We start from the raw sequence: 57,671 nt of genomic DNA on the forward strand, positions 1-57,671 counted from the left end.
GCCGTTGTGGAAGGCGAACAGCGCCGCGTCGAACAGGCCGCCGGCCAGCGGCTGGCCATCGACCAGCACGTGCTTCTCGTCCAGGTGCCAGCCGCGCGGGCGCACGATCAGCACCGCCTGCTCGTCGTAGGGCTTGAGCGTGTAGCGCTTGCCCTGGCTGCCGTCGCGCGCCGGCGGCGCGGTGAAGGTCAACGTACCGGCCACCGCTTCGGCCAGCGCGCGTTGCCCGGCGACCAGGTTGCGCCAGGTCGGGGCGGTCGAGTCCTCGAAGTCGGCCATGTACACCTTGGCGCCGGAGTTCAGCGCGTTGATGACCATCTTCGGATCGGTCGGGCCGGTGATCTCGACGCGGCGGTCCTGCAGCGCCGCCGGCAGCGGCGCCACGCGCCAGTCGCCGTCGCGGATCGCCTGGGTGTCGGCGCGGAAGTCCGGCAGGCCGCCGCCGTCGAACCAGGCCTGGCGCTCGTGCCGCGCCGCCAGCCGCGCCTGGCGCTCGGGCTCGATCGCCCGGTGCAGCGACACCAGCAGGGCCAGCGCCGCCGGTGGCAGCAAGGCGTCCTGGCCGGCCAGCGAGGCGGTCAGGGTGATGCCCGGAGTGGAGCGGTCGGCGGAGGGGGATGAAGCGGCGAAGGCGGCGGCGGACATGGTGGGGTTCCTCGATGTTTCCGGGCTGCCACCGTGCGTCCGCCGCAAGTATTTGACAATACAGTTTTATCAATGCATTAAATAAGCTCACCTTATATCTATCACGCCATGCCTACGCGCGGCACCGCAACCCCTCGTTTTCCTTACAAATCCGACCGGCTGAAGCCGCTGCGCGCGTTCTGCCAGACGGTGCGGCTGGGCTCGGTCTCACGCGCCGCCGAGGCGCTGTTCGTCAGCCAGCCGGCGGTGACCCTGCAATTGCAGGCATTGGAACGGGAGCTGGGCGTGGTGCTGTTCGAGCGCAGCGGGCGGCGCCTGATCCCCAGCCGCGAGGGCCAGCTGCTGTACGAAATGGCGCAGCCGCTGGTGGAGAGCCTGGACCGGCTGGAGGCCGATTTCCGCGAGAAGGCGCGCGGGCTGGACGCCGGCGAACTGAACATCGCCGCCAACAGTTCCACCATCCTGTACCTGCTGCCGAAGATCGTGGAGAACTTCCGCGCCCGCCACCCGGACGTGCGTCTGACCCTGCACAACGCGATCAGCGCCGACGGCACCGACCTGCTGCGCGAGGACGCGGTGGACCTGGCGGTGGGCTCGATGCTCGACGTGCCGGCCGACCTCAGCTACGCGCCGGTGTACCGCTTCGAGCAACTGCTGATCGCCCCGCGCGACCACCCGCTGGCGAACAAGCCCAAGCTCACCCTGGACGACCTGTCGCCGTATCCACTGATCCTGCCGCCCAAGCGCCAGGTGACCTACCGCCTGGTCGACCTGGTGTTCCAGCAGGCGCGGGTGCCGTACACGGTGGCGCTGGAAGTGGGCGGCTGGGAAGTGATCAAGCAGTACGTGGCGATGGGCATGGGCATCTCCATCGTCAGCTCGATCTGCGTCACCGAGGCCGACCGCGGCAAACTGGCCACGCGCTCGCTCGGCGACTATTTCCCCACCCGCAGCTATGGCGTGGTGGTGCGCAAGGGCAAGTTCCTGTCGCCGCAGGCGCGCGCCTTCATCGAGCTGATCCAGCCGGACCTGTTCACCCCGCGCGGCTATGACGAGAGCGGACCGTCTGAGCGTTGAGCCAAGCTGCCGCCACGCCTGCATGGCGGTGCGTGCGGATCGCGTGGTCGCAACGGTGGCGGATCGGCCGCCGCCGCACGCCGGCCTAAGGCGGGCCAGACCAATGGCCGGCGAGCTGGATGCCCGCACCGGCGGCGACTGCCTCGCGCGCCTTGGTCGGCATAGACTAGCCAGGACGCTGCACCGTCCGCGCGGCGCATTCGGCGGGTGGCGCCGGGGGACAGGACCGATGACCATGCACACCGCGGACCGCCTGCAGGTACGCGCCGCTCCGATCCAGTGGAAGGGCTGATGCGATGAATCCAACGACGCTGTTGCTGGTGCAACTGGCGGTGATCCTCGGCGTGGCGCGCCTGTGCGGAGCGTTGCTGCAACGCGTCGGCCAGCCGCCGGTGATCGGCGAGATGGCCGCCGGATTGCTGCTCGGGCCGATCGCGTTCGGCGCCTGGCTGCCGGAGCTGCACGGCGCGCTGTTCGCACACGCCAGCCTGCCGCCGCTGTCCGGCCTGGCCAACATCGGCGTGGTGCTTTTCATGTTCGTCGTCGGCGTGGAACTGCGCGCGCCGGACGGCACCAAGGCGCAGGTGCGCGCGTCGATGACGGTCGGTTTGGCAGGCATCGTGCTGCCGTTGCTGCTCGGCCTGGCCGCCGCGCCATGGCTGTATCCGCGCTTCGCGCCGCACGGCATCGGCTTCTGGCCGTTCGCGCTGTTCATCGCCGCGGCGATGTCGGTCACCGCGTTTCCGGTGCTGGCGCGGATCCTCAAGGACCGCAACATGACGCGCACGCCAGCCGGCCGCCTGGCGCTGGGCGCGGCGGTGATCGACGACGCCACCGTGTGGATCTTCCTGGCGATCGTGCTGGCCCTGACCGGCGGCAACACGCACGGCGGCGTCGGCTTCACCGCGGTGGGCGTGCTGGTGCTGGTCGCCGTGGTCTTCGGCGTCCTGCGCCCGCTCTATGCGCGCCTGCTGAGGCCGCGCGTGGGCGACGGCGGCTACGCGCCCACCGCGCTGGTGTGGGTGCTGATCGGCCTGCTGGCGTGCGCGGCGGCGGCCGAGTGGATCGGCCTGCATGCGATCTTCGGCGCGTTCCTGTTCGGCATCTGCCTGCCGCGCGAGGACCGCCTGCTGGAACATCTGGCCGGACGCATCGAGCCATTGGCGATCACCCTGCTGATGCCGGTGCTGTTCGCGGTCGCCGGCCAGGCCACCAGCCCCAGCGCGCTCGCCGGCGCGGGCATCGCCGGCTTCGTCCTGGTGATCGGCGTGGCGGTGCTCGGCAAGCTGCTCGGCTGTACGCTGGGCGCGCGCCTGAGCGGCCACGACTGGCGCGACAGCCTGACCGTGGGCTCGCTGATGAACGCGCGCGGCCTGATGGAACTGGTGGTGATCAAGATCGGCCTGGACAGCGGCCTGATCGGCCCGGACCTGTTCACCCTGCTGTTCGGGATGACCCTGGTGACCACGCTGATGGCCTCCCCGATGGTGGCCTGGTTCCACCGGCAGCGGCAGGCCGGCAGCGACGCGCTCGGCGCTGGCCGCTCCCATCGCTGAGCGCCGGCGGCCGAGCGGCGCCGCAGTGCCCTCGGCGAACCGGCAGCGCGCGCGGCTGGCGAATGCTGCTCGTGTCTTCCGCGCGCAGGCCGTACCGTGCACACAACGCCGATCGCCCCGATGACCATCGCCTTGCCCACGCCCTCCCGTTACGCCGAAATTGATGCACCGCCGGCATTGCGCGACCGCCTGCGCTGCAGCTGGCGTTTCCGCCAGGGCGATGCCGATCCGCTGCCGACACAAGTGTTGCCCGACGGCTGCGTGGACCTGATCTGGGACGGGTGCGCGCTGTTCGTGGCCGGGCCGGACCGCGGCGCCAGCAGCGTGGCGCTGGCACCGGGCAGCGTGCTGAGCGGCGTGCGCCTGGCCGCCGGCGCGGGCGCGAGCCTGCTCGGCGTCCCGCTGCATGCCATCGCCGACCAACGCATCGCCCTGGAGGCGCTGTGGGACGGACGCGGCCGCGACTGGCAGACGCGGCTGGAGGACGGCGCCGATCCGCTGCCATTGCTGCACGCGCTGTGCGCCAGCCGCCCGCTCGCGGCGGACCTGCCGATGGCCTGGGTGTTCGCGCAGCTGGCCGGCGACACCGCGCCGCGGATGGCCGAACTGACCCGCAGCCTGGGCATCAGCGAACGCTCGCTGCGGCGCCGCTGCCAGGACGCGTTCGGTTACGGCGCCAAGACCCTGGAGCGCATCCTGCGCCTGCAACGCTTCCTGCGCCTGGCATCGGGCCACGCCACCCTGACCGCGGCGGCGCTGGAGGCCGGCTACGGCGACGCGCCGCACCTGGTTCGCGACAGCCGCCAGCTGACCGGGCTCAGCCCACGCGAGCTGGTGCGGCGGCACGCGCGTTGAGCTGGCCGTTTTCGCCAAGCCGGCGACGGCGTGGCGATGGATACTGGCCTCCCTTTTCACGGAGCCCGCCATGAGCCGCGCCGACCAGCAGCACCGCATCGATTACCTGGAATTCGCCGTCGCCTCGATCGCCGCGGCCAAGGCGTTCTACGGCCAGGCGTTCGACTGGACCTTCCAGGACTACGGCCCGGACTACTGCGAATTCCGCGACGGCCGCCTCAGCGGCGGCTTCTTCCACGGCACCGCGCAGCCCGGCGGCGCGCTGGTGGTGCTGTACTCCAACGACCTGGCCGACACCCAGGCGCGCATCGAAGCCGCCGGCGGCCGCATCGTCCGCCCGCTGTTCGAATTCCCCGGCGGCCGCCGCTTCCATTTCGCTGACCAGGACGGCTACGAGCTGGCGGTGTGGTCGGAGGACTGAGCCACAAGCACCACACCTGCGCACGGGGCGGAGCGATCACGACCGATGTCGGCCATCTGTTGCAGTGGTCCATGCTCGCCAAAAAATTTGTCCACAACCTAGACCCAAGAACACGACAACTTGGGTCTAATATCCAAGCCTGAACAGGCCGCGGATCCGATGCGAGCGCAACGGCTGCCGGCCCACAAGGGGTACATGGACGCACTGCCAGCTTCGGATCTGAAAACGATCCTGCATTCCAAACGGGCGAATCTCTACTATCTCCAGCATTGCCGTGTGCTGGTCAACGGCGGGCGCGTCGAGTATGTGACCGACGCGGGAAAGCGTTCGCTGTACTGGAACATTCCGATCGCGAACACCACAACGCTGTTACTAGGAACGGGCACGTCGATTACCCAGGCCGCCATGCGCGAGCTGGCCAAGGCAGGCGTGCTGGTGGGCTTCTGCGGCGGTGGCGGTACGCCGCTGTTCACGGCGAACGAAATGGACGTCGAGGTCACTTGGTTCTCTCCCCAGAGCGAATACCGGCCTACCGAATATCTACAGGCCTGGGTCAGGTTCTGGTTCGATGACGACCTGCGGTTATGCGCGGCCAAAGCATTCCAACAAGCACGCAACCGGCGCATCGGCGAGCAATGGCTGTTGCGCCCACTAAAGGATGCTGGTTTCGCCCCTCCCGCCGCCCGCCTGCAGGAGTTGTTGGAAAGAAGTTCCAGGAACATCGAACTGGCGCAGGACAACACGGCCCTGCTGACCGAAGAGGCACGCCTGACCAAGGCATTGTTCAAGCTGGCCGTGGACACCGTCGGCTACGGCGAGTTCACCCGCGCCAAACGCGGCGCCGGCAACGATCCGGCCAACCGTTTTCTCGATCACGGCAACTATCTCGCCTATGGGCTGGGGGCGACCGCGACATGGGTGCTGGGGCTGCCGCATGGCTTGGCAGTCCTGCACGGGAAAACCCGGCGCGGCGGGCTGGTGTTCGATGCCGCCGACCTAGTCAAAGATGCCAGCATCCTCCCGCAGGCGTTCTTGTCGGCCATGCGCGGGGACGACGAACAAGCGTTTCGGCAAAACTGCATCGAAGCGCTTGCCCGCAGCGAATCGCTGGATTTCATGATCGAGACACTCAAGGAGGTGGCGCTGGCGACGGCCTCGCTGAAGCGCGACGGTGCAGCATGAACATCTTGCTGGTGTCCCAGTGCGACAAGCGCGCACTGACCGAGACCCGGCGCATCCTCGACCAGTTCGCCGAGCGCCGCGGCGACCGCACCTGGCAGACGCCGATTACCCAAACGGGCCTGGATACCCTGCGCAAGCTCCTGCGCCGCACCGCGCGCAAGAATACCGCCGTCGCTTGCCATTGGATCCGCGGCCTGGACCACAGCGAACTCTTGTGGATCGTTGGGGACGCTGGCCGCTTCAACGCGCAGGGTGCAGTGCCGACAGGCACCACCACGCGCAATGTGCTGCGTCGCGGCGACGAGAACGATTGGCATCGCGCGGAAGACATCCAGCTGCTGGCGCAACTAGCCGCATTGCTGCATGACCTGGGCAAGGTAAGTGTTGCCTTCCAGGCGCGGCTGCGCGGGCACTTGCAGGAACGCAACCTCTATCGCCACGAATGGGTGTCGCTGCGCATGTTTCAGGCCTTCGTCGGCCAGGACGACGATGCAGGCTGGCTACGCCGCCTGTCCGATCCGGATGGCAGCGACGCGCTCAGCTGGACAGCGGACGGACGCTACCGCCGCGATGGCCTGGATACCGACCCTGGGCGTCCATTCGAACAGTTGCCGCCCCTCGCTGCGGCGATAGCCTGGTTGGTCTTGACGCACCACCGCCTGCCGTTGATACCGGTCGCTAACGAGGACGGCACTCAGGGCTGGCTAGGGCGCCGTGCCCGCACCTTCAATCCCATGTGGCTGGAGGCGCCGCTATCGCTGGTCGGGCACGACTGGAACGAGATCCACCAGCCCTTCGAACGCACCAGGATAGAGCCGTATTGGAATCCCGCAGGTCCACTGCCGGTCGCCACGCCGGCGTGGCGTGCAAAGGCTGCGCGCCTGGCAAAGCGCCTGGCTGAACTGCGCGGGCGTCGCGACGACGACTGGCTGGGCAATCCATACGTGATGCACCTGGCGCGACTCAGCCTGATGCTGGCTGATCATGCCTACTCCAGACTGGGACTGGACAAGAACGACCAGCCTGTCCCCGAGCGCAGGCCGCATCTGCAAGCGGATACATGGCTGATGGCCAATACGACCCGCAACCAGGCCGGTACCACGGTGCCCAACCAGTCCTTGGTGGAACACTTGCTGGGCGTGACCCATACCACCGGCCTGATCGCCCATGCCCTGCCCGGTTTCGAGCGCCACCTGCCTCGGTTGGCTCAGCACCGCGGCCTGCGCAAGCGCAGTGCCGATCCCCGCTTCGCCTGGCAGGACAAGGCGGCCGATGCGGCGACCGCGTTGCGCGAAGCGGCACGTGCGCAGGGTGCGTTCATTGTCAACATGGCATCCACCGGCTGCGGCAAGACCTTGGGCAATGCACGCATCCTCTATGCATTGGCCGATCCGCAACACGGCATGCGCGCGACCTATGCACTCGGATTGCGCTCGCTGACCTTGCAGACCGGCCGTAGCTACCGCACCGACCTGCACTTGAGCGACGACGAACTGGCCATTCGCGTAGGCGGCTCGGCCAGCCAAGCGCTGTTCGACTACTACCAACAGAAAGCCGAGTCCCACGGATCGGCTTCGGTTCAGTCGCTGCTGGAGGAGGACAGCCACATCCTGTACGACGGCACCACCGCCGACCACCCGCTACTATCCCGCGCGCTGCACGACCCGGAAATTCGCAAGCTGCTGTCCGCGCCGATGCTGGTCTGCACCGTGGATCATATGGTTCCGGCCACCGAATCGCTGCGCGCAGGACGCCAAATCGCGCCGATGCTGCGGCTGATGAGCGCCGACCTGATCCTCGACGAACTGGATGACTACGATCTGGACGACCTGCCCGCGTTAACCAGACTGGTGCATTGGGCCGGGATGCTGGGCACGCGTGTGCTGCTGTCCTCGGCAACGTTGCCGCCAGCGTTGCTCGAAGGAATGTATGCGGCCTATCGCGCCGGGCGCATGCACTACCAACGCAACCGCGGCGCCGACGGCGGCAACGCGGATGCGGCGGTGATGGTGCAATGCCTGTGGGCCGATGAATTCGGTGTGCAGACGGCCGCCTGTCCAGACGCGGCGTCCTTCGCGCAGCAGCACCTGCAATTCGTCGGCCGGCGTTCCACGCGGCTGCAGAAGGCCGAGCCGCTGCGGCGGGGCGCGCTGCTGCCGCTGCAACTTCAGTCGCGCCAGCGCGAGCAGATCCATGCCGAATTCGCGGGGCACGTCCGCACCGCCTGCTTGGACCTGCACGCCGCTCACGCGCAAGCCGATCCGGTCAGCGGCAAGCGCGTCAGCTTCGGCTTGGTGCGCATGGCCAATATCGATCCGCTGTTCGACGTGGCACAGGCGCTGTTCCGGCTTGGCGCCCCAGAGGGCACGCGCATCCACCTGTGCGTCTACCATGCGCGCTTCCCGTTGCTGCAACGCTCGGCGATCGAGCAGCAGCTCGACGCGGCGTTTGATCGTCGTGGCGACGGCTTGACGGTCTATCGCCTGCCCGCGATCCGCGCCGCGCTGGACGCCGGCCCCGAGCAGCAACAGGTGTTCATCGTGCTCGCCAGCCCGGTGTGCGAAGTCGGCCGCGACTGGGATGCGGACTGGGCGGTGGCCGAACCGTCGTCAATGCGCTCGCTGATCCAGCTTGCCGGGCGCGTGCAGCGCCATCGCGGGACGCCGGGCACCGCGCCGAACGTGCTGATCTTCGACACCAATCTGCGCCATTTTCGACAGATAGGACAGGACGCACCAGCGTTCGTGCATCCTGGATTCGAGCAGGCCCACGGCGCACGCACGGAACGCTTCCGGCTGCAGACCCACCGGCTCGGCAAGTTGTTGCGGGCCGACGAGTACACCACGCTGACCGCGCTGCCACGTATCCAGCCATTGCCTCACGCCAAGCAGCAGCCCCAGCACAATCTGGTAGACCTGGAACACGCGCGCATGGCCGACAGCATGCTACCCAAGCCCCGCACCAGCGTATCCACTTCGGTCCGCAGTGCCGTCACATTTCCATTGGATGCCGCGTGCGCCTGGCAATACCCAAGGGCCGCACTGACCGGCGTACTGCCGCAACAACAGCCATTCCGCGACGATCCGCTGCCCTCGATCACGCTGGTCCTGCTACCCGACGATGAAGAAGAACAGCTTGTCCTGCACCGCATCGAGGAAAGCAACATCCGCCGCGACGAGAAGCTCTATACCGCCGTCGAGCGCAGCCAGCGCCATGACATCCAACTCGATCCCGGCCCGCGTATCGCGCCGTGGGGCGAGTTCGACCTCATAGCATTGCTCGCCGAGCAGGCTGAGCACCTCAACCTCTCCCTGCAGCATTGCGCCGAACGGCTGGCGACGGTGGAGGTTCCGGAGAGCAAGCAAGGATGGAGGTTCCACCCATGGCTAGGATTCGCCAAGCAGAAGTAAATATCCACTAGAAGAGGACAGACAGCAGGGTAGTAAAGATCGACAGCACTTTGGATCAATGGAACACGATCTTAGGGGAATAGAGGGAATGAAAGAACTGACCGATAGAGGCAAAAATTTCCGCTCCGCCATCGCCACATTCATCGACACCCGGCGCGAGGCCAAGCTGAAGGGCAAGGACGACGGTGCCGACACGGCATCCAAGTACGAATATGGCATCTGGCTGGCCGATGCGGCGCGCCGGGTCGGACAGATCCAGGCGGTGACCCATGTGCTCAAGGCCACACACCCAGATGCACGTGGCAGTAGCCTGCATGTCGCGCCTGCCGCACTACCGCGACACGTCGAAATCGGTAGCCACGTCCTTGGCGACGACTACGCCGAGGACGTGGTCGGCAATGCCGCTGCGCTGGACGTGTTCAAGTTCCTCAAACTGGACATCGAGGGGCGGCGCCTGCTCGACTGGATGCAGGCCGGCGACGACGACCTGCGCGACGCGCTGAACGCCGATGCCGCAGTGGCGACCGACTGGATGCGAGCATTTGGCAGCCTGGTGCGCAGCGACCCGCAGCCCAGCTCGCACGAGGCAGCTAAGCAGGTTTACTGGCTGGCCGGTGAGGAGCCGGCCGACGACACCCAGTACCACCTGCTGCAGCCGCTGTTCTCCAGCAGCCTGACACATGCCGTACATGCCGAGATCCGGGAGGCGCGCTTCGGCGAGGACAACAAAGCGGCACGACAGGCCTATCGCGACAAGCAGCCGTTCGACGAGATCTATCGCGACTACCGCCACCTGGTCGCACGCAAGCTGGGCGGCACCAAGCCACAGAACATCAGCCAGCTCAACAGCGATCGCGGCGGCGTGAACTATCTGCTGGCCTCACTGCCGCCGCGCTGGACCCAGGAGCGTCCGCGCAGCCTGCTTGATCTGGACTCGGCGCTGGAACGCTTCGCCTGGTTCGAGGGCGTGCGGCAACTGATCAAGACGCTGAGCGACTTCCTGTTGACTAATCCTCCCAAGAACGACGCCATCAGGAAAACGCGAGAAGCGATCGAGCAAGCACTAGGCCTGCAACTGGCCTACTTCGCCAGTACCATCCACGCCCGTTTCGAGCCTGGCTGGACGCGCGATCCCAACTGCCAACTGCCGTTGTGCGAGCGACTGTGGCTAGACCCGGCTCGGATCGATCTGCCGGACCGCGAAGACCCGCAACGCCCAGAATGGCAGCAAGACGATCGCGATTTCAGAGAAGCCTACGACTTCGGCGACTGGCCCGATGAGATCGCTGGGCGCTTCGCCAACTGGCTCAACGACCAATTACGCGAGGCGGGGATTGCGGGCCTCGGCGACGACCAGTTCCAGCATTGGGCCGCCCAAGCCATCGTCGATGCGGCGTGGCCTGTGCCGATGCGCCGCCGTGCGTCGGCAGGAGGTGCAGCATGAGCGCCTGCCCGGCATTCGATCATCTGCTGGTGCTGCCGCGCCTGCGGGTACAGAACGCCAACGCCGTCTCCAGCCCACTCACCCACGGCTTTCCATCGATGACCGCCTTCCTGGGCCTGATGTGGGCGCTGGAGCGTAAGACACGGGCCGCCGGACTGGACATCGCCTTCCATGCCGTCGGCGTGGTCTGCCACGACCACCAGGAGCAGGTCACCGAGGGCGGCTTCGTCAAGGCATTCCGGCTCACCCGCAACCCGGTGAGCAAGGACGGCGGCACCGCCGCCATCGTCGAGGAAGGCCGCATCCACTTGGAGCTGAGTTTGGTGTTCGCGGTGCAAGGCGAACGCTGGGTACGCGATCCGGCCACCCAGGCCTTGGACCTCGCCACCGTTGCCAACCTTCTGGCAGGCATGCGCGTGGCCGGAGGCAGCGTGCTGCCACCGCTGCAAGTCGGCCGCCATCGCCAACAGCCGCAAGCTATCGCCCTGACCGGCACCGAAGACGACCGGCACGCAGTCTTCCGCAAACTGCGCCTACGCCTGCTGCCCGGCTTCACGCTGGTGGCCCGCGACGACCTGCTCGACATGCGGCTGGCCGAGCTTCAGGCACACGCGCCCGGCAGCACCCGACTGGACGCATGGCTGTCGCTGGCACGCATCAACTGGCGCTACACGCAGGACCCAGATGACGGCAAAGGCGAATGGCGCAACGACCGTACCGGCCGAGGCTGGATCGTGCCGATCCCGGTGGGCTATGGCGCGCTAGGCGACCTGCATGCGCCCGGCAGCATCGCCAACGCACGCGACGCCAGCACGCCGTTCCGCTTCGTCGAGAGCCTGTACTCGGCCGGCGAATGGCTCAGCCCGCACCGACTGCACTCCCCGCAACAATTGCTCTGGTACGCCGACAGCCAGCCCGATGCCGGGCTGTATCGCTGCCGCAACGACTACCGCCCCGCCACCGACACCAACTTCGATTGATCGTCCATCACGACAAGGAATTCCATCATGGCCAACGACACCCTCAAGACCGCTTCCGTCCTCGCCTTCGAGCGCAAGCTCGATCCCTCCGACGCGTTGTTTTTCGCCGGCAGCTGGAACGGCCGCAGCGATGCCGGCAACTGGCAGCCAGTGAAGGTGCGCGAGAAATCCGTGCGCGGCACCATCTCCAACCGGCTCAAGGACAAGAGCAAGGAGCAGACCGACCCGGCCAAGCTCGATGCCGCCATCCAGAACCCCAACCTGCAGACCGTGGACGTGGCCGCGCTGCCGCTGGATGCCGATACGCTGAAAGTGCAGTTCACCCTGCGCATCCTGGGCGGTGCCGGCGAACCCTCGGCCTGCAACGACGCCGACTACCGCAAGAAGCTCCTCGCCACCGTCGGCGGCTATGCGCAGCAACACGGCTTCGACGAGCTGGCCCGGCGCTACGCCGCCAACCTGGCCAATGGCCGTTTCCTGTGGCGCAACCGGATCGGCGCTGAGCAGGTCGAAGTACAGGTGATCCACCTGCGCGACGGCAGCGCTGCCGCGCAATGGAGCTTCCAGGCACACGACCACGCGCTGCGCACCCTGACCCCACCGGCAGGCGAAACCGACGACCTGCGGACGCTGGCCGAATTGATCGCCGCCGGACTGGCCGGCCGCTCGCACGTGCTGTTGCAAGTCACGGCCTTCGTTCGCCTCGGCGCAGGCCAGGAGGTGTTCCCGTCGCAGGAGCTGATCCTGGACAAGGCCACAAGCAAGAAGAGCAAGACCCTCTACGCGGTCGGCGAAGGCGACAAGGCGGTGGCCGCCATTCATTCGCAGAAGATCGGCAATGCGCTGCGCACCATCGACACCTGGTACCCGGAGGCGGAGGAAAATGGCGCGATTGCGGTGGAACCGTACGGCTCGGTCACCACGCAAGGCAAGGCCTACCGTCAGCCGAAGGAGAAGCTGGACTTCTACAACCTGCTCGACGCCTGGGTGATCAAGGACAAGACGCCGGGCCTGGAACAGCAGCATTTCGTCATCGCCACGCTGATCCGTGGCGGCGTATTCGGCGACGCAGGCTGAGGTGGCACGATGCAGCACTATCTCGACCTCCAGCTCAGGCCCGACCCGGACATCGCGCCCCATCACCTGTTGGGAGCCTTGTACGCACGCCTGCACCGTGGCTTGGTGGAACTGGGCACCTCGCATATAGGCGTCAGCTTCCCCGGCTACGACGACAAGGCGCCAAGCCTGGGTTCGCACCTGCGCCTGCACGGTACAGAATCTGCATTGCAGGGGCTGATGGCGACGTCCTGGCTCAAGGGCATGGGCGACCATCTGTCGATTTCCGGCATTGCCCTAGTACCTGGCGGAACCTCGCACCGGCAGGTGACGCGCGTCCAGGCCAAGAGCAGCCCCGCACGCCTCCGACGCCGCGCTATGCGACGGCACGGCTGGGACGCCGATACCGCAATCGAACGCCTCCCCGACGCGGCAGCCGAGCGCCTCCGGCTTCCCTTCGTCACACTTGGTAGCCGAAGCACTGGCCAGGCGGCTTTTCCGTTGTTCATTCGGCATGGGCCAATGCTGCAAGAAGCCAGGCAAGGTCTGTTCAACAGCTATGGCCTTAGCCATGAGGCCACCGTTCCCTGGTTCTGACCCTTTTTTAGCGCACCAGTAAAATACTCAAACAATCAACCACTTAGACGCCATCCTCTCGGAAGGGAGGATGGCTTTTTTGCGCTTGGTTACTATAGCTTTCAAGCACTTGGGTAAATTTTTGTCTTGTTCACTGCCGCGTAGGCAGCTCAGAAAAAGAAGAACGACGCGCAGGCGCAGCTTTACACGTTCACTGCCGCGTAGGCAGCTCAGAAAGGGCGCGGCCGCACTTCCAGCGGGGGCACGATGTTCACTGCCGCGTAGGCAGCTCAGAAAGAACAGATCACCGCGCACCTGGCCACCTGCGAGTTCACTGCCGCGTAGGCAGCTCAGAAATGCACGCGTGGCTGTCTGGTCGTCGTTCGACTGTTCACTGCCGCGTAGGCAGCTCAGAAACTTGCGGGTATTCGTCATCCATGCATCCCACTGTTCACTGCCGCGTAGGCAGCTCAGAAATTTGCCATGCGCCGCGGCCAGGAACTTGAGCAGTTCACTGCCGCGTAGGCAGCTCAGAAATACGAGCAGAAGTTGGCCGCGATGAAGTTCCTGTTCACTGCCGCGTAGGCAGCTCAGAAAAGCCGAACGCGCGCGGCCAGCCCGCGCGGTTTGTTCACTGCCGCGTAGGCAGCTCAGAAAACCAGCGCCGTCAAGATCAAGATGACCCCGATGTTCACTGCCGCGTAGGCAGCTCAGAAAATCAAGGCCAGCCGTTCAAAGGCCAGGTCGCAGTTCACTGCCGCGTAGGCAGCTCAGAAATTGAGATCGGCCCGGTAGATCGCGTTGTAATACGTTCACTGCCGCGTAGGCAGCTCAGAAAAGGTCGACCGTCCAGGACGGGATCCACATCGGGTTCACTGCCGCGTAGGCAGCTCAGAAACTCGGCATTGGTCCGATTGATGCGTTCTTGGAAGTTCACTGCCGCGTAGGCAGCTCAGAAATGGAAGTGGTGAGGCAGCAGGCGCGCGTCACCGTTCACTGCCGCGTAGGCAGCTCAGAAAATGGGCGGCCCAGTCGCTGGCGATCACGTCCGGTTCACTGCCGCGTAGGCAGCTCAGAAAGCGATGCGGCACTGGCGGATGCAAAGGCGAAGGTTCACTGCCGCGTAGGCAGCTCAGAAAAGAACCGGCCGCAGGCGAAGGTGAGGGCAGTTGTTCACTGCCGCGTAGGCAGCTCAGAAAAAACCGTGCCGGGTCGAATCCGATCACCAGCGGTTCACTGCCGCGTAGGCAGCTCAGAAATGTCTCCAGGAACAGTTCGGGCGGGTAGCCGGGTTCACTGCCGCGTAGGCAGCTCAGAAAGGCAAGCCGTGGCCGACCGAAAAGGCCTACACGTTCACTGCCGCGTAGGCAGCTCAGAAATGCAGAAGCTGTCGTTCGGGGGCAAGGTCGACGTTCACTGCCGCGTAGGCAGCTCAGAAAAGGTACACATGCCCCATTTCGTGCATGAAGGTGTTCACTGCCGCGTAGGCAGCTCAGAAATTCGTGTCCACCAGCCGGGACTCGTTGAGCACGTTCACTGCCGCGTAGGCAGCTCAGAAAATCCGGAAGATCGCCACGGACCTGCCGCGCTAGTTCACTGCCGCGTAGGCAGCTCAGAAATTCAGACCGCCGGTCCAACCGCCCATGTTGGGGTTCACTGCCGCGTAGGCAGCTCAGAAAACCAGTGTGCAGGAGCGCGAGCACACCACTGCGTTCACTGCCGCGTAGGCAGCTCAGAAAATCAGACCCTGCTCGCGCCGCCGGTCGGAAGCGTTCACTGCCGCGTAGGCAGCTCAGAAAGTGCCGCAGAGTACGCCAAGAACCTGACCATCGTTCACTGCCGCGTAGGCAGCTCAGAAACGACCGAGTTCGCCCAGGCCATCGCCGGGAATGTTCACTGCCGCGTAGGCAGCTCAGAAATACTACCGCCGCCGATCCACCACTATCGGCAGGTTCACTGCCGCGTAGGCAGCTCAGAAAACGTAGTCCAGGAAAGAGTTGCGCAACTGCGTGTTCACTGCCGCGTAGGCAGCTCAGAAATCGCCGGCAACCGACGGAGCGAGCACAGTCAGGTTCACTGCCGCGTAGGCAGCTCAGAAAACCCGCGTCAACGGCGAGCTGATCGCGTACACGTTCACTGCCGCGTAGGCAGCTCAGAAAAGTTCGTCATCGTTGAAACGCAACTTCACTTCGTTCACTGCCGCGTAGGCAGCTCAGAAAAAGGTCAACGCGAACGTCAAGCAGCTGGTGCAGGTTCACTGCCGCGTAGGCAGCTCAGAAAATCGTCAGTGCCGCAAACATCAATGATGGGCAGTTCACTGCCGCGTAGGCAGCTCAGAAATGATCGGCCTTGTAGTCACCGGTCGTTGCGGAGTTCACTGCCGCGTAGGCAGCTCAGAAATCTTTCGTCCCGAACTGCGGGTCGCCAGTCAGGTTCACTGCCGCGTAGGCAGCTCAGAAAGTCACGTACAGCTCGTTGACCATCATCCGGTTGTTCACTGCCGCGTAGGCAGCTCAGAAATACCAAGCTCGTCGCCATGGAGGCGGCTGCGTGTTCACTGCCGCGTAGGCAGCTCAGAAAATGGCCCGCCCGTGGACGACCCAGAACATCTCGTTCACTGCCGCGTAGGCAGCTCAGAAAATGAGCCGATTCGAGAAACAGCAGGCCGTGGAGTTCACTGCCGCGTAGGCGGCTCAGAAAGACCAGGGCCGCGAGGCTCGGGACCGTGACCGTGACCGGTTCACTGCCGCGTAGGCAGCTCAGAAAAGTACCAAGGCGCGCTGATCGCCGATGCAATGGTTCACTGCCGCGTAGGCAGCTCAGAAAGGATGCGGCCGATGTCCACGAAGTACCAGCGTGTTCACTGCCGCGTAGGCAGCTCAGAAATTCCGCCAGCAACTGGCGATCGAGGTCACCCAGTTCACTGCCGCGTAGGCAGCTCAGAAAAAGCTAACCTGCTGTGGCAGGCGTCCGTGCCGGTTCACTGCCGCGTAGGCAGCTCAGAAACATGGCGGCCAGGTCGATCACGTCCACCTTGTGTTCACTGCCGCGTAGGCAGCTCATAAAAGCAAATTTATGCCCTTGGTCTGCGCCGTCATGTTCACTGCCGCGTAGGCAGCTCAGAAAAGGGAGGTGCCGAACACGAGCCAGTGCGCGTAGTTCACTGCCGCGTAGGCAGCTCAGAAACATTACCGGTTCCTGTGGCGGCGCACGTACATGTTCACTGCCGCGTAGGCAGCTCAGAAACTGGTCCTACTGCGGCTGATGATCTTCGGTCATGTTCACTGCCGCGTAGGCAGCTCAGAAAAACGAGCGACGGCACGCTGCGAGTGGAGGTCAGTTCACTGCCGCGTAGGCAGCTCATAAACTCCCGTGGCCGCCATCGGTGAACCGCTACTGGTTCACTGCCGCGTAGGCAGCTCAGAAAATGGACACCTTCATCGTGGGCCTCATCTTCGGGTTCACTGCCGCGTAGGCAGCTCAGAAATTGCACGGTATTCCGCTAAAGATCATCGGCGAGTTCACTGCCGCGTAGGCAGCTCAGAAAAGCAAACTTGGCGATCGCAAGGATCGCATCACGTTCACTGCCGCGTAGGCAGCTCAGAAGATCTGTGCATTCCAGGCCAAGAATGTTCCGGTGTTCACTGCCGCGTAGGCAGCTCAGAAATCGGTTCCCTGCTCTGCGGTGTAGAACACATGGTTCACTGCCGCGTAGGCAGCTCAGAAACAGGATGGCAGCGTAAAAAATTCATCGCTGAGGTTCACTGCCGCGTAGGCAGCTCAGAAAATCACCTCAGGCACCTTGCGCATGGTGCGAGCGTTCACTGCCGCGTAGGCAGCTCAGAGATGCGCCTCGTGGCTTGTGCAGGCTGGCGTGCCGTTTACTGCCGCGTAGGCAGCTCAGAAATGCCCGAGGGCAAGACCTGCGGTGACTGCGTGTTCACTGCCGCGTAGGCAGCTCAGAAAGTTAGGCTGGGCCTGCACATTGGTTTCCGAACGTTCACTGCCGCGTAGGCAGCTCAGAAAATGGCGATGTTGCGGCCTTCGTACGTCAATGCGTTCACTGCCGCGTAGGCAGCTCAGAAATGCGCGCGCACCTCGCGCTTCTCCCGGTTGTAGTTCACTGCCGCGTAGGCAGCTCAGAAAATCCGCTGCACGGCTTCCAGGCGCGTCATGCCGTTCACTGCCGCGTAGGCAGCTCAGAAAAGTCGTAGAAGTTCCGCAGTGCCTGCACCTGCGTTCACTGCCGCGTAGGCAGCTCAGAAACTCTGTCCGCCACGGGAACTGGGGAAATCTCCGTTCACTGCCGCGTAGGCAGCTCAGAAAAGTCCGACGGGCAGCCCGGGAAGAACTCGGTAGTTCACTGCCGCGTAGGCAGCTCAGAAACTACGGGCGCTAAGACCCGGACAAATCGCGCCGTTCACTGCCGCGTAGGCAGCTCAGAAAGAGTGGAACCAGGCAAATCGAAAGGCGAGGTAGTTCACTGCCGCGTAGGCAGCTCAGAAATACGAGCCGAGCAAGGCCACGCGCGGCGATGTGTTCACTGCCACGTAGGCAGCTCAGAAATCGAACCGGCGCCGGTCAATGTCCTTGACCGGGTTCACTGCCGCGTAGGCAGCTCAGAAATTCAGCAGGTTGAACAGCTGGAACGTGCCGGCGTTCACTGCCGCGTAGGCAGCTCAGAAAGGACCGGTGGAGAAGTGGGTTCACTGCCGCGTAGGAAGCTCAGAAAACGTCCCGCTCGGCCTGCTGCAGCTCTACCTTGTTCACTGCCGCGTAGGCAGCTCAGAAACATAAGGGCAGGAGGAACGCCGTTTAGCGGCTAAGTTCACTGCCGCGTAGGCAGCTCAGAAAGGCCTGGATGCTCTCGAACAGCACCGATTGGTGTTCACTGCCGCGTGGGCAGCTCAGAAAAGAGCGGATCGCTCTCGGCGGATAAGGGCAGCGTTCACTGCCGCGTAGGCAGCTCAGAAAACGCCAGCTGCAGCATCTTCGTGCCGAGCCCGGTTCACTGCCGCGTAGGCAGCTCAGAAACGACGTGCCTGGGCGCTGGGGAGCTGATCCGCGTTCACTGCCGCGTAGGCAGCTCAGAAACTCCGACAACGGGTCCAGTTGGATCTTTGCGGGTTCACTGCCGCGTAGGCAGCTCAGAAATTCGGTTCGCTGCTCATGTGCTGCTCCTAAAAGTTCACTGCCGCGTAGGCAGCTCAGAAATGGAGCGCGGCGAGAAGTGGCAGATTGCACAGGTTCACTGCCGCGTAGGCAGCTCAGAAAGAGTCCATCGAGGACTTCCAGCAGCGCATTTGTTCACTGCCGCGTAGGCAGCTCAGAAAACAGGTCGTGAGTCCTGGCGGCCCGGCACAGAGTTCACTGCGCGTAGGCAGCTCAGGAACATCGCAGCTCGTCGGGGATACCCACGTCGATCGTTCACTGCCGCGTAGGCAGCTCAGAAATTGCTATCGAAGGACGCATAGCCTGCCCCTGCGTTCACTGCCGCGTAGGCAACTTAGAAAAGGGAAAGGCCGCGGCGGCGGCCCAGCAGCCGTTCACTGCCGTGTAGGCAGCTCAGAAAACCCGACACCTCCGGCGCCGGCGCGGCGGCGAGTTCACTGCCGTGTAGGCAGCTCAGAAAATCTGCGCCCACTCGAACATCTGCCTGCTAACGTTCACTGCCGCGTAGGCAGCCCAGAAATGGGGTCTTTCCGACCCTTCAGCTTCGCGTAGGTTCACACTGCCGCGTAGATAGCTCAGGAACCGAGCTGCTGGCAGCGCAGCCGGCGAGCAACGTTCACTGCCGCATAGGCAGCTCAAAAGGCGTGAACCCCGAGAGCGATCAGTGCTAGCAGCTCCCTGCCACATAGGCAGCTCAGCATCCACCCGCACTCACCCACCCGCGTAATGCCGCAAAAACATGTCCACCGCCGACTCCGCCACCTGCGCCTGCTGCTCGGCGCTCAGCGCCGGCTGGCCCATGGCGATCTGCGGCCAGAACGCGAAGCCCTTGACCAGGGCTTCCAGTTGTTGCGACGCGAACTGCGGATCCAGCGGCTGCAGGCGGCCGTCGTCCAGGGCCGCGCGGATCCAGCGCGTGGCGCCCTCTTCCTTGCTGCCCAGTTGCGCGATCAGGTCGCGGGCGCGCTCGGGCGAGTGCACGCCGTGGGCGATGGCCACGCGCGACAGGTCGATGAAGGCCGGGTCGTCGAGCAGCCGTAGCTTCTGCTGCAGCAACTGCAACAGCTGCTCGCGCAGCGGCTGGTCCGGCCGATACGGCACGCTGAGCATGTCTGCGCTGCGCTGCCACAGCCCGCGCAGGATCTCGGCGAACAAGGCGTCCTTGCTGGGGAAGTGGTTGTAGACGGTGCGCTTGGACACGCCGGCGCTGGCGGCGACGCGGTCCATGCTGGTCGCGTCGAAGCCCTGGCTGCGGAACTCGGCGATCGCCGCCTCCAGGATGGCCTGGCGCTTGCGCTCGGTCAGGCGCGCCGGGGGCGGCGCGGGGGCGGGTGAACTGGGCATGCGGGCATTTTACACCGGGCGGTTTACTTTTCCGAAAAGGAAACTACACTGTGTAGTGTAATTTCTTTTCGACGTCTCCCAAAGTGCCGACCTTCCCTTGATGGAGTCCCCGCCGTGCTCGCCTCCGCCTGCCAGATGTCCCGTTCGCCGTCGCATGCGGCCTCGCCGCAGTACCGCCACGGGCGCTTCCGCAATACCGTCCCCACCGCGACCAGCGCCCTGGGCTTTTTCCCGACGCTGCGCCTGATGTGGGACTTCCTGTTCAACAAGCCGGCGCATACGGTGCCGGCGTTGCCGCTGCCGGTGCTGCCGCTGACGCGCGCGCAGCTGCTGGACGCGCCGGACCACAGCCTGTTCCGGCTCGGCCACTCCACGGTGCTGATGAAGCTGCGCGGCGGTTTCTGGCTGACCGATCCGGTGTTCTCCGAGCGTGCCTCGCCGTTCGCGTTCGCCGGCCCCAAGCGCTTCCATGCGCCGCCAATCGCGCTGGACGACCTGCCGCCGATCGCCGGGGTGATCCTGTCGCACAACCACTACGACCATCTGGACCGCGCGACCGTCCGCCGCCTGGCCGACCGCGTCGGCGTGTTCGTCACGCCGCTGGGCGTGGGCGACCTGCTGCTGCGCTGGGGCGTGGACCCGGCCAAGGTGCGGCAACTGGACTGGTGGCAATCGACCACCGTGGACGGGGTGACGCTGACCGCGACACCGTCGCAGCACTTCTCCGGGCGCGGGCTGTTCGACAGTGGGCGCTCGCTATGGTGCTCGTGGGCGATCCAGGAGCGCGCGCTGAAGATCTTCTTCAGCGGCGACAGCGGCTACTTCGACGGCTTCAAGGCGATCGGCCAGCGGCTGGGCCCGTTCGACCTGACCTTGATGGAAACCGGCGCCTACGACGCGCAATGGCCGCACGTGCACATGCAGCCGGAGCAGAGCCTGCAGGCGCATCTGGACGTGGGCGGGCGCACGTTGCTGCCGATCCACAACGGCACCTTCGACCTGGCCCTGCACGCCTGGCACGAACCGTTCGAGCGCATCGTCGCACTGGCCGCGGCCGCCGGCGTGCCGCTGGCGACGCCGCGCATGGGCGAGCGGGTGGACCTGGACGTGCCGGTCGCCGGCACGCGCTGGTGGCGCACGTTGGCCGAGGTTCCTGCGGCGGCGCGCTGAAGCGCTGAAGCGGAAACATCACGCACGCCGGCGCGGGTCCGCGATCTGCGCCGGCCCACCATGCGCAGACTGTGCGCGCCGGTCGCACAACGCGGCCGACACGCGCGCATGATCATTTACAGCCGCGTCCACTCCAGCCCTTCGCCGCGGCGGTAGTACACCGCCAGCGCCTTGCCGTAGACGCGATCGGCATCGACGAAGCCGAAGTAGCGGCCGTCCAGGCTGTTGCCGCGGTGGTCGCCGATCGCCAGCAGCTTGCCGGGCGGCACGCGCACGTCGTACAGGTCCGGACCGCCGCCGACATCCAGGTCCAGCTGCGCGATGCGATCGCCGAACCGTTCCTCGTCGCCGGCGCTGCCGGTCTGCAGCGGCTGGCCGTTGATGCTCAGGTGGCCGTCGCGCAGGTCCACGCGATCGCCGGCCACCGCCACCACGCGCTTGATCAGGCGGGTGCCGTCGCGCGGCGAGTCGAATATGGCCACGTCGCCGCGCTGCGGTCGGCCGCGCTCGAGCACGCGCCACTCGGTGAACGGCACGCGCAGGCCGTAGGCGCTCATGTCCACCGCGACGCGGTCGCCAGGTTGCAGGGTCGGCTGCATCGAGCCGCTGGGCACCGTGTAGTGGTTGGCGAACGAGGAGCGCGCGGCGGTCAGCAACAGCAGCATCACCGCGATCGGCAGCAGTTCCTTGCGCGTCCAGCGCGCGGCGCGGTGCAGGCGGGAGGCTTGCGGGTCGGTCGAAGTCATGGGGCACCTGTGGGATTCGGGCGGGAGGACATCGCGGCATTGCCATTGCGACAGTGCGCGCGACGCGGCACGGCGTGCCAGTGACGGAAGGCATGGGCGCGCTTGCACCATCGGTAGCCGGGCGCGGATGCGTCCTCGGCTTCGGATGCTGTCGGGGCTGAAGCCCCTCCCACAGTGCACCCAGCAGGCAGTGGATGCTCTCCATGAGAGCGCGGCGTTAAGTGGCCAAGGCTATCGGTGCGGCACGAAGTCGGCGGTCGGCTCGGAAACCATGCCGCTCGAAACGCGCCTGCCGGCGCAGGATGCTGTCGGGGCTGAAGCCCCTCCTACAGGAGCCGCCGGCGCCGGCCTGCGTCGCAACGAGAAACGGGATGGCCGCTGGCCATCCCGTTCTCGATCAGCGCATGGCGCGAGGCGAACCTCAGTCCTTCAGGCCGCGGCTCTCCAGCAGCGGTTCGACGCTGGGGTCCTTGCCGCGGAAATCGCGGTACAGGGTGGCCAGGTCGACGGTGTTGCCGCGCGAGAGGATCTTGGCGCGGAAGACGTCGCCGTTCTTGCGCGACAGGCCGCCGTTCTCCTTGAACCACTCGAACGCGTCGTCGTCGAGCACTTCCGACCAGAAGTAGGCGTAGTAGCCGGCCGAGTAGCCGCCGCCCCAGATGTGATCGAAATAGGTGGTGCGGTAGCGCGGCGGCACTTCGGCCACGTCCACCTTGAACTTCTTCAGCGCGTCGGCTTCGAACTTGTCCACATCCTGCAGCGGCGCGTCGGCCGGCTGGGTGTGCCAGGCCAGGTCGAGCAGCGCCGCCGACAGGTACTCGGTGGTCGCGTAGCCCTGGTTGAAGGTGCGCGCCTTCTTGATCTTCTCCACCAGTTCGGCCGGCATCGCTGCGCCGGTCTGGTAGTGCTTGGCGTAGTGCGCGAACACCTTCGGATCCGAGGCCCAGTGCTCGTTGAACTGCGACGGGAACTCGACGAAGTCGCGCGAGGTGCTGGTGCCGGCGATCGACGGGTACTTCACCTTGGAGAACATGCCGTGCAGCGCGTGGCCGAACTCATGGAACATGGTGGTGACGTCGTCGAAGCTGAGCAGCGCCGGCTGGCCGGGCGCGGGCTTGGTGAAGTTGCAGACGTTGTAGACCACCGGCTTGGCGCCGGTGAGACCGTCCTGCTCGACGAACACGTCCATCCACGCGCCGCCGGACTTGCTGTCGCGCTTGTAGTAGTCGGTGTAGAACAGCGCCATCGAGGTGCCGTCCTGGTCGAACACTTCGTACACCTTCATGTCCGGGTGGTAGGTCGGAATGTCGGTGCGTTCCTTGAAGGTGATGCCGTACAGCTCGGTGGCGGCGTAGAACACGCCGTTCTTGAGCACGTTGTCCATCTCGAAGTACGGCTTGATCTGCGATTCGTCCAGGTCGTACTTGGCCTTGCGCACCTGCTCGGCGTAGAAGTCCCAATCCGACGCGGCGAGCTTGAAGCCGCCGTTCTGAGCGTCGATCACCTTCTGCATCTCGGCGATCTCGCTGCGCGCCTTGGCGGTGGCCGCCGGCACGGTGTCGGTGAGCAGCTTCAGCGCCGCGGCCGGGGTCTTGGCCATCTGGTCGCCCAGGCTGTAGGCGGCGTAGCTGTCGAAGCCGAGCAGCTTGGCCTTCTGCGCGCGCAGCTGGGCCAGGCGCTGGATGGTCTGGCGTGTGTCGTTGGCGTCGCCCTTCTCGGCGCGCGACTGCGAGGCGGCCATCACCTGGGTGCGCAGCTCGCGGTCCTTCAGCGAGGCCAGCACCGGCTGCTGGGTGGTGTTCTGCAGCGCGAGCAGGTACTTGCCGTCGAGCTTGCGCGCGGTGGCGTCCTGCGCGGCCGAGGCGATGTCGCCTTCGGACAGGCCATCGAGCTTGGCCTTGTCGTCCACCACCACCGCACCGGCGGCGGTGGCCGCGACCAGCTTGGTGTGGAACTGGGTGGCCAGCGTGGTTTCCTCGACGTTGAGCTTGCGCAGCGTCGCCTTGTCGGCATCGGACAGCTGCGCGCCGGCGCGCACGAATTCCTCGTAGTCGCGCTCGACCAGGCGCTTCTGTTCCGGCTCCAGGTTCAGCGTGTCGCGCTGGTCGTAGATCGCCTTGATCCGCGCGAACAGCTTCGGGTCCAGGCTGATCTCGTCCTGGTGTTCGGCCAGCTTCGGCGCCACCGCTTCCTGGATCTTCTGGCGCTCGTCGTTGGTGTCGGCCTGGACCAGGCCGAAGAAGATGCGGTTGACCCGGTTCAGGGTCTCGCCGCTGCGCTCCATCGCCTCGATGGTGTTGGCGAAGGTGGCCGGCTCGGCGTTGTCGGCGATCGTGCGGATCTCGGCCAGGTGCTGCTTCATGCCCTCTTCGAACGCGGGCAGGTAGTCGGCGTCCTTGATCTTGTCGAACGGCGGCGCCTGGAACGGCAGCGTGCTGGCGCTCAACAGCGGGTTGGCGGCGGCGGGGGCGGGGCTTTGCGAGGCGGCGGGGGCGGCGGGCACGGGGGTGGACTCCTTACCGGAACAGGCCGCCAGCGCCAAGCTGATGGCGGCGGCCAGAACGACAGTACGCGACATGGGGTGGAACTCCTGACAGGGACATGATGGCGAGGCAGCCGCGCACGCTACGCGGTTTGCGCGGGGGCGGCATGTGCCATTGGATCTGGGAGCGCGGCGCGCGCGGCGCGTAAACAGCGCCGATCGCCCTGGCGCATCGGCGCAGCGGGCGCTTTGCGGAAAGGTTGTGTCGCGGCTGAAGCCGCTCCTACAGTGCACCCCGCCAGCCTGGCGAAAAACGTTGTAGGAGCGGCTTCAGCCGCGACCGGGCCCTACCCGGACCGCAACGGGTTACAGCGCCCCCGGCAGCGGCAACGCCTCGTCCTTGAAGATCGCCACGTGCGGCACGCCGTCGGCGCCGATCCAGCCGCGGTACATGCCTTCGGTGTTGAACGGGAAGGCGACGCTGCCGTCGGCGCCCAGCGCGATCGCGCCGCCGTCGCCGCCGGCCTTCGGGATCTGCTGGTCGATCACTGCCTCGGCCGCCTGCGCCAGGCTCTGCCCGGCGTACTTGACCCGCGCACAGATGTCGTAGGCCGCCACCGCGCGAATGTAGTACTCGCCCCAGCCGGTGCCGGACACCGCGCAGCGGCTGTCGGCATAGGTGCCGGCGCCGATGATCGGCGAGTCGCCGACGCGGCCGTAGCGCTTGTTGGTCATGCCGCCGGTGGAGGTGCCCGCCGCCAGCCGGCCCTGCGTGTCCAGCGCCAACGCGCCGACCGTGCCGAAATGCTTGGCGGTTTCCAGGTCGGCGTGCGCCTGCTTGTTGGCCTCTTCCTTCAGCGCCTGCTGCAGCTGCTTCCAACGCTTGTCGGTGCGGAAGTAGGACGGAGCGACCAGGGTCACGCCGTGCTGGCGCGCGAACGTCTCGGCGCCGTCGCCGACCAGCATCACGTGCTCGGACTGCTCCATCACCGCGCGCGCCAGCCGGATCGGGTTCTTCACCCGGTGCACGCCGGCCACCGCGCCGGCCTTGCCGCTGGCGCCGTCCATGATCGCCGCGTCCAGTTCGTTGCGGCCGTCGTGGGTGAACACGGCGCCCTTGCCGGCGTTGAACTGCGGCGAATCCTCCAGCACCGCGATCGCCGCGGCGACCGCGTCCACCGCCGGCTTGCCCTGCGCCAGCAGCGCCTGCCCGGTGCGCAGGGCCGACTCCATCGCTGTGCGCGCCTCAGCCAGGTCGGCGGCGCTGCTGCTGGCGCGCTCGACCCCGGCGCCGCCATGGATCACCAGAGTGGTGGCGGGAATCTCGCGCATGCGCCCGTCGCGCACCGCGTAGTAACGGTGGAACACCGGCGCATCGACCCGGCCGTCGGGCAGGTGCAGGGTCGAGCCGGGTCCGACGCCGACGGTCTCGATGCGCGCGGCCTGCAGCGGCTGCCCCGCCGGCGTGGCCGGCTGCAGCGGGCCGGCGACCACGGTGGCGCCGGCCTGCGGATCGGTGGCATAGACCCGTGCGCTGCCGTCGCCTTCCACCGCCAGCGCGGCGCTCTCGTCCACGCCCAGGCCGATCAGCGGCTGCCCGGCCGGGGCCAGCGTCGCCGCCTTGGCGCGGAACGCGAACAGCCGGCCGAGCCGGTCGCGCTCCTTGAAATGGGTGTCGGTGATGATCCGCTTGAGCAGGTCCAGGTGCAGGAAGTCGGTCTCGATGGTGGTGGCCGGCCCCAGCGGATCGGCCAGCGCCGGTGCGCTGGTCAGGCTGCCGCCGTCCATCGCGCCGTAGAGGTACTCGCCGAGCATCGCCAGGCCGGCGCTGGTGCCGCCGAGCGGCTTGCCGGCGCGCACATGCGCGTCCAGCGCCGCGGCCACCGGCGTGCCCTTCCAGTAGCGCACGTAGCGCGACTGGTCGCCGCCGGCGATGAAGATGCCGTCGGCGCGGGCCAGGCTGCGCAGCAGCGCCGGATCGCTGGACGCGCCGCGGCCCTTGAACACGAAGGTCTCCACCGACGCCACGCCGCCGACGTCGCGGTAGAACTCCTCGGCCACTTCGTTGCCCTGCGAGGCGCGCAGCACCACCACATGGCCATGCCCGGCCTTGGCCAGGAACCAGCGCAGCGCGTCGTAGTTGCGATCGCCGCCGCCCATCAGCAGCAGCCCCGGCGCGACCGGGCCGGGCGTGGGCAGGGCCGGGTCGCCGACCAGGTATTGGCGGTAGTCGCGCGCAGCGGCGGGCGCGGCCAGGCACAGGCCCAGCAGCGCCACCATCCAGGGCCGGAACGGGCCGACGAAACGGGTCATGCGGATCTCCTCGAGGGGCGGACGGGAACCGAACGGGTGGTTCGTTGCAGACAGGGGACGAACGGCGGCGCGGTTTCCCCCCTCGCAGTTGTACCGGTTCGTGGCGACGCGCGGGCGCTGCCACGCGGGCGGACGATCGGCTAATGTGGAATGCATGCCCGCTTCCCTCGACGATTGGTTCGTCCACGAGATCCTCGTCCACGAGCAGGCGCTGAGCGGCTACCTGCGGCGCTGCTGGCCGCACCGCGACGAGTGGCACGATCTGCGCCAGGAAATCTACGTGCGCGTCTACGAGGCCGCCGGCAAAGCGCGGCCGAGCCTGCCCAAATCGTTCCTGTTCGCCACCGCACGGCACCTGATCACCGACCGGCTGCGCCGCAGCCGGGTAGTCTCGATCGAGGCAGTGGGTGATTTGGAGTCGATGCACGTCTTGGTAGACGAGCTGTCGCCGGAACGCTGGTGCGGCGGACGGCAGGTACTGGGACGGCTGGCGGCCGCCTTCGACCGCCTGCCCGACCGCTGCCGCAGCGTGATCTGGCTGCGGCGGGTCGAGGAACTGTCGCAAAGGGAGGTGGCCGTGCGTCTGGGCATCAGCGAGAAGACCGTGGAAAAGCACGTGGCCAAGGGCATGCGCCTGCTGGCCGATCATTTTCATGGCGACGACGGCGCGCGTGCGCCGGCGGCGCCGCGGCGGGCACGGGCGCAGGATGGACAGCAGGCGGATTGAGCTGCGTGCGGCGGCCTGGCTGGCGCGGCGCGACCGCGGCGACTGGTCGCCGCGGCAGCAGGCGCGGTTGGACGCCTGGCTGTCGGCGGCCACCGCGCACCGGGTGGCGTTCGTGCGCCTGCAGGCGGCGTGGCAGCAGAGCGGGCGGCTGCAGGCGCTGGGCGCGGGCCGGCGCGACGGCAGCGTTCCGCCGCGCGGCAGCTGGCGCGGGCTGGCGGTGAGCGACACCGCGACGAACGACATCGAAGCGGGCGACAGCACGCCGGCAGCGGCCGCGCCCGGCGCACCGACCGACCTGGGCCGGCTGCGCTTCGCGCCGCGCCCGCCACCGCGCACGCGCCGGCGCTGGCCGCTGGCGCTGGCCGCGACGCTGCTGTTCGGCGCCGCGCTCGGCCTGGGCTGGAACCAGTCCACGACGGTGGCGCCGGTCGCCTACGCCAGCGCCACCGGCAGCCTGCGCCCGCTGGCGCTGGCGGACGGCTCGCGCGCCACGCTGAGCAGCGACAGCCGCATCGACGTAGCGCTGTCGCGCGCGCGGCGGCAGATCGACCTGCAACGCGGCGAAGCGTTCTTCGAGGTGAGCAAGGACCCGGCGCGGCCGTTCGTGGTCGCCAGCGGCGCGCGCCGGGTGATCGCGGTGGGCACGCGCTTCGCCGTGCGCCGCGATGCCGACGCGCTGCGCGTGGTGGTCACCGAAGGCACGGTGCGGCTGGAATCGGCGGCGCATCCGCAGGCGCCGCCGACCCTGCTGGCGGCCGGCAGCATCGCCCTGGCCGGCCCGCACGGGGTGCTGGTGCGCCGGGTCCCCCTGGCCGAGGCCGAGCGCGCCCTGGACTGGCGCAACGGCTACCTGACCTTCGACGACACCCCGCTGCAGGCCGCGGTGGCCGAGTTCAACCGCTACAACACGGTCAAGCTGCGCGTGGCCGACGCCGGCGCCGGCGCGCTGCGGGTCGGCGGCAATTTCCGCTGGTCCAACACCGAGGCGTTCGTGCGTCTGCTCGAGCAGGGCTTCCCGATCCGCGCCGAGCGCCGCGGCGACCAGGTGCTGCTGCACAGCCGCTGAGGCGCCGCCCGCGGCGGCCGTGCAGCATGACAGGGGGGATTTGCGCAGCTCGTTCGTCCTGACTAACGGGGGCGTGGCCTTGCGCCTGTGTCAGGGGAGAAGACTCGATGCGATATCCGATGCGTGTGCTGCTGCTGAGCATGGCCTGTGCGACCGCCTGCGCGGCGCAGGCGCAAACGGTTGCCGGCGGCCAAGCCGCCGACAGCCAACTGAACATTCCCGCCGGCCCGCTGCGCGCGGCGCTGGAGGCGCTGGCGCGGCAATCCGGCGCGCAGCTGATCTACCGCGCCGACCAACTCGACGGCGCGCGCAGCGCCGGCGCGCAGGGCCGGCTGGACACCGCGCAGGCGCTGCAACGGATACTGCACGGCAGCGGTTTCGTCGCCCAGCGCGACGCCTCCGGCGCCTGGCTGGTGCGGCGCCAGGAGCCGGCGGCGCCACGCGCGCAACCGGTGCGCGCCGTGCTGCCCGCTGCCGCGCCCGAGCAAGCGATCGCCGATCTGCAGACGCTGCAGGTCACCGGCTCGCGCATCCCGCGCGCGCAGCTGGAAGGGCCGGCGCCGATCAGCGTGATCAGCGCCGAGCAGATCAAGGCCAACGGCTTCACCTCGGTGCCGGACGTGCTGCGCGCGATGACCCAGAACGGCGGCGAGACGCAGAGCCCGCAGTCGGCCAGCGGCGCGGATTTCTCGCCCGGCGCGCAGCAGGTGGACCTGCGCGGGCTCGGCCCCAACCACACCCTGGTGCTGGTCAACGGCCGCCGCATCGCCGACTTCCCGATGCCGTTCAAGGGCCGCAGCAACTTCACCGACATCTCCAACATCCCGCTGGGCATGATCGACCGCATCGAGATCCTGACCGGCAGCGCCTCGGCGATCTACGGCTCGGACGCGATCTCCGGCGTGGTCAACTTCATCCTCAAGAAGCAGGCCGACGGCACCACCCTGGACTACCGCTTCGGCGACACCAGCGGCGGTGGCGGCGACAGCTTCAACCTCAGCATCAGCAGCGGTTTCTCGCGCGGCGCGTTCGATGCGGTGTTCGGCGCCGAAGCGGTGACCCAGACGCCGCTGTGGGCCTACCAGCGCAGCCGCCAGGACAGCACGCTGGACGGCCCGACCGAACGTTCGCAGGTGCCGCGGCGCACCTTCCTGCGCACCGACTACGACGACAACTACCTGGATCCGGGCGAAGCCACCTGCGAGGCAGTGTCCGGCCTCAACCGCGGCAGCACCGGCTACGCCTCGCGCCCGGGCTACGGCGAGTTCTGCGGCAGCAGCGCCTCGATCGGCTACGGCACCATCGGCAACAAGCGCCGCGGCGTCAACGCCTACGCGTCGCTGAACTATGCCTTCGACGGCGGCACACAGTGGTTCGCCGACCTGCAGCTGGGCTACCACGAGCTGTCGCTGTTCCGCGACGTGACCCAGTGGGGCTACATGGCCCCGGATGGCAACGAAGAGGGCTATTTCTACAACCAGGCCACCGACCAGATCGAAGCCTGGGGCCGCCAGTTCAGCCCCGAGGAAATGGGCGGACTCAACACCGGCACCATCCGCACGCGGCAGAAGACCCTCAGCCTGACCACCGGCTTCAAGGGCAAGCTGGGCAGCGACTGGGACTACGAGGCCAGCCTCAGCCATTCGCAGTACCAGGCCACGATCAGCTGGCCGCAGATCGTCGCCGAACGCGCCAACGCGCTGTTCCTCGGCCCGCAGCTGGGCGTGGACGACGATTCGGGCCTGCCGATCTTCAACGCCGACCCCGAGCGCCTGTACACGCCGCTGAGCCGCGCCGAGTACGACGGCATCGCCCAGCGCAGCGTCTACCAGCCGCGCTCGCGCACCGACACCGCCGCCTTCACCGTGACCAACCCCAGCCTGTTCGCGCTGCCCGGCGGCGATGCGGGGCTGTCGGCCACCGCCGAGTTCGGCAACCAGGGTTACGACCTGCGCCCGGATCCGCTGGCCACCCAGTACTACTACTACAGCTGGAAGGACTCCGACGGCCACGGCAGCCGCAACCGCTGGGCGCTGGCCAGCGAGCTGCGCCTGCCGGTGCTGTCGACGGTGTCGCTGAGCCTGGCCGGACGCTACGACCAGTACCGCTTCTCCGGCCGTACCCTGGGCAAGTTCACCTACAGCGGCGGGCTGGAATGGCGCCCGCTGGACACGTTGCTGCTGCGCGGCTCCTACGGCACCGCGTTCCGCGCGCCGGACCTGCACTACGTCTATTCCGGCCCCGGCAACGACGAGACCTCCGGCGTGGACTACTACCGCTGCGCCGACGAAGAGCCCGGGGTGGCGATCGAGGACTGCAGCTACAACGACGAGGGCATCATCCGCGGCCGCAGCGGCAACCGGAATCTGGACCCGGAGACCAGCACCTCGTGGACCGCCGGCTTCGTCTGGTCGCCGCGCCCGGAACTGGACGTGTCGGTGGACTACTTCGACATCGACATGCGCGACCAGGTGCAGGACCTGCGCGTGGACCAGGTGCTGCGCGACGAATCCGAGTGCCGGCTGGGCAATCTGGATGCGGCCTCGACCACCTGCCAGCAAGCGCTGTCGCGGGTCACCCGCAGCGCCGACGGCGACCTGTACGGGGTCTTCGTCAACCCGATCAACATCGCCCGCGAGAGCACCAGCGGCATCGACTTCAGCACCCACTACCGGCTGGACACCGCGATCGGCACCTTCCGTTTCGGCGGCAGCTACACCTGGGTGCGCCGCCACGACATCCAGGTGTACGCCGGCGAGGCGATGGTGGACGAGTTCGCGGTCAACAGCGGCTACGACATCCCGCGGACCAAGGCCAGCGCCAGCGTGTCGTGGGAACGCAAGGCCTGGTCGGCGACACTGCACGGCGAACGCCTGGGCCGCCTGCCCAGCTCCGATTCCTACGACCAGGTGTTCGACCCGGAGAGCGGCGACAGCCCGTGGATCGGCGCCACCTACCGCTACAACGCCTCGGTGCAGTACCGCATCGGCGACCACGCGCAACTGTCGCTGGCGGTGACCAACCTGTTCGACAAGATGCCGCCGCACGACCGCACCTACACCTCGTATCCGTACTACGACGTGTCCTGGTTCGACACCGTAGGCCGCAGCGTGTACCTGCAGTACACGCACAAGTTCGGCGGCAGCGCGCTGTAGCGGCGCTGCGGCTGGCGACGCGGCAAGGGTTTTTTTTCGATCGTTTGCAGGCCGCAGCGATCTTGTGGGAGCGACTTCAGTCGCGACGGGCCTTACCGGTAGAGCCCGTCGCGACTGAAGTCGCTCCCACAACACTTCGCGAACTGTAAGAAACCGAGATCCTGCATGTCGTCGCAGGTGTGGAACAGCGGCCGCAGGCGCGATCCTGTAGGAGCGGCTTCAGCCGCGACAGGAGTGTTACCGGCAACGCCCTGTCGCGGCTGAAGCCGCTCCTACAGGAACCGCATCCGCATCGACGGCCAGCCTCACAACGTGTCGCGATGCTTCCCGCGCCACGGCCGGTACCAGGTGCGGATCGCGGCGATGTCGGCGTGCATGTCGGCGCTGGTGTGGAACAGCGGGCCGAGGCCGACGGTGCGGCTGGGATAGTCGAAGTACACCGGGAAGATCGGGATCTCCGCGCCGTGGGCGATCTTCCAGAAGCCGACCTTCCACTTCTCCACGCGCTTGCGCGTGCCTTCGGGGGTGATCACGTACCACATGCGCGGCGCCTCGCGGATCAGCGCCACCGCCTGCTCGACCACGCCGCGCGGCGACTTGCGGTCCAGCGGGATGCCGCCGAGCTTGCGCAGCAGCGGCCCCAGCGGCCACCAGAACAGCTGGGTCTTGCCGAGCACGCGCACCTCGAAACCGACCGCGAACTTGACCGCGAAGCCCAGGAACCCGTCCCAGTTGGATGAGTGCGGGGCGACGATCATCACCAGCTTCGGCACGTCCGGGAACTCGCCCACCACCCGCCAGCCGGTCAGGCGCAGCGCGGTGCGGCCGAGCCAGCGGCCGAACCGGCTGGGCTTGACCATCGGCATGTTCGGGGTCGCGGGCGGCAACGGAAAATCGCGTTCGGTCAAAAGTCACTCCCAGCGGCCGGGCGAGCGGCCGCGTTTGATCTGGCTGCGCTCGCGCTTGGCGTCCAGGCGCCGCAGCTTGGCGCCGTGCGAGGGTTTGGTGGCGATGCGCCGCTTCGGCACCGACAGCCCGGCGGCGATGAACTCGGCCAAGCGCTGGCGCGCATCGTCGCGGTTGCGGTCCTGGGTGCGGAAGCGCTGCGCGTCGATCACCAGCACGCCCTCGGCGGTGATGCGGCGATCGCGCCGCGCCAGCAAGCGTGCGCGCAGCGGCTCGGGCAACGACGGCGAGCCGGCCAGGTCGAAACGCAGCTCCACCGCGGTGGAGACCTTGTTGACGTTCTGCCCGCCGGCGCCGCTGGCGCGCACGAAGCGCTCGACGATTTCGCTTTCCGGAATCGCCAGGCTGCTCGAGATGTGGATGGCCCCGTTACCCATCGGCGAATTGTAGGGCATCCGCCAGACGGCTTGATTTCCGGCGGCCCACGGCCTGAATGGCCGGGCGCAGGCAGCATCGGCGACGGCAACCATCGCCTGGTTCGCTTCAAGCGGGCGCGCGCCTACCCGAACGTGCCGCCTGCCGCCGTCTCACAGCCAGGTCCTGTGCAGCTTGGCGCGCCCATGCAGCAGATCGGCGACAAGCATCAACGCCGACCCATGGCACGCAGGCGAACACGCCGCCATTCGCCGGGCACAAGCAGTCCCTGGCGCGGGCCTTGCGCCGCTTTCGACAGCGCCGACCCGTTCCCGCACGAGGTCGCCGAGCTGCCGCGCCATCTCGAGCAGGTCCCCTCGCGCGTCGCCCGCAGGACCCGTCGAAGAGCCGGAAGGCCGGTTTGCCGCAAGCGCGCAGACGCCGAGGCCACGGCGATTCCCGTATCCTGGCCGCCGGTCATAGCCCTGCAGGACGCTCGATGAACCCGACCCCGTCGCTTTCCCGTTCCTGGCCGCAGCGCCTGCTGCTGGCCGCGCTGCTGGCCCTGGCCGCGTCGCCCGCGCTGGCCGAGCCGCCCAGCGACGGCGACGTCAACCGCCTGCTGTCCGCCTCGCGCGCGCAGAACATGCTCGACAGCATGCTGCCGCAGATCGAGGCGATGCAGCGCCAGCAGTTCGCGCAGCTGACCGCGCAGCGCCCGCTCGATGCGGCGCAGCAGCAGAAAGTGCAGCAGATCCAGGAGCGCACCCAGGCCACCGTGCGCAAGGCGCTGTCGTGGCAGGAAATGCGCCCGCTGTACGTGAGCCTGTACAAGCAGTCGTTCTCCAAGCAGGACGTGCTGGCGATGGCCGAGTTCTACGAGAGCCCGGCCGGCCAGAGCATGCTCGACAAGACCCCGCAGCTGATGCAGAACCTGATGGGCGCGATCCAGCAGAAGATCACCCCGCTGTTCGCCGACCTGCAGAAGGACCTGGAGCAGACGGTCGGCGCGCCGCCGCCGGCGGCGAAGCCCTAGCCTGCGGCGCACCGGCGCCGGCCTATCTCGCCGGCCGGCGCTGCGGTTGCGGTAGGAGCGTGCTGCTGCGCAAGGTGGCGCAGGCAGCGCCTGCGCCAGGCCACGCTGGCATCGCAGACGACGCGGTCCTGTAGGAGCGGCTTCAGCCGCGACGAATGCAGCGGCGCGCGTTCCGCTTGCAGCAAATCCGGAGCGAAAGATGCGCCGCCCGCACGTGACAGCCTAGGCCGCATGGACACCCTGTGGGAGCGACTTCAGTCGCGACGGGCATTGCCGGTAGAGCCCGTCGCGACTGAAGTCGCTCCCATGGGACGCTTCAACGGCTCTGGAAACCAGCTAAGTCGGTAGTGCCACTCCGCGCATCCACCATGTCGCGGCTGACGCCGCTCCTACAGGTAGGCTCCGCAACTGTAGGAACGCGCTAGCCGACAACGCCGCCCGACGCGTCCGCCACTCGTTCCGCACCACCCTGCCACGGTGCCGCCGACCAGCCGAACAACCCGAACGCGCGCACGAACTCCGCATCCAGCGGTGCGTTCACCTCGATCCGGCGCCCGTCCGGATGCGGGAACGCCAGGCGCTCGGCGTGCAGCAGCATGCGGTGCACGCCCTGCATGCGGAAGATGCGGTTGTGGCGGCCGTCGCCATGGCTGGTGTCGCCGATCAGGTGGTGCGACAGGTGCTTGAGATGGCGGCGGATCTGGCGGAACCGTCCGGTCACCGGGCTGCAGCGCAGCAGCGCGTAGCGCGAGGTGCCGAACTCGCCCGACGGCACCTGCAGCTCGCCGCAGGCCAGGCGCTGGAAACGGGTCTGTGCCGGTTTCTTCAGCGGCTTGCCGGGACCGCCGTCGAGGTCGTGGTCGACGTCGAAGCGCTCCTCGGCCGGCCAGCCGCGGCAGATCGCCAGATAGTCCTTGTCCACCTCCCCGCCCATCAGCGCCTTGCCCAGCGCGCTGGCGGTGTCGCGGTCGAACGCCAGCAGCAGGCAACCGCTGGTGGCGCGGTCGAGCCGGTGCACCAGAAAGATCGGCCGCCCCAGTTGCGCGCGCAGGCGATCGGCAAGGAAATCGTCCTCGCCGCGGGCGAGCTTGCTGTCGTGGACCATCAGCCTGGCCGGCTTGTCGACCACGGCCAGGAAGGGGTCCAGATAGAGGATCTGCAGGGAATCGGGGGAGGTGCTCACTACCGGATTATCCGTGCCCGGCGGCCCCGACCACAACGCATGCGTCACGCTGCGTCCCATGCCGGGCCGTTGACGCCGCCGTGCCGCGGTTCGACGATGGCCTTCCCCCACGTTGCGGAGTGCCTCCATGAAACGCTGGCTGCTGGTCTCGCTGCTGACCGTCGTTCCACTGGCGCATGCGCTGGAATTGCCCTACGACGCCGCCGCCGACGCCAAGGCGCAGGTGCGACAGGCGCTGGCCGCCGGCAAGAAGGCGCACAAGCCGACCCTGCTGATCTTCGGCGCCAACTGGTGCGGCGACTGCCGCGCGCTCGACGCCTCGCTGCACACGGCCAGGAACGCGGCCCTGGTCAACGCGCACTTCGAAGTGGTCAAGATCGATGTCGGCAACTTCGACCACAACCTGGAGCTGAGCCAGGCCTACGGCGATCCGATCCAGAAAGGGATCCCGGCCGCGGTGGTGATCGGCGCCGACGGCAAACCGGTCTACACCACCAAGGCCGGCGAACTGGCCAATGCGCGCAAGATGAGCGATCAGGGCATCTACGACTTCTTCGCCAAAGCGGCCGGGGTGCCGGCAGGGCACTGAGCCTCGCGGCCGCAGGGAGGCGATCAGGCCGCCTGTCAGCCCGGTCGCCTTGGCGCGGCCGACGTCGCTAGCGCCGCAGCCACGCCGAAAGCAGGCTGGCCGCGCCGAGGCCGCCGGCGATCCACGCCCAGATCGAGGCCCCGCCGAGCTGCGGGCCGCCGGCGTCGAGCGCGTACAGCAGCGCCGCGACGGTGAGCAGGCCCACGCCGCTGATCGCGGTGACCACGCGGCGCTGCATGCGCAGCAGGATCACGTTGAGTTCGAACAGGTCGCGCGAGCGCATCGACAGTTCGTGGCGGCCTTCCACCTGCTGGCGCAGCCAGCCGTGGATCAGGCGCGGCATGTCCGGCGCGTGGGTCATGATTTCCGGCAGCCGCTTGCGCAGTTCGTGCAGCGCGCGCTGCGGGCTGTAGCGCTCGATCAGGATGCGCTCAAGCACCGGCCGCGCCACCGCCCAGATGTCCAGTTCCGGATCCAGCTGGCGACCCACGCCTTCGATGTTGAGCAGGGTCTTCTGCAGCAGGATCAGCTGCGGCTGCAGGGTCAGCTGGTAGCGCTGGGCGACGCGGAACAGCTTGATCAGCACCTCGGCCAGCGAGATCTGCGACAGCGGCCGGGTGAAGTACGGTTCGCACACCGAACGCGCCGCCGCTTCCAGTTCGTCGATGCGCACGTTGGCCGGCATCCAGCCCGCCTCCACGTGCAGCTCGGCCATGCGCCGGTAATCCTTGTTGAAGATGGCCATGAAGTTCTCGGCCAGGTAGTACTGATCTTCCTGCGACAGCTGGCCCATGATGCCGAAGTCCAGCGCGATGAAGCGCGGGTTGATCCGCCGCGCCGGATCGCTGTCGACCCAGATGTTGCCGGCGTGCGCATCGGCGTGGAAGAAATTGTCGCGGAACACCTGCGTGTAGAACACGCGCACGCCCTTGGCCGCCAGCGCCTTGCGGTCGATGCCGGCGGCGTCGAGCGAGGCGATGTCGTCCGACGGGATGCCGCGCACCCGTTCCAGGGTCAGCGCGCGCTCGGCGGTGTGGCTCCAGATCACCTCCGGCACGTACAGGTCGTCCGAATGCAGCCAGAAGCGGCGCAGCACGCTGGCGTTGGCGCCTTCGCGCTGCAGGTCCAGTTCCGCGGCCAGGGTGGTCTCGATCTCGGCGACCACCTCGCGCGGGCGGATCTTGTCGGCGCGCGGATGCGCGCGGTCGACCAGCGCCGCGGCGGACTTGAGCAGCGCGATATCCGCGCCGATCTGCCGCTCGATGTCCGGGCGCAGCACCTTGACCACCACTTCGCGGCCGTCGTGCAGCGTCGCCGCATGCACCTGCGCGATCGAGGCCGAGGCCAGCGGCGTGGTGTCGAAGCTGGCGAAGGCCACCGCGATCGGCTGCCCCAGCGCCTGCTCGACGATGCGCCGCGCCGCCTCGCCGTCGAACGGGCGCACCCGGTCCTGCAGCAGGGTCAGTTCCTCGGCCACGTCCGGCGGCATCAGGTCGCGGCGGGTGGACAGGATCTGCCCGAACTTGACGAAGATCGGGCCCAGGTCCTGCAGCGCCAGGCGCAGCCGCGCGCCGCGCGACTGCGCGGCGATGTCCGGGCTGGCGCGCGGCACGAACGGTTTGGCCAGGCGCAGCCAGCGCTCGGCCGGCGTGCCGTCGAGCAGGTCGTCCAGGCGGTAGCGCAGGATCACCCGGCCGATGCGGCTGGCGCGGAACATCGCCTTCATGCGCCGCGCTCCGGCGACAGTCTGGCCACGCGCGCGGCCAGGCGCTCGATGTCGTCGCGCACCGCATCGACGTCGTCGTAGAACGCCTCCAGCTCGGCGCGCGCGACCACGTCGCGCGATTCCTCGGTGACGAACTCGGCCGCGCTCTGCGCCAGGTCCTGCGCGCCGCGCTGGGCCTGCTGCAACGCCGCGCGCGCCGCGTTGGCGAACTGCACGCCGAGCACGTCGCCGAACACCTGGGTGAACGGCCGCTGCCAGTCCGGATCGAAACGCCCCGCCAGCTGCTGCAGGCGCCGCGCCAGTTCGGCGTCGCCGGACACCCGCACCCGTCCGCCGGGGCTGGCGCCGCGCCGCGCCTGGGCCAGGAACGGCAGTTGCGCGAACAGCCCGCCGAGGGTGCTGCGCACCGCCAGGTCGGGTTCCTGCGCCGTATCCACGGGGCCGACCTGCAGGCGCGTGCCGTCCACGCGAATCTGCAGCGCCAGCGCCGGCGCCTCCAGGGTCAGCGCCACGCGTTGGCCGTCGAGGCCGCGCAGCGCCTCGCGGGTGTCCGGGTCCAGCGCCAGCGCGCGGTTGAGCGCCGCTTCCAGCGCGCGGCCGGCCAGGGGCTTGAGGGCATCGAAGGGAGATCCAGGCATGCCGCGCATTCTAGCGGCAGACACGTCGCAGGACCGTACGCGCGGCGGACGGCGACGCGCGACGCGCTACTGCGCCTGCGCGCCGCCGAGGTGCTTGCTCAGGAACGCCAGCAGCTGGGTGTAGTACGCGCGGCGGTGCGGTTCGGTGTAGAAGCCATGGCCCTCGTTGGGGAAGTACAGCGACTCCACCGGCACGCCGGCGTTCTTCAGCGCCTTTTCCATGCGTTCGGTGTGCTGCACCGGCGCCCGCTCGTCCTTGCCGCCCGCGGCCAGGAACACCGGTGCGCGGATGCGATCGGCGAGATTGACCGGTGAGCGCGCGGCCAGAGTGCCGCGTTCGCCGAGCCAGTCGCCCGCCCAGTTCCTGGCCCAGCGCGCACGCCGCGACTGGTCGCGGTACATCGTCTCCAGGTCGTACACGCCGACATAGCCGGCGGCGCAGCGGTACAGGTCCGGCTCCCTGGCTGCGCCCATCAGGGCCGCGTAGGCGCCGTAGCTGGCGCCATAGATGCAGATGCGCGAGGCATCGGCGATGCCCTGTGCGGCGGCCCAGCGCGTGGCGTCGGTCAGGTCGTCCTGCATGCGTCCGCCCCATTCCTTCGCGCCGGCCTGGGTGAAGGCACGGCCGTAGTTGCCCGAACCGCGGTAATTGACCCGCAGCACCGCGTAGCCGGCCGCAGCGAGCAGTTGCGCGTCGTCGTCGAAATCCCAGGCGTCGAACACGCCGAACGGCCCGCCGTGCGGCAACAACACCATCGGCAAGGGCTTGCCGGCCGGGGCCTGCAGCGGCACGGTGAGGTATCCGTGCAGCGACACCCCGTCCCTGGCCTTGAAGCTCACCGCGCGGCTGGGCGGCACCTGGCTTGGCTGGAACCATTCGCGCCGGCTGAACACGCGCTTGGCCGACTTGTCGGCGGTATCGAACAGGAAGTAGTCGCCGTTGTTGCGGTCGCTCCAGACGTAGAGCAGCAGCAGCCGGCGATCGGTGGTTGCCGAGGTGATGAACACCGCATCGCCATCGAACGCCTTTTCCAGCGAGCGATACAGCCGCGAAGTCGGCGCGTTGTCGTCGAAGAAACGGTTGCGCACCCGATCGGTCATGAACGACACGCCGATCGGCGTCTTGCCGTCGAGGTCGCGCAACACCCGGTAGGGGTCGACCTGCGGGTCGCGTAGCAAGGGCGAATAGCGATCGGTGGCCGGATCCCACGACACCACCGCGTCCGGGCCGCTGGCCTGCTCCACCTGCAGATAGGCGAGCTTGTCGTCGGCGGAGAACCCCAACGGATAGGTGCGCTGGAAACTGCTGGTTTCGTCGTTGATCAGCCGCCACGGCGTGCTGCTGTCGTCGCGGTAGAAGAGCTTGCCGGCATTGGCGCTATCGGCACCATTGGCGAAACGCACGCGTCCGCTGTGGTCGGCGACGAAGCTCGCGCGCGACACCGGCGCGGTCGCCACCGGCACGCGCCGGTGGTTGTAGATATCCAGCTTGTCGATGCGGATGGTGGGATCGCTGCTGGGCGCCACCACCGACACCAGCACGTAGCGCGGATCCTGCGGCAGCGTGTCGAGCATGTACACCGACGGATCCAGGCCCGCCTTGAGCGTGGTCGCGTTGACCGCGTCGTTCATCCCATAGGGGCTGGCGAGCAGGCGCGGATTCTTGCCGTCGGCGTCGATGGCGTGCAGCTGGCCGATCGCCACCGGTTCGTCGCGCGCGCCGAGACGCTCGGCCATCGACACCACGATCCGCTCGTCGTTGGCCCACCAGAAATCGTCGACCACCGAGTCGGCGCCGCCGATGACCCTGGCGGACAGCTGCTTGTCGCTGCGGCGCACCACCACCAGGCCGGTCCGGTCCTCCATCGGCTGGGTGACGGCGTAGTAGGCACCTGTCGGCGAGATCTTGACCCGCTCGAACTGGTCGCGCTTCAGATAGGGGGTCAGATCCAGCGGCGCCGGCTCGGCCTGCGCGCATGCCATGCAGGCCAGCGCAAGGCCGGCCACGAACGTCCAATGTCGCATCGCATTTCCCCTATCCCCTGAGTCGCCTATGGTGGCAAGCCGCGCGAACGGCGTCCATCCCTGCCGCCGCCCGCTCCGTCACCGCGCGATCCGGCGCCCTTCCCCCGCCGCGCGGGCGATGGCCCAGGCTAGCGGCCCTTCATCGGGCAATGGCGGGAGCGGCGGCGATGCGCAGGACCCGGGTCGGCACCATCTTCGGCGGCAAGTCGGCCGCGCACGAGATCTGGCTGCAGTCGGCGCGCACCATCGTCGATGCGCTGGACCCGCAGCGCGTCGAGGCCACCTGATCGGCATCGACAAGCAGGGCCGCCGGCATGCCAGCGAGCGCGAGGGGTTCCTGCTATATGCCGACGATCCGGCACGGATCGCGCCACGCGCAGGATGCGGCACTGTGCACGCGGTGGACACATCGCGGGGGAACACGGAACAGGCGCCGAAGCGCTGCCGCGGCGATGCTGGCGCGGCGCACATTTGCACGTACCGCACGCATCGACACATGCGTCGATGCCTGAATCAAACAAAAAGCGGCACGCGATTGCATAGCCTATTTGCCAAGGCGGCAATCGCTTACCCGCAATGCAAAACGGCCCGCAGTCGCGGAGCATCGCTCCGTGACCGCGGGCCGTTCGCAGGTGCAGCGGAAGGACTAGACCTTGCCGCGACGGAACATCGAGATCACCGCCAGGATCAGGAACACCACGAACAGGATCCAGGCGATGTTGGTCGCCGCACCGGCGATGCCGCTGAAACCCAGTACGGCGGCGATGATGGCGATGACGAAGAAGATGATGGCGTAATGCAGCATGGCAAGGTCCGAAAGTTGTCGTGCCGAATTGGCGCGCCGCCATCTTCGGAAACTGCCGGTCGTCAGGAAGTGACGGAAGTGTCGCGGCGCCATGATGACGCCAGCCGCTGCAGGCCCTGCTCGATCGAGACCTGCGGCACATAGCCGAAATCGCGCCGCGCCGGTTCCATGCTGTACCAGTGCGGCGTGCACAGCTGCTCGGCCAGGAAGCGGGTCAGCGGCGGCTCGCCGCGCAGGCGCAGCAGCGGCCACAGCGTTTCGCAGGCGGCGCCGATGCGGTAGGCCGCCTTGAACGACAGGGTCTTGGTCACCGGCGGCGCGCCGACCGCGGCGAGCAGCTTGTTCAACAGTTCGCGCATCGGCAGTGGCTCGCCGTTGGAAATGAAGTACGCCTTGCCGGCGCAGGCCGCGCCGACGCGCAGGTGCTCGAACGCATCGAAGTGCGCCTGCGCGGCGTTGTCGATGAAGGTCGAATCGACCAGGTTGTCGCCGTGGCCGACCAGGCGCACGCGCCCGGCCTGCGCACGCGCGACCAGCTTGGGCAGGATCTGGTTGTCGCCCGGGCCCCAGATCAGCCGCGGTCGCAGCGCCACCACCGCCAGCCGCGCATCGTTGGCGGCCAGCACGGCGCGTTCGGCGATGGTCTTGGTCGCCGCGTACGGCGCTTGGAAGTTTTCGCCGTACGGCACCTGGTCCGCGCCCAGGCCTTCGACCGGATGGGTGGCGCGGTGGGTCACGCTCGGCGTGGAGGTATAGACCAGGCGCCCCACGCCGTGCGCGCGACAGGCGGCCAGCACGTTCTCGGTGCCGACCACGTTGGGCTGGTAATAGCTGTCGTAGCTGCCCCAGGCGCCGGCCTTGGCCGCGTTGTGGAACACCGCATCGGCGCCCGCGACCGCATGGTGCAGCGCCTGCGCGTCGGTCAGGTCGCCACGCACCTGGGCCACGCCTAACGCCTGCAGCTCCGGATAGTGGCCGCGGTTGTAGCTGATCACCTCGTGCCCGCGCGCGACCAGGCCGCGGCATAACGCCTGGCCCAGGAATCCACCACCGCCCGTCACCACAATCTTCATCGCGCCGCACCGATCGCACCAGGGCGCACACGATAGCCGGGGGCGCGCGGGAAGGCGATCCGGACGTGCGCGGACGGCACCGCGGCGCACGCCAAGTCATTGATCCGCCGGAACTTCATAATTCTTCATGAGGACATCAGGCACTTCAGGCACGGCGCTGGCGCAGTGCGCGGACCGCATCCTTCCGGAGTTCCACATGTCGCGCCTTTCGTTCCTGCCGTGCGTCCTGCTCGCCCTCGCCGTGCCTCTCGCCCACGCCGCTCCCACCTCCCCGTCCCCGACCGCACCCGCCACCGCGCCGCCGGCGCTGGACGACGGCTGGCGGGTCGCCGATGCCAGGAGCGCCGGCTGGAACATGGCCACACTCGCGACGCTGGAGCAGGCCATCGCCGACGGCAAGGCGCCGCACACCAGCAGTGTGCTGATCGTGCGCGACGGCGCGCTGGTCTACGAGCGCTACTTCGGCGACGCCGACCGCCAGACCCTGCAAGACACCCGTTCGGCGACCAAGAGCATCACCGCGCTGCTGGTCGGCGCGGCGATCGATCGCGGCCGCCTGCCCAGCGCACAGGCCAAGGTCTACGATTACTTCGGCGATCGCCGTTGGCAGCAGCCGGATCCGCGCAAGCGCGCGACCACCGTCGAGGATCTGCTGACGATGAGTTCGCAACTGGAATGCGACGACGACAACGCGTTCTCCAGCGGCAACGAGGAACGCATGTACGTGAGCGCCGACTGGACCCAGTTCGCGCTGGACCTGCCGATCAAGGGCTATGCGCCGTGGATGCGCCGCCCCGAGGACAGCCCGCACGGCCGCGCCTTTTCCTACTGCACCGCCGGCAGCTTCCTGCTCGGCGCGCTGGTGGAAAAGGCCACCGGCCAGCGCCTGGAGGACTTCGCCGCGCAGGCACTGGAGCGGCCGCTCGGCATCACCAATGTCCGCTGGGGCCGCTCCGCCGAGGGCGTGGGCATGGGCGGCGGCGGCACCCGCTACCGCAGCCGCGACCTGGCCAAGTTCGGCCAGCTGCTGCTCGACCAGGGCCGCTGGCGCGGCCGCCAGGTGCTGTCGGCGGACTGGGTGCGGGCGATGACCACGGTGCACGCGCAGGCGCGCGAGGACGCCGACTACGGCTACCTGCTGTGGCGCTTCCGCTTCCCGGTGCGCGGCACCGAACGCGGGGTGTGGGCGATGTCCGGCAACGGCGGCAACTACGTGTTCGTGCTGCCCGAGGAACGCCTGGTGGTGGTGATCACCCGCAGCGCCTACAACACGCCGAAGATGCATCCGCAGTCGCAGGCGCTGCTCGCCGACTACGTGCTCAAGGCGCTGCCGTAGCCGCGCCGGTCTCCTGCGGCAGCAGGCCGGCGCGGCGCACCTGCGCGCGCTCGGCGGCGATGTCGGCCTGGTTGCGCACCAGCAACGCGGCGAAACCGGCCTGCGCGCGCAGCGGCGCCAGCAGCGGCGACACCCGCAGATAGGCCGCATCGCGATAGCCGGCGGCCTGGGCGCGGCGCAACGCGTCCAGCGCCGCAGGCAGGTCGCCGGCCAGTTGCAGCAGCAGCGCCGCGTCCAGCCCATCCAGCGGATCGGCGCCGTGCGCGACGCCCTGCAGCAGGTCCTGCGCCCGTGCGCGCAGCGCCGCCGCGGCAGGCCGTGGCTGTGCGTCCAGCGTCCACGCCACGGTCTGCGCCAGGCTGCCGTGCGGGCGCAGCCGCAGCGCCTGCAGGCTGGCCTGGCGCGCACGCGCCACATCGCCCTGCGCCAGCGCCAGTTCCGCCTGCAGCAGGTACAGGCCGGCGTAGTCGGTGCCGCGCCCCAGCGCCTCGTCCAATGCCGCCTGCGCTTCGGCGCTGCGGCCATGCGCGAACAGGAACCCCGGCCAGGCCAGGTTGGAGAAGGCGCTGTCCGGATACAGTTGGAAGCTGTCGCGATAGCGCGCTTCGGCGGCGCTGACGTAGCCGAGCAGGTTGAGGTTGCTGGCGATCTGGATCGGCAGGAAGCGCACCCGCGCCGCATCGCGCACCTGCAGATTGGCGGCCAGCGCCTGCGCAAGGTGACCCTTGCGTTCGTACAGATAGGCGGCCGAGCCGCGCACCGCATCGGCGCCCGGATCCAGCTGCAGCGCGCGTTCGTAGGCGGCCAGGGCCGCCGCATAGTCGCCGCGGCAATCGTGCGCGTAACCGAGCGCGGCATGCGCGGCCGCCAGTTGCGGTTGCGCGGCGATCACCTGCGTGGCCAGGCGCTGCGCGAGCGCGGCGTACTGCGCGTCGCCGCCGTACTGGCAGACCCGCGCGCTGTAGCCGCGGCTGAGTCCGAGCAGCGCGCGCGGCTCGTCCGGCGCCTGCTGCAGGCGCTGCCGGTACAGCGCGATCGCGCGTTCGTTGTCGTCGCGCTGGCCGATGCCGGCGTAGTAGTCGGCGCGTTGCAGCAGCGGCGACGCTTCGGCTTTCTGCGGCGGCGCCCGCCACGGCCAGGCCAGCGCCGCCAGCGTACCGATGCCGAGCACGACGGCCGCCGCGATCGCCACACGGCGCCAACGCCGTCTTGGCTGTGCCGCTTCGCTGTCGCCTTCGTCTTCGATGCGTACCGGCGCGCACAGCTGGTAGCCCTGGCCGCGCACCGAACGCAGGTAGCGCGGCTGCCGCGAGGCATCGCCCAGCGCCTGCCGCAGCAGGCGCACGCGCTGGGTCACGGTCTCCTCGTTGACCAGCGCCGGCGCCCACACCTGCGCGATCAGCTCGTCGAACCCGATCACGCGCTGGCCCTGCCGCAGCAGGTAATGCAGCAGGCGGAAACTCAGCCCGCCCAGCTCCAGCGCCACGCCGTCGCGCTCGACTCGCTGTCGCGCTACGTCGATGCGCAGGTCGTCCAGCCGATAGCGCTCGCCCATCGCCGCGGCCTCAGCGCACGCGGTCCTTGGCCCACAGCGCCAGTTTCTCGCGGCCGATCTTGGCGTTGTGGCGGATGTCCACCGGGAAGCCCGGATGGCACAGGAAATCGGCGATGCCGGCGGTGTGCGGATGCGCCTGCGCCAGCGCGCGCAACTCGGCCTGCGGCTGCGCCGGCGGCGCCACGCCCGGCTGTAGTTCGTAGCACAGCACCGGCCGCTGCGCGCCCGCCGCGCCGATCCCGACCAGCGCGCTGCGGCGCAGCCACGGCAAGGTGTTGAAGATCGGCTCGGCCTGCTCGGTGTACAGCGGCCCGTGCGCGGTCTCCACGCGCTGGGTCTTGCGCCCGCAGAACCACAGCCGGCCCTGCGCGTCGAAGTAGCCGACGTCGCCCATGCGGTGCACGATGCGCTCGCTGCCGTCGTCCAGGCGCTCGCGGATCTTGGCGATGCGGGTGGCCGCGTCGCGGTTGAAATAGGTATCGGTGGTGGTCGGCCCGGCCACGGTGATCTCGCCGACCGTGCCCGCCGGCAGCTCGCGCACGCCCGACCAGTCGGGGATCGCCGCGTCGTCGATGGCGATGATGCGCACCACGTTCGGCGCCACCACCGCACCGACGCAGGTGCCGGCGCCGGTTTCGGTGGCCGCGCGCGTGTCCTGCAGCTCGCGGCCCTCGATCGCCGCCACCGGCAGGCATTCGGTGGCGCCGTACGGCGTCCACAGCTTGCCGTCCTCCGGCAGCAGGCTGCAGATCCTGGCGACGATCTCCGGCGGCACCGGCGCGCCGGCCGAGGTCGCGCAGCGCACGCTCGGCAGCGGCCGGCCGTAGTCGGCCAGCACCCGCATCAGCGCCGGCGAACCGAACAGCTGGGTCACCCCGAAGCGATCGATCGCGTCGTGCAGCTTGCGCGGATCGGCGCTGGCTGGCCGCGTCGGGTCCATGTCCGGGATCACCGAGGTCAGCCCCAGCGCCGGGTCGAACAGGGCGAACGGCGGGAAGGTCGGCAGGTCGATGCCGCCGGGCTGCATGCCGAACGCGTTGCGCATCAGTTCGATCTGGCCGACGAAATGGCGATGCCGGTAGACCACGCCCTTGGGCACGCCGGTGGAGCCGCTGGTGAACAGGATCGCGGCCACGTCGTCGCCCGCGGTGTCGGCCAGCTGGCTGCCGGCGCCGCGACCGGCATGTTCGATCTGCGCCAGCGTGGTGCCGCCCCAGGCCCAGCGCCGCCCCACGGTGACGATGCGCCGCGCCGAGCGCGCCCAGCCCAGCAAGCGCCGCGCCAGCTGCGCCAGCGGGATGCCGATGAACGCCTCCGGCTGCGCCTCGTCCAGGCACTGCTTGAGCGCGCGCTTGTCGATGCCCGGATCCACCAGCACCGGCACCGCGCCGGCCTTGAACAGCGCGAACATCAGCAGGAAGAACTCCGGCGACGGCCGCACCATCACCACCGTGCGCGTCCCGCGGCCGATGCCGTAGCCGCCCAGCCCGGCGGCGATCGCGTCGCTGCGCGCATCCAGCTGCGCGTAGCTCAGGGTCACGTCGTAGGCGGCCAGGCCGTTGGCGCCCCGGCGGCCCGGGCAGCGGATGGCGATCTGGTCGGGGCGCTCGCGCGCCAACGGCGGCAGCGTCGCGGCGATGTTGCAGGGGGTGGTCGTGGTCATCGTTGGATTATCGCCGATGCGCCGGCGCCTGCCGTGGCAGGCCAGCGTTGGTCCAACGCGCCGCATCCTGCGAGCGGATCGGCGTCGGGCGTCGGCTCGCCGCTCGCGCGGCGACAGCGCACGGCTGAACGCCACCGCGCTTGCAGCGCGCGGCGGTTCGGTCAGAATGCCGCGCCCCCCCACGCTCTTTGCCGCGCAAGGCCCGGCCTCCCATGGCACACCCCTGCCTCACCTGCGGCGCTTGCTGCGCCTACTTCCGCGTCAGTTTCCACTGGAGCGAAGCCGATCCCGAGCTGGGCGGCAGGGTCCCGTTCGATCTCACCGAGCCCCTGCGCACCCACGAACGGGTGATGCGCGGCACCTCGCAAGCGCAGCCGCGCTGCGTGGCGCTGGACGCGGAAATCGGCCGCTACAGCCGCTGCACGATCCACGACCGGCGGCCGTCGGTCTGCGCCGCGGTACCGGCGTCGCTGGAGTTCGGCGAACGCAGCGCGCAGTGCGACAAGTCGCGACTGGCGCATGGGCTGCACATGCTGACTGCAAGCGACTGGAGCGGCGTCGGCGACGCCGAGCGCAATCCGCTACCGGACGACGCCTGAGCCGCCGGCATGCCGCCGCGGCCGTCTAGAGCGGATGCGTGTCCAGGAACCGGCGGATCGCCGGCACCAGCACCTCGTGCTTGTCTTCGAGCACGTAATGGTTGGCATCCTCGAACGCCATGACCTCGGCCTGCGGCAGCGCCTGGCGGAAACCGGCGAGGAAGTGGTGGTCGAAACAGATGTCGCGCAGGCCCCAGGCGATGAAGGCCGGGCGGTCGGCGAACGATGGCAGCGCCTGCGCCGAACGTTCCAGCAGCGACCACGCCTTGTCAGCGGGCGACAGCGGGATGTCCTGCATGAAGCGGATCGTGGAGATGCGGTTGGCCCAGCTGTCGTAGGGAGCCACATAGGCGCGGCGTACGTCGGCAGACATGCGCCGCGACACCCCCAGCCACGAGGCGCCGGCCGAGAACGCGTTGAAGGTGCGGATGAACCACTCGCCGGGACGCCAGTGCCGGCCCATCGCGATCTGCCACGGCATCGGCTTGGCCGCCGGCAACGGGAATGCGGCGGTGTTGGTGATCACCAACCGCTTGACCTGGGCATGGTGCGACAGCGCCCAGCCGAAGCCGATCATGCCGCCCCAGTCGTGCACCGCCAGCGTCACCGGCCCATCGATGCCCAGGTGGCGCAGCAGCGCGTCGAGATCGTCCACGCGCGACTGCAACGTGTAGTCGTAGCCCGGCTGCGCGCCTGGCGCATCGTCCGGCTTGTCCGACAGGCCCATGCCGATATGGTCGGGCACGATGCAGCGGTAGCGGTCCGACAGGCCCGCCACCAGCGTGCGCCACAGATAGCTCCACGACGGATTGCCGTGCAGCATCACCACCACCTCGCCATCGCGCGAGCCTTCGTCGAGATAGGACATCGTCAGCCCGGGACGCACCTGGAAGCGCTGCGGGGTGAAGGGGTAGCCGGGGTAGTTCATGTGAATCGCATCCGATCAGATATCTAAGGAGCCTGCGTCGTAGGCATCCGCCCAACTCCCGCAGGTAGAAGAATCGCACTCGTCGAGCTCAAGTCCTACGATGAATGCTGCGCCATCGTCTCAGCGAGACGTCGCCTATTTGCTGGTCACCAATGGATTTCATGTCACGCAGATCTGCGGTAGGCAGGCAGTTGATTGTCGTCGTTGGAAAGCAGGCGCAGGAATGCAGGGTGTAGGAACAGTTTTTCCTTGCCCAGACGCTGCTCCTGCAACACGCCAATCTCCACCAACTCTTTCAGCTGACGCGCAGCGGTCTGCCTGGTCACGCTCACCATGTCCACGACGTTCTGGATACGACAGTAGGGCTGGTTGAAAATCACCTCCACCAGCTCTCGGCTGTAGGCTTTTGGCGCATGATTGCGGATGTAGTCGCGCGCCTGTGCCTCCAGTCCACGGATCGCCTGGATCTTGGCCGTGGTCCATGCAGCCGTCTCGGCCACGGCACTGAGCATGTAGTGGATCCACTCGGCCCAGTGACCGTGCCGGGTCACGTCCAGCAGCAGACGGTAATAGTCGCTGCGGTGGCGGATGATGTAGCGCGACAGATACAGCACAGGCAGGTCGAGCAGCCCCTGCTCGATGAGCATCAGCAGGTTCAGCACGCGTCCGGTGCGGCCGTTGCCGTCGGTGAAGGGATGGATGGCTTCGAACTGATAGTGCGCGACCGCCATGCGGATCAATGGATCGATGTCGGTGTGCTCGTGGATGAAGCGCTCCCAGTTGGACAGCTTGTCGCGCAGCAGTGCCTCGCCCACTGGCGGGGTATAGATGACCTGCTGGGTCTGGTCGTTGGCCAGTGCCGTACCGGGAACGCGGCGGATCTGCATCTGCACCGCCTTGATGCGGCTGCAGACGACCACCGCGGTGTCCGTGCACAGAGGGCGCTGCCGCAAGGACTGGAAGCCTTCGTAGAGCGCGCTGCGATAGCGCAACGCTTCCTTGGTGGCAGGCTTCTGGGCCTTGTCCTGATCCTCGGCGTAGCGGAACAGATCGTCCGTGGTGGTCACGATGTTCTCGATCTCCGAACTGGCCTGAGCCTCGAGGATCGGGATCGTGTTGATCAGCACCGTGGGATTCGGCAACAGCGCGGTAGCCTGTTTCAACTCGGCCAACGCGGTTCTGGCGCCGATGCAGGCCTTGAGCAGGCTGCGTGTCTCGATATCTCCCGTTGGGGGTAGCAACGGGAGATCGTTGTAGGGGAACTCTGCCTTGAACTTCGACACATCTTCCATGGCTGCGTCAAACATGTTCGGAGAACGAACATGATGCAATAACGTGTACTAAAAATCCATTTTTTTTAACACGTCCATGTTCAGGAGAGTCGGTCCCAGCTACCAGACCACCTCGGCCATCGAGCAGTTCAGGCCCGAACCGATGCCCATCAGCGCAATGCGGTCGCCCTTCTTCAGGCGCCCCAGTTCGCGCAGCTTGCTCAACACGATCGGCACGCTGGCCGGGCCGATGTTGCCGTGCTCGCCGAAGATGGTCATCACCTTCTTCGGGTCGATGCCGAAGTTCTTGATGAAGGCCTGGGTGTGCGGCAGGCTGACCTGGTGGATCACGAACTGGTCCAGCTCGTCCACCGCCCAACCCAGCGCCTGCCTGGCGGCGATGAAGGTCTTCTGCGCCAGCTTGATGCCCTCGATCAGCAGCATGCGGGTATCGGTGACCATGCGGTCCAGGTTGCCCCGGCACAGGGTGTTCCACTCGGTGGCCGAGCGGGTCACGCCGCCGCGGTAGCTCGGCGCGTCCGGGACCAGCTCGGCACGCGCCAGCACCATCGCCGCGGCGCCGCAGCCCAGGGTCAGCGTGGCCAGCTCGTCGCGGAACGCCTGCGCGGTCACGTCCGGGGAGGTCATCCGCTCCAGGGTCTTCTCATACACCAGGTTGGCGGTCTCGCCATCCACCACCAGCGCGTAGTCGATCTCGCCGCGCTCGATCATGCGCGCCGCGATGTCCATGCCGTTGATGAAGGCCAGGCAGGCATTGGCGACGTCGAAGGTCATGCATTCCTCGCCCACGCCCAGGTTGCCGGAGACGATGCTGGCGGTGGACGGCTCCAGGAAGTCGCGGCTGACCGAGGTGTTGACCAGCAGCCCAACCTGGCCGGCGTCGATGCCCGCATCCGCCATCGCCTTGCGTGCCGCCAGCGTGGCCGCGTCGGACGCCTGCATGTCGTGGTCCCACATGCGCCGCGCATGGATGCCGGCGATGTCGCCGAGCACGTCGGTACGGATGCCGAGGCGGTCGTAGGTGGGTTGCAGACGTTCGTTGATCTGCTTGGAGGTCAGCGTGTGCGGCGCATCGATATGCGCCAGTCCCGCGATGGAGACGTTGTTGAAGAGCATCGAGATGTACGCCGGGATAAGGCGAAGGGGCGCCAATTCTAGCGGTTGCCCGGTTTTACCGCATCTTTAACAAATTGGAACAGAGCGTATGGCTTAACCGGTTCAGCGAACGCTGCACTGGTAGGCGGCATAGCGCTGGTCGCCCTCGACCGGCTCGCCCATCGCCTGCACCGTGTTGGCACCGACGCCCGGCGCCTCGTTGCGGGCCAGGGTCTCCAGTTCCTCGCGCACCCGCAGCGGGTTGCGCTGGTAGAAGCCGACGTTGCTCTTCACCGACACCACCACCTCGCCGCGCTTGTCGCAGCCTGCCGCTGCCTGGCCTGGCGGCAGCACGCGCACGGTCTTGCCTTCCGGCGCCATCGGCACCCAGGTGCAGGCGGCGAGACTGGCGAGCAGCAACAACGCGATCGGTAGGCGCATGGACAGGGACCGCAGATGGAAGGAACCGGGATTGTGCCGCAGATCGCTGAATTGGCAATGACGCCGCCGGATCCGGCGGCCCCGCCAGGCGTGGAAGCCTACTTGCGCGGGGCTCCTCATGCACTCATCGGGCGCTGCGCGCCAGCTTCTCCCATGGGGGGAAGGAATAGCCGCAATGCAAAGCCCCTCTCCCGCCGGGAGAGGGGTTGGGGTGAGGGTTGGCGCGAAGCGTCTCGTGGATTGGGAACACGAGGCTTCGCCCGTACCCTCATCCGCCCCTACGGGGCACCTTCTCCCGATGGGAGAAGGAACAGCCCTAGCCCCTCTCCCGCCGGGAGAGGGGTTGGGGTGAGGGTACGGCGCAAAGCGGCTCGCGGATATGGACCGCGCGAAGCTTCGCACGCACCTTCACCCGCCCCCCGGTTCATCCGCCCTCGCGCCGCCACCTCAGCGCTTGGGCGCCGCCGGCGCGGCCGCGCCCTGCGGCTTGCCGTCGGCGTCGATCACCGTCACCTCGCCCAGCTTCAGCGCGCGCACCGGGCGCTCGATCTGCTTCAGGTCGCCCACCACCACCCAGGTCAGCGCGTTCGCGTCGAGCGTCGCCGCCGCCTCGCGCACCTGCGCCGGGGTCATCGCCTCGATCTCGGCCTTGCGCTTGAACACATAGTCGTCAGGGCGCCCATTGCGGACGATGCCGACGATGGTGCCGAGCACCGACCCGGCGGTCTCGTAGGCGCCGGGCAGGCTCAGGGTCTGGATATTGCGGATGCGCGCCACTTCCTCGGTCGACGGCGGCGTCTTGCCGCTGGCGAAGGCGCTGATCTCCTTGTGCATCTCCTGCAGCGCCGGCGCGGTCTTGTCGATCTGCACCGGCGCCATCGCCGCCCACGGCCGCTGGCCGAGCGCGTTGGACGCACTGCTGCGCGCGCCGTAGGACCAGTGCTTGTTCTCGCGCAGGTTCATGTTCAACCGCGAGGTGAAGTCGCCGCCGAGCACGCCGTTGGCGATGTCGAAACGGATCGAGGCCGGATCGGTGGACGGCGGCACCAGTTCGGCGGCGAACAGGTTGGCCTGCACCGCGCCCGGCTGGTCGATCAGGTACACGCGCGGCTTGGCCGGGCGCGGCACCTTCGCCAGCGTCGGCAGCGCCGGCGCGGCGCCCTCGCCCTTCCAGTCGCCGAACTGCGCGTCCAGCAGCGGCACGATCTCGGCCAGGGCGGTATCGCCGACCACCACCAGGGTGGCCTGCTCGGGACGGATCCAGTCGCGCTGGAAGCCGACCAGGTCCTCGCGCTGCAGCGCGGCGATCGCCGGCTCGGTGCCGCTGCCGCTGAACGGGATCGCATACGGATGGCCGTCGCCGTACAGCAGCGGCGGCAGCACCCGCATCGCCACTGCGTTGGGCTGCGCCTTTTCCTGGCGGATGGCGGCGATCCGGGTCGCCTTGATCCGCTCGATCTCCTTCGGCTCGAAACGCGGGCGCCGCAGCATGTCGGCATACAGCGCCAGCGACGGCGCCAGGTTCTCCTTCAATGCCGACAGCTGCGCGCTGCTGCCGTCCAGCGAGGCGCCGGCGCTGAGCGATGCGCCCAGCGTGTCGGCGGCATCGGCGAAGCCCAGCGAGTCGTAGTCGCCGGCGCCCTCGTCGAGCATGCCCATGGTGAAGTTGGCGGTACCGGACTTGCGCCCCTGGTCGGCGCTGAAGCCGCCCGGGAATTCGTAGCTGAACTGCACCACCGGCACGTCGTGGCGCTCGGCCAGGATCAGGCGGGTGCCGTTCTTCAACGTGGCGCGCTGCAACGCCGGGAACTTCAGTTCCGGGAACTGCGCGGTCTTGGGCGGGCCGGCGCTGCGGTCGACGACGCTGGGCAGCGCGCGGTACTTCGGATCGACCGGCGGCGGGTTCAGCGGCGCCGGCTCTACCGCCGGTTCCTCGGCCAGCGCCACGCGCTCGCCCGGCTCCACCACCAGGGTATGGTCGCCCTTGCCCAGCCATTTGCGGCCCACCGCCTTCAGGTCGCGCGCGCGGGTGGACTCGATGGTGGCCAGTGAGGTGCGGAAGCAGCCCGGATCGCCGGTGAACACCGTGCACTCGGCCAGCGCATCGGCCTTGCCGCCGAAACCGCCGATGCGTTCGATGCCGCGGATGAAGCCGGCGCGGAACGCGGTCTTGGCGCGCAGCAGTTCGTCCTTGTCCGGGCCCTTGTCGAGCAGCCGGCGCAGCTCTTCGTCGATCACCGCCTCGACCTTGGCCGGATCCACGCCCTGTTTCACCGTGGCGATGATGCCGAAGCCGGACCCCAGCTGCGACGGCCAGGCGCCGGCGCTGATCTGGTCGACCAGCTTGTCCTCGTGCACCAGGCGCCGGTCCAGCCGCGACGACTTGGCCCCGCCCAGCACCTGCGCCAGCAGCTGCAGGCGGTCGATGTCCTCGGTGCCGGTCTGGGCCACGTTCCACACCCGGTAGATGCGCGCCTGCGGCACCTTGTCGGTCATCGTCTCGCGGGTGGACTGCGGGCGCTGGGCCACGTCGACCTGCGGCTGCGCCATGCTCGGCCCGGCCGGGATATCGCCGAAGTAGCGGGCCACCTTCTCTTTCGCGGTGGCCACGTCGATGTCGCCGGCCAGCACCAGCACCGCGTTGTTCGGGCCGTACCAGGTGCGGAACCACTGCTTCACGTCGGCCAGCGAGGCGGCGTTGAGGTCGTTCATCGAGCCGATCACGCTATGGTGATACGGATGGCCCTTCGGATACAGCGCGCGACTCAGCTTGTCCCAGGCCTGGCCGTAGGGCTGGTTCTCGCCCTGGCGCTTCTCGTTCTGGACCACGCCGCGCTGCTCGTCGAGCGCGGCCTGGTCGATGGCGCCGAGCAGGTGGCCCATGCGGTCGGACTCCATCCACAGCGCCATGTCCAACGCGGTGGTCGGCACGTTCTCGAAATAGTTGGTGCGGTCGCTGTTGGTGGTGCCGTTCTGGTCGGTCGCGCCGACCTGCTTGAACGGTTCGAAGAACTCGCCGCGGTGGTTCTCGCTGGCCTGGAACATCAGGTGCTCGAACAGGTGCGCGAAGCCGGTGCGCCCGGCCGGTTCGTCCTTGGCGCCGACGTGGTACCAGAGGTTGACCGCCACGATCGGCGCCTTGCGATCGGTGTGCACGATCACCCGCAGGCCATTGGGCAGGGTGAACTGCTCGTAGGCGATATCCACCTTCGCCGCGGCCGGTTGCTTGGCCGCGCTCGACGGCGGCGCATAGCTCAGCGCGCCGAGCGCGGTGGACAGGGCGATGGCCAGCAGGGCCCCACGCGGGCGGATCGATACGGTCATGCAAGTTCCTTTTAGCAATGGGTGGAAAGACGACGAGACCTGGATCGTAACGGGCCTCGCCGGCGCCCGCGTATGCCGTTCGGCCCGGTCGGGCCGTCGCCGGCACGCCCGATCCTGAACGTATTGCCTCAACGCCCGCCCTACAGCGGGCAATCCCCGGACGACGGACGTACGCAGGCGACCGTGTGTCCGCCCGCGGACACTGGGCAATTCAAAAAATCATTCAAGAACAAAGGTTTGGACTTGGCACAGGATCTGCTTTGTAGTCCTGCACCAGGATCGGCCCAAGCAAATAATGAACAAATGCTTAATGAAAAGAAAAAACAGCAAAAAGTGCTTGCAGCCCCTGATTAGGTGTACTACCTTACTACCACACCACTGCTCAACAACACCAACGAGGCCCGCCATGAAAACCGCTTCCTTCGCCCTGACCTTTGCCATCGCCGCCCTGCTCGCCGCGCCGGCCATCGCCGCTCCCACCACCACCCTGAGCAGCATGCAGGTGCGTCCGTCCGCCGAGCAGATCGCCCAGCGCACGTTCGAGCGCAACAGCGGCATCGCCACCCTGGCCGCAGTGCAGGTCCGCCCCTCCGCCGAGCAGCTGGCGCAGCGCGATGCCGAACTGTCCAGCCGCATCGCCACGCTGGCCTCGGTGCAGGTGCGTCCGTCCGCCGACCAGCTCGCCCTGCGCGATGCCGAGCAGGCCGCGAGCCAGCGCGTGGTCACCCTGGCGACGCTGCAGGTGCGCCCGAGCGCCGACACCCAGAGCATGTTCGCGATCGGCAGCGCGGTCAGCGGCGCCCTGGACAGCGCGATGCTGCAGTTGCAGCCGAGCCTGCAGAACCTGAGCCAGGACCTGACCACCAGCCTGACCCGCTGAGCCTGCGCACGCTTCGCCGGCGCAGGCCGGAGCCGGCGCGTAAACTGCGCCGATGACCGCCACGCCCACGCTCCACGTCCTGCTGTTCCAACCCGAAATACCGCCCAACACGGGCAATGCGATCCGCCTTTGCGCCAATACCGGCGCGCAGCTGCACCTGATCGAGCCGCTCGGCTTCGACCTCGGCGACAAGCAGCTCAAACGCGCCGGCCTGGACTACCACGAGTACGCACGCCTGCAGGTGCATGCCTCGCTGGAGGCCGCGCTGCAGTCCATCGCCCCGCGCCGCCTGTTCGCCCTCAGTACCCGCAGCAGCACCCGCTACGACACGCCGGCCTTCGCCGACGGCGATGCGTTCCTGTTCGGCCCGGAGACCCGCGGCCTGCCCGCCGAGGTGCTGGAACAAGTGCCGCCGGCGCAACGCCTGCGCCTACCGATGCGCCCGCACAACCGCAGCCTGAACCTGTCCAACGCGGTCGCGGTGGTCGTGTTCGAAGCCTGGCGGCAGCTGGGCTTCCCCGGCGCGGACTAAAGCGCACGGCGCGCGCTTGCGAGAGTAGCCAATGGCATCGAGCACCCGCAAAACCACCAGCGACGACTGGGTCAGGATCCGCCGCGATCAGGAAACCGGCATCGAGAGCGTGCACGCGCATTTCCGCGGGCACGCCTACGACCCCCACGATCACGACGAAGTGCTGGTCGGCGTGACCCTGCAGGGCGTGCAGCGGTTCCACTGCCACCGATCGCTCCATACCAGCACGCCCGGGCGCGCCATCCTCATCGAGCCCGGGGCAGTTCACGACGGGCATGCGCCCGCGGAGGACGGCTTCACCTACGCGATGCTCTACCTCCCGCAGTCCTGGGTGGCGGAGATGCTGCAGCGGCTCGGCCAATGGGACATCTGCGCGATCCAACCGGCGTTCCGAAGCACCTTGACCGCAGACGCGGGGTTGAGCGCAGCGATACGCCAGGCGTTCCTCGCGGTCCACCACGGGGAAGGCCGCCTGGCGCGGGACCAGAGCCTGGATCGCATGATGGGCCTGCTGTCCCGGCATCTGTCGGCGGATGCGCAGGGCGCGTGCGATTCGGCGGCGAGAATGGCGCGCGCCAGGGAATTTCTTCACGACCAGATGGAACGCGACGTCGGCCTCGACGAACTCGCCGGCTACGCCGGCATGGACCGGTTTCGCCTCACCCGGCAATTCCAGCGCAGCTTCGGCCTGTCGCCACATGCCTACCTCATCCGGCTGCGGCTGCGCGTCGCCCGCGCGCTGCTGGCCAATGGGCAGGAACCGGCAGACGTGGCGATCAAGGTCGGTTTCGCCGACCAGAGCCATCTGGGCCGCTGGTTCAAGCGCGCCTATCGGCTCACCCCGGCCGCCTACAAGCGGCTGTGCGCCGGCGACGCTGCACAAGCGTTCTAGATCCGATCCGCGGCAACTCCGAGGATGGCCGCAACGTCCAGACAGCGGAGTTCCCCGTGTTCGACACCAAAGTGGCCCTCATCGTCCGCAACGACCTGGCGACCTGGCAACGGTTGAACGTCGTCGCCTTCCTGGCGACCGGCATCGCCGCGGCCGCCCCCGACGCCATGGGCGAACCCTACGTCGATGCGAACGGCCATCGCTACGGCAACATGCTCGGGCAGCCGATGCTGGTGTTCGAGGCCGATCTCGCCGGACTCCAGGCCGCGCACCGCGTTGGGCTCGCACGCGAGATCACCGTGCTGCCGTATGTGTTCGCCATGTTTTCGACCGGGCACGACGAGGCCAACCGCCAGGCATTCGCTGCCGAAGACCCCGGCAACCTGGATCTGGTGGGAATCGGACTGCGCGGACCGAAGAAGGCCATCGAAAAGGCCACCAAGGGCCTGTCACTGCATCGATGAAGCAGCGTGCAGCGGCGCGGACATGTGCCGCTGCGTGATCCCTCTCCGGGCGTCGCTAGGAGAGCCGCATCATGGCCTCGACGATCGTGACCTCTCGGTTCCAGGACGGCGGCGATGTCTGCCCGTCATCGGCCACGCCCGCGAAAACCGGGTTGCCTTATAGCAAGAGGACTCCCAGTCGGCTGCGGCGGGCCTCTGGCGAAACAGCCTGCAGGCCAGAACCCTGTCTTGCGCGGATCGATACCGGCAAGCCGTCAGCCGAGCCGGCACTGCGGTCGTTTCGATCGATCAAGCGCAGCGCATAGAGATGCTTCGAGACCGAATCGACGCGCCGCTTTTGCGAATCCCGAATCCCCAATCCCGCCCCCGGCGACCCGGGGCGACGAGCCGCTGGGTCGACGGTCTGGCGGAGCTGGTTGTTCCAGAGCCGCGACCTTCAGGTACCACGGCCTGAGCGTCTCAAATTCGATACAACTTGTCTATTTCTTGTGGCTTTGTTTTGAATGTGGGACCGCCTATCGTTTGGCCACACGCAGACCGAACCAGCGAAACACCGTCCCCAACCAGTTGCAGCAAACCCACCCCAACCAAGGAATCATCATGACCATTCTCGTTACCGGTGCCACCGGCACTGTCGGCCGCCAGGTCGTCGAACAGCTCGTCAAGCGCGGCGCCGATGTCCGCGCGCTGGTCCGCGACCCCGCCAAGGCCAAGCTGCCGGCGAGCGTCGATATCGTCCAGGGCGACTTGCTCGATGTCGACTCGCTGCGCGGCGCCTTCTCCGGCGTCTCCACCCTGTTTCTGCTCAATGCCGTGGTGGCCGACGAGTACACCCAGGCGCTGATCACACTGAACGTCGCCCGCAGCGCCGGCATCGAGCGCATCGTCTACCTGTCGG

General features: G+C 67.9%; 44 protein-coding genes, 2 pseudogenes and 1 CRISPR repeat array (2 of these 47 cut by a window edge). Of the genes and pseudogenes, 25 read left to right on the top strand and 21 right to left on the bottom strand.

The annotated features are described in order from the left end of the window. Positions 1–645 carry the 5' portion of a malate synthase A gene (aceB, locus tag J2Y70_RS15380; protein WP_309919327.1) on the bottom strand. Its footprint begins 999 nt before the window's first position, so only the first 645 of its 1,644 coding nucleotides appear in the window; it begins with the start codon at positions 643–645; the stop codon falls past the left edge of the window. Between the two features lie 108 nt (positions 646–753). Here aceB and J2Y70_RS15385 point away from each other — a divergent pair, with 108 nt between their 5' ends. The 10 genes from J2Y70_RS15385 (at position 754) to cas6f (ending at position 13,223) form a co-directional block, all read left to right on the top strand. Further along, positions 754–1,722 (top strand): LysR family transcriptional regulator, encoded by a 969-nt coding sequence (locus J2Y70_RS15385; protein WP_309919330.1) that lies wholly within the window; start codon positions 754–756, stop codon positions 1,720–1,722. 296 nt (positions 1,723–2,018) lie between these two features. Beyond that, on the top strand, positions 2,019–3,278 hold the full coding sequence (locus tag J2Y70_RS15390; RefSeq protein WP_309919333.1) for a cation:proton antiporter: 1,260 nt from the start codon (positions 2,019–2,021) through the stop codon (positions 3,276–3,278). A 120-nt stretch (positions 3,279–3,398) separates the two neighbouring features. Beyond that, positions 3,399–4,133 carry a helix-turn-helix domain-containing protein gene (locus J2Y70_RS15395; protein WP_309919336.1) on the top strand — a complete coding sequence of 245 codons (735 nt, stop codon included), beginning with the start codon at positions 3,399–3,401 and terminating at the stop codon, positions 4,131–4,133. Positions 4,134–4,203: 70 nt separating this feature from the next. Then, a complete protein-coding gene (locus J2Y70_RS15400; RefSeq protein ID WP_309919339.1) occupies positions 4,204–4,554 on the top strand; it encodes a VOC family protein in 351 nt (116 codons plus the stop codon). Positions 4,555–4,749: 195 nt separating this feature from the next. Then, on the top strand, positions 4,750–5,736 hold the full coding sequence (gene cas1f, locus J2Y70_RS15405; RefSeq protein WP_263396227.1) for a type I-F CRISPR-associated endonuclease Cas1f: 987 nt from the start codon (positions 4,750–4,752) through the stop codon (positions 5,734–5,736). Further along, complete coding sequence (gene cas3f, locus J2Y70_RS15410; protein ID WP_309919344.1) at positions 5,733–9,146, top strand: type I-F CRISPR-associated helicase Cas3f; 3,414 nt, start codon at positions 5,733–5,735, stop codon at positions 9,144–9,146. Before cas1f ends, cas3f begins: the two co-directional genes overlap by 4 nt. An 88-nt stretch (positions 9,147–9,234) precedes the next feature. Then, positions 9,235–10,590: a type I-F CRISPR-associated protein Csy1 gene (gene csy1, locus J2Y70_RS15415; protein ID WP_309919347.1), complete on the top strand. Its 1,356-nt coding sequence runs from the start codon at positions 9,235–9,237 to the stop codon at positions 10,588–10,590. Beyond that, positions 10,587–11,570: a type I-F CRISPR-associated protein Csy2 gene (csy2, locus tag J2Y70_RS15420; protein WP_263396230.1), complete on the top strand. Its 984-nt coding sequence runs from the start codon at positions 10,587–10,589 to the stop codon at positions 11,568–11,570. Before csy1 ends, csy2 begins: the two co-directional genes overlap by 4 nt. Positions 11,571–11,597: 27 nt before the next feature. Next, a complete protein-coding gene (csy3, locus tag J2Y70_RS15425; protein WP_309919350.1) occupies positions 11,598–12,647 on the top strand; it encodes a type I-F CRISPR-associated protein Csy3 in 1,050 nt (349 codons plus the stop codon). Positions 12,648–12,656: 9 nt separating this feature from the next. Continuing rightward, positions 12,657–13,223: a type I-F CRISPR-associated endoribonuclease Cas6/Csy4 gene (gene cas6f, locus J2Y70_RS15430; RefSeq protein WP_309919353.1), complete on the top strand. Its 567-nt coding sequence runs from the start codon at positions 12,657–12,659 to the stop codon at positions 13,221–13,223. Between the two features lie 128 nt (positions 13,224–13,351). Further along, positions 13,352–18,834: direct repeats of the CRISPR family, unit length 28 nt; unit sequence GTTCACTGCCGCGTAGGCAGCTCAGAAA. Positions 18,835–19,085: 251 nt separating this feature from the next. Here cas6f and J2Y70_RS15435 read toward each other — a convergent pair. Then, positions 19,086–19,718, bottom strand: a complete 633-nt coding sequence (locus tag J2Y70_RS15435) for a TetR/AcrR family transcriptional regulator (RefSeq protein ID WP_309919356.1) — start codon at positions 19,716–19,718, stop codon at positions 19,086–19,088. A gap of 135 nt (positions 19,719–19,853) precedes the next feature. On the opposite strand from J2Y70_RS15435, the gene J2Y70_RS15440 reads away from it, so the two are divergent. Further along, the gene (locus J2Y70_RS15440; RefSeq protein WP_309919506.1) at positions 19,854–20,888 is read left to right on the top strand and encodes an MBL fold metallo-hydrolase; all 1,035 of its coding nucleotides are present in this window, start codon (positions 19,854–19,856) and stop codon (positions 20,886–20,888) included. Positions 20,889–21,004: 116 nt separating this feature from the next. Here J2Y70_RS15440 and lepB read toward each other — a convergent pair whose 3' ends face one another. The 4 genes and pseudogenes from lepB to J2Y70_RS15460 all read right to left on the bottom strand — a co-directional run. Then, positions 21,005–21,634, bottom strand: coding sequence for a signal peptidase I (gene lepB, locus J2Y70_RS15445; RefSeq protein ID WP_309919359.1), 630 nt, complete (start codon positions 21,632–21,634; stop codon positions 21,005–21,007). A gap of 421 nt (positions 21,635–22,055) precedes the next feature. Continuing rightward, a complete protein-coding gene (gene dcp / locus J2Y70_RS15450) occupies positions 22,056–24,212 on the bottom strand; it encodes a peptidyl-dipeptidase Dcp (RefSeq protein ID WP_309919362.1) in 2,157 nt (718 codons plus the stop codon). 270 nt (positions 24,213–24,482) lie between these two features. Beyond that, positions 24,483–25,448 carry an isoaspartyl peptidase/L-asparaginase gene (locus J2Y70_RS15455; RefSeq protein WP_309919509.1) on the bottom strand — a complete coding sequence of 322 codons (966 nt, stop codon included), beginning with the start codon at positions 25,446–25,448 and terminating at the stop codon, positions 24,483–24,485. Positions 25,449–25,664: 216 nt separating this feature from the next. Further along, a pseudogene (locus J2Y70_RS15460) lies at positions 25,665–26,429 on the bottom strand (cyanophycinase); the annotation flags it as partial. Between J2Y70_RS15460 and J2Y70_RS15465 the strand changes: the two are divergent. The 3 genes from J2Y70_RS15465 to J2Y70_RS15475 all read left to right on the top strand — a co-directional run bounded on the left by J2Y70_RS15465 (position 26,428) and on the right by J2Y70_RS15475 (position 31,377). Further along, positions 26,428–27,156: a sigma-70 family RNA polymerase sigma factor gene (locus J2Y70_RS15465; RefSeq protein WP_309919365.1), complete on the top strand. Its 729-nt coding sequence runs from the start codon at positions 26,428–26,430 to the stop codon at positions 27,154–27,156. The pseudogene J2Y70_RS15460 and the gene J2Y70_RS15465 overlap by 2 nt on opposite strands. Beyond that, entirely contained in the window at positions 27,137–28,222 is a 1,086-nt protein-coding gene (locus J2Y70_RS15470; RefSeq protein WP_309919368.1) for a FecR domain-containing protein, read from the top strand. Before J2Y70_RS15465 ends, J2Y70_RS15470 begins: the two co-directional genes overlap by 20 nt. A gap of 107 nt (positions 28,223–28,329) precedes the next feature. After that, positions 28,330–31,377 carry a TonB-dependent receptor gene (locus J2Y70_RS15475; RefSeq protein WP_309919371.1) on the top strand — a complete coding sequence of 1,016 codons (3,048 nt, stop codon included), beginning with the start codon at positions 28,330–28,332 and terminating at the stop codon, positions 31,375–31,377. Positions 31,378–31,682: 305 nt separating this feature from the next. Here J2Y70_RS15475 and J2Y70_RS15480 read toward each other — a convergent pair whose 3' ends face one another. After that, positions 31,683–32,285, bottom strand: a complete 603-nt coding sequence (locus J2Y70_RS15480) for a lysophospholipid acyltransferase family protein (protein WP_263396238.1) — start codon at positions 32,283–32,285, stop codon at positions 31,683–31,685. 3 nt (positions 32,286–32,288) lie between these two features. Beyond that, positions 32,289–32,720 (bottom strand): alternative ribosome rescue aminoacyl-tRNA hydrolase ArfB, encoded by a 432-nt coding sequence (gene arfB, locus J2Y70_RS15485; protein ID WP_263396239.1) that lies wholly within the window; start codon positions 32,718–32,720, stop codon positions 32,289–32,291. 476 nt (positions 32,721–33,196) lie between these two features. Here arfB and J2Y70_RS15490 point away from each other — a divergent pair, with 476 nt between their 5' ends. After that, the gene (locus J2Y70_RS15490) at positions 33,197–33,733 is read left to right on the top strand and encodes a DUF2059 domain-containing protein (RefSeq protein WP_263396240.1); all 537 of its coding nucleotides are present in this window, start codon (positions 33,197–33,199) and stop codon (positions 33,731–33,733) included. A 421-nt stretch (positions 33,734–34,154) separates the two neighbouring features. On the opposite strand, the gene J2Y70_RS15495 is transcribed toward J2Y70_RS15490, so the two are convergent. After that, positions 34,155–34,976, bottom strand: a complete 822-nt coding sequence (locus tag J2Y70_RS15495; RefSeq protein ID WP_263396242.1) for a pseudouridine synthase — start codon at positions 34,974–34,976, stop codon at positions 34,155–34,157. A 67-nt stretch (positions 34,977–35,043) separates the two neighbouring features. Between J2Y70_RS15495 and J2Y70_RS15500 the strand changes: the two genes are divergently transcribed. Continuing rightward, positions 35,044–35,505 carry a thioredoxin family protein gene (locus tag J2Y70_RS15500; protein WP_263396243.1) on the top strand — a complete coding sequence of 154 codons (462 nt, stop codon included), beginning with the start codon at positions 35,044–35,046 and terminating at the stop codon, positions 35,503–35,505. A gap of 67 nt (positions 35,506–35,572) precedes the next feature. Here J2Y70_RS15500 and ubiB read toward each other — a convergent pair whose 3' ends face one another. The 3 genes from ubiB to J2Y70_RS15515 all read right to left on the bottom strand — a co-directional run bounded on the left by ubiB (position 35,573) and on the right by J2Y70_RS15515 (position 39,852). Then, the gene (ubiB, locus tag J2Y70_RS15505; RefSeq protein ID WP_263396244.1) at positions 35,573–37,231 is read right to left on the bottom strand and encodes a ubiquinone biosynthesis regulatory protein kinase UbiB; all 1,659 of its coding nucleotides are present in this window, start codon (positions 37,229–37,231) and stop codon (positions 35,573–35,575) included. Further along, the gene (locus tag J2Y70_RS15510; RefSeq protein ID WP_263396245.1) at positions 37,228–37,869 is read right to left on the bottom strand and encodes an SCP2 domain-containing protein; all 642 of its coding nucleotides are present in this window, start codon (positions 37,867–37,869) and stop codon (positions 37,228–37,230) included. Before J2Y70_RS15510 ends, ubiB begins: the two co-directional genes overlap by 4 nt. Before the next feature lie 66 nt (positions 37,870–37,935). Next, positions 37,936–39,852 (bottom strand): S9 family peptidase, encoded by a 1,917-nt coding sequence (locus tag J2Y70_RS15515; protein WP_309919512.1) that lies wholly within the window; start codon positions 39,850–39,852, stop codon positions 37,936–37,938. Between the two features lie 209 nt (positions 39,853–40,061). Here J2Y70_RS15515 and J2Y70_RS15520 point away from each other — a divergent pair. After that, positions 40,062–40,282 (top strand): annotated as a pseudogene (locus tag J2Y70_RS15520) (D-alanine--D-alanine ligase A); the annotation flags it as partial. A 258-nt stretch (positions 40,283–40,540) separates the two neighbouring features. On the opposite strand, the gene J2Y70_RS15525 reads toward J2Y70_RS15520, so the two are convergent. Further along, positions 40,541–40,699, bottom strand: coding sequence for a DUF1328 domain-containing protein (locus tag J2Y70_RS15525; protein ID WP_003468167.1), 159 nt, complete (start codon positions 40,697–40,699; stop codon positions 40,541–40,543). 62 nt (positions 40,700–40,761) lie between these two features. After that, a complete protein-coding gene (gene oleD / locus J2Y70_RS15530) occupies positions 40,762–41,772 on the bottom strand; it encodes a 2-alkyl-3-oxoalkanoate reductase (protein WP_309919381.1) in 1,011 nt (336 codons plus the stop codon). Positions 41,773–41,968: 196 nt separating this feature from the next. Between oleD and J2Y70_RS15535 the strand changes: the two genes are divergently transcribed. Continuing rightward, a complete protein-coding gene (locus J2Y70_RS15535; RefSeq protein ID WP_309919383.1) occupies positions 41,969–43,108 on the top strand; it encodes a serine hydrolase in 1,140 nt (379 codons plus the stop codon). On the opposite strand, the gene J2Y70_RS15540 is transcribed toward J2Y70_RS15535, so the two are convergent. Together J2Y70_RS15540 and oleC are read right to left on the bottom strand one after the other, a co-directional pair. Then, positions 43,092–44,663 (bottom strand): winged helix-turn-helix domain-containing protein, encoded by a 1,572-nt coding sequence (locus tag J2Y70_RS15540; protein WP_309919386.1) that lies wholly within the window; start codon positions 44,661–44,663, stop codon positions 43,092–43,094. The two genes, J2Y70_RS15535 and J2Y70_RS15540, sit on opposite strands and share 17 nt — an antisense overlap. Before the next feature lie 10 nt (positions 44,664–44,673). Beyond that, on the bottom strand, positions 44,674–46,326 hold the full coding sequence (gene oleC / locus J2Y70_RS15545; protein WP_309919389.1) for an olefin beta-lactone synthetase: 1,653 nt from the start codon (positions 46,324–46,326) through the stop codon (positions 44,674–44,676). A gap of 212 nt (positions 46,327–46,538) precedes the next feature. On the opposite strand from oleC, the gene J2Y70_RS15550 reads away from it, so the two are divergent. Beyond that, entirely contained in the window at positions 46,539–46,925 is a 387-nt protein-coding gene (locus J2Y70_RS15550) for a YkgJ family cysteine cluster protein (RefSeq protein WP_263396251.1), read from the top strand. 25 nt (positions 46,926–46,950) lie between these two features. Here J2Y70_RS15550 and J2Y70_RS15555 read toward each other — a convergent pair whose 3' ends face one another. The 5 genes from J2Y70_RS15555 to J2Y70_RS15575 all read right to left on the bottom strand — a co-directional run bounded on the left by J2Y70_RS15555 (position 46,951) and on the right by J2Y70_RS15575 (position 54,005). Continuing rightward, a complete protein-coding gene (locus J2Y70_RS15555) occupies positions 46,951–47,853 on the bottom strand; it encodes an alpha/beta fold hydrolase (RefSeq protein ID WP_309919394.1) in 903 nt (300 codons plus the stop codon). A 164-nt stretch (positions 47,854–48,017) separates the two neighbouring features. Then, on the bottom strand, positions 48,018–49,160 hold the full coding sequence (gene fic / locus J2Y70_RS15560; RefSeq protein WP_309919395.1) for a protein adenylyltransferase Fic: 1,143 nt from the start codon (positions 49,158–49,160) through the stop codon (positions 48,018–48,020). Between the two features lie 84 nt (positions 49,161–49,244). Next, positions 49,245–50,261 carry a 3-oxoacyl-ACP synthase III gene (locus tag J2Y70_RS15565; protein WP_263396253.1) on the bottom strand — a complete coding sequence of 339 codons (1,017 nt, stop codon included), beginning with the start codon at positions 50,259–50,261 and terminating at the stop codon, positions 49,245–49,247. A gap of 102 nt (positions 50,262–50,363) precedes the next feature. Next, entirely contained in the window at positions 50,364–50,681 is a 318-nt protein-coding gene (locus tag J2Y70_RS15570; RefSeq protein ID WP_263396254.1) for a DUF4156 domain-containing protein, read from the bottom strand. Positions 50,682–51,128: 447 nt separating this feature from the next. Next, positions 51,129–54,005, bottom strand: a complete 2,877-nt coding sequence (locus J2Y70_RS15575; protein ID WP_309919400.1) for a pitrilysin family protein — start codon at positions 54,003–54,005, stop codon at positions 51,129–51,131. Between the two features lie 72 nt (positions 54,006–54,077). Between J2Y70_RS15575 and J2Y70_RS15580 the strand changes: the two genes are divergently transcribed. From J2Y70_RS15580 to J2Y70_RS15605, 6 genes are all read left to right on the top strand, one after another. Next, positions 54,078–54,359 carry a hypothetical protein gene (locus tag J2Y70_RS15580; RefSeq protein ID WP_309919403.1) on the top strand — a complete coding sequence of 94 codons (282 nt, stop codon included), beginning with the start codon at positions 54,078–54,080 and terminating at the stop codon, positions 54,357–54,359. A gap of 52 nt (positions 54,360–54,411) precedes the next feature. Beyond that, positions 54,412–54,885 (top strand): hypothetical protein, encoded by a 474-nt coding sequence (locus tag J2Y70_RS15585; RefSeq protein ID WP_309919406.1) that lies wholly within the window; start codon positions 54,412–54,414, stop codon positions 54,883–54,885. Positions 54,886–54,937: 52 nt separating this feature from the next. After that, a complete protein-coding gene (locus J2Y70_RS15590; RefSeq protein ID WP_309919409.1) occupies positions 54,938–55,417 on the top strand; it encodes a tRNA (cytidine(34)-2'-O)-methyltransferase in 480 nt (159 codons plus the stop codon). A gap of 31 nt (positions 55,418–55,448) precedes the next feature. Continuing rightward, entirely contained in the window at positions 55,449–56,309 is an 861-nt protein-coding gene (locus J2Y70_RS15595; RefSeq protein WP_309919412.1) for an AraC family transcriptional regulator, read from the top strand. 56 nt (positions 56,310–56,365) lie between these two features. Next, on the top strand, positions 56,366–56,773 hold the full coding sequence (locus J2Y70_RS15600) for a DUF2000 domain-containing protein (protein ID WP_309919415.1): 408 nt from the start codon (positions 56,366–56,368) through the stop codon (positions 56,771–56,773). A 600-nt stretch (positions 56,774–57,373) separates the two neighbouring features. After that, positions 57,374–57,671: the 5' portion of an NmrA/HSCARG family protein gene (locus J2Y70_RS15605; protein ID WP_309919418.1), read on the top strand. It continues 572 nt past the right edge of the window; only the first 298 of its 870 coding nucleotides appear in the window; the start codon lies at positions 57,374–57,376; its stop codon lies beyond the right edge, outside the window.

Source organism: Xanthomonas sp. 1678, from assembly GCF_031455575.1.
Taxonomy (GTDB): domain Bacteria; phylum Pseudomonadota; class Gammaproteobacteria; order Xanthomonadales; family Xanthomonadaceae; genus Xanthomonas_A.

Bases quoted from the DNA above. Each gene is read 5' to 3' on its own strand.
- J2Y70_RS15385 (WP_309919330.1), top strand. From the start codon at position 754: ATGCCTACGCGCGGCACCGCAACCCCTCGTTTTCCTTACAAATCCGAC.
- J2Y70_RS15390 (WP_309919333.1), top strand. From the start codon at position 2,019: ATGAATCCAACGACGCTGTTGCTGGTGCAACTGGCGGTGATCCTCGGC.
- J2Y70_RS15395 (WP_309919336.1), top strand. From the start codon at position 3,399: ATGACCATCGCCTTGCCCACGCCCTCCCGTTACGCCGAAATTGATGCA.
- J2Y70_RS15400 (WP_309919339.1), top strand. From the start codon at position 4,204: ATGAGCCGCGCCGACCAGCAGCACCGCATCGATTACCTGGAATTCGCC.
- cas1f (WP_263396227.1), top strand. From the start codon at position 4,750: ATGGACGCACTGCCAGCTTCGGATCTGAAAACGATCCTGCATTCCAAA.
- cas3f (WP_309919344.1), top strand. From the start codon at position 5,733: ATGAACATCTTGCTGGTGTCCCAGTGCGACAAGCGCGCACTGACCGAG.
- csy1 (WP_309919347.1), top strand. From the start codon at position 9,235: ATGAAAGAACTGACCGATAGAGGCAAAAATTTCCGCTCCGCCATCGCC.
- csy2 (WP_263396230.1), top strand. From the start codon at position 10,587: ATGAGCGCCTGCCCGGCATTCGATCATCTGCTGGTGCTGCCGCGCCTG.
- csy3 (WP_309919350.1), top strand. From the start codon at position 11,598: ATGGCCAACGACACCCTCAAGACCGCTTCCGTCCTCGCCTTCGAGCGC.
- cas6f (WP_309919353.1), top strand. From the start codon at position 12,657: ATGCAGCACTATCTCGACCTCCAGCTCAGGCCCGACCCGGACATCGCG.
- J2Y70_RS15435 (WP_309919356.1), bottom strand. From the start codon at position 19,718: ATGCCCAGTTCACCCGCCCCCGCGCCGCCCCCGGCGCGCCTGACCGAG.
- J2Y70_RS15440 (WP_309919506.1), top strand. From the start codon at position 19,854: ATGTCCCGTTCGCCGTCGCATGCGGCCTCGCCGCAGTACCGCCACGGG.
- lepB (WP_309919359.1), bottom strand. From the start codon at position 21,634: ATGACTTCGACCGACCCGCAAGCCTCCCGCCTGCACCGCGCCGCGCGC.
- dcp (WP_309919362.1), bottom strand. From the start codon at position 24,212: ATGTCGCGTACTGTCGTTCTGGCCGCCGCCATCAGCTTGGCGCTGGCG.
- J2Y70_RS15455 (WP_309919509.1), bottom strand. From the start codon at position 25,448: ATGCGCGAGATTCCCGCCACCACTCTGGTGATCCATGGCGGCGCCGGG.
- J2Y70_RS15465 (WP_309919365.1), top strand. From the start codon at position 26,428: ATGCGGATCTCCTCGAGGGGCGGACGGGAACCGAACGGGTGGTTCGTT.
- J2Y70_RS15470 (WP_309919368.1), top strand. From the start codon at position 27,137: ATGGACAGCAGGCGGATTGAGCTGCGTGCGGCGGCCTGGCTGGCGCGG.
- J2Y70_RS15475 (WP_309919371.1), top strand. From the start codon at position 28,330: ATGCGATATCCGATGCGTGTGCTGCTGCTGAGCATGGCCTGTGCGACC.
- arfB (WP_263396239.1), bottom strand. From the start codon at position 32,720: ATGGGTAACGGGGCCATCCACATCTCGAGCAGCCTGGCGATTCCGGAA.
- J2Y70_RS15490 (WP_263396240.1), top strand. From the start codon at position 33,197: ATGAACCCGACCCCGTCGCTTTCCCGTTCCTGGCCGCAGCGCCTGCTG.
- J2Y70_RS15495 (WP_263396242.1), bottom strand. From the start codon at position 34,976: ATGGGACGCAGCGTGACGCATGCGTTGTGGTCGGGGCCGCCGGGCACG.
- J2Y70_RS15500 (WP_263396243.1), top strand. From the start codon at position 35,044: ATGAAACGCTGGCTGCTGGTCTCGCTGCTGACCGTCGTTCCACTGGCG.
- ubiB (WP_263396244.1), bottom strand. From the start codon at position 37,231: ATGAAGGCGATGTTCCGCGCCAGCCGCATCGGCCGGGTGATCCTGCGC.
- J2Y70_RS15510 (WP_263396245.1), bottom strand. From the start codon at position 37,869: ATGCCTGGATCTCCCTTCGATGCCCTCAAGCCCCTGGCCGGCCGCGCG.
- J2Y70_RS15515 (WP_309919512.1), bottom strand. From the start codon at position 39,852: ATGGCATGCGCGCAGGCCGAGCCGGCGCCGCTGGATCTGACCCCCTAT.
- J2Y70_RS15525 (WP_003468167.1), bottom strand. From the start codon at position 40,699: ATGCTGCATTACGCCATCATCTTCTTCGTCATCGCCATCATCGCCGCC.
- oleD (WP_309919381.1), bottom strand. From the start codon at position 41,772: ATGAAGATTGTGGTGACGGGCGGTGGTGGATTCCTGGGCCAGGCGTTA.
- J2Y70_RS15535 (WP_309919383.1), top strand. From the start codon at position 41,969: ATGTCGCGCCTTTCGTTCCTGCCGTGCGTCCTGCTCGCCCTCGCCGTG.
- J2Y70_RS15540 (WP_309919386.1), bottom strand. From the start codon at position 44,663: ATGGGCGAGCGCTATCGGCTGGACGACCTGCGCATCGACGTAGCGCGA.
- oleC (WP_309919389.1), bottom strand. From the start codon at position 46,326: ATGACCACGACCACCCCCTGCAACATCGCCGCGACGCTGCCGCCGTTG.
- J2Y70_RS15550 (WP_263396251.1), top strand. From the start codon at position 46,539: ATGGCACACCCCTGCCTCACCTGCGGCGCTTGCTGCGCCTACTTCCGC.
- J2Y70_RS15555 (WP_309919394.1), bottom strand. From the start codon at position 47,853: ATGAACTACCCCGGCTACCCCTTCACCCCGCAGCGCTTCCAGGTGCGT.
- fic (WP_309919395.1), bottom strand. From the start codon at position 49,160: ATGTTTGACGCAGCCATGGAAGATGTGTCGAAGTTCAAGGCAGAGTTC.
- J2Y70_RS15565 (WP_263396253.1), bottom strand. From the start codon at position 50,261: ATGCTCTTCAACAACGTCTCCATCGCGGGACTGGCGCATATCGATGCG.
- J2Y70_RS15570 (WP_263396254.1), bottom strand. From the start codon at position 50,681: ATGCGCCTACCGATCGCGTTGTTGCTGCTCGCCAGTCTCGCCGCCTGC.
- J2Y70_RS15575 (WP_309919400.1), bottom strand. From the start codon at position 54,005: ATGACCGTATCGATCCGCCCGCGTGGGGCCCTGCTGGCCATCGCCCTG.
- J2Y70_RS15580 (WP_309919403.1), top strand. From the start codon at position 54,078: ATGCCGTTCGGCCCGGTCGGGCCGTCGCCGGCACGCCCGATCCTGAAC.
- J2Y70_RS15585 (WP_309919406.1), top strand. From the start codon at position 54,412: ATGAAAACCGCTTCCTTCGCCCTGACCTTTGCCATCGCCGCCCTGCTC.
- J2Y70_RS15590 (WP_309919409.1), top strand. From the start codon at position 54,938: ATGACCGCCACGCCCACGCTCCACGTCCTGCTGTTCCAACCCGAAATA.
- J2Y70_RS15595 (WP_309919412.1), top strand. From the start codon at position 55,449: ATGGCATCGAGCACCCGCAAAACCACCAGCGACGACTGGGTCAGGATC.